The sequence below is a fragment of the Corynebacterium sp. KPL1814 genome, assembly GCF_000478175.1.
Taxonomy (GTDB): domain Bacteria; phylum Actinomycetota; class Actinomycetes; order Mycobacteriales; family Mycobacteriaceae; genus Corynebacterium.
On sequence record NZ_KI515775.1, the window covers coordinates 9,172 to 65,453 of the forward strand.

The following is a 56,282-nucleotide window of genomic DNA, read 5'->3' on the forward strand; positions in this document are numbered from 1 at the left end:
ATTCAAACCCCGGGTAATTGAGGCTTGTAACATGCCCCGAACTAGGTCGTTGGCATCCGTGGTGGACGTGCCTAGCTCATCAATCAGTTTCGCGATTTCTGGGTTAGCAAGCAGCTTCTTTTCAATCGCATCAATCTTGGCCTTATCAGCCGGATCTCGTCTCGCCATAGTAGTCATTCTGGTTCATCTCCTTATGCGGGTTAGGTTCCCACACACAAACCATTAGACACTCTCTTATGGCTGTCTTGGCTTCTAACTCAGCATGTGAAGGGGAAACCTCGATAGGGGAGCTCTTACATCTAATTTTCGTATCATGGAAAATACGATAACTAAATCCAACCGTAACCGTCCCACCATCCCTCACTAACGCTTTGTCTCTTCCCCAGTGACAATTGCTTAAGATCTCATCGCACTCAACGCGCGGGAACGTAAAAATCTTGTGGAACCACCAGCTCACCCAAGTTGGTTTGAAAACCGTGCGGATTTCACGGCAGTCCACAAAGTTCTCTACGTTTTTATCGTCTTCCAATTCTAGGTACCCTTTCTCAACAGGAATGGTCGAAGCAGGGGCCTGACCCCCGGACAGTGGACACGTCGGGGGTCAGGTCCGTCAGAGTAAGCTCTTCTACCGCAATACCGCTCTATATAGGAGCGGCTTGAGGTAACTCTGCTACTTGCCCGCGTGATTGCTACGGTGGCTGAAAGGTCATCATTACAACAGGATGCCCCATAAGAGTTAGAGCATTTCATGGATTAGTAATCCAGTGAATTTTTACCAACACCACCACAACATCAAAACCGACCGACGCGTCAACTACAACATGGACCTAGGCACCGGCACCGTACCTACCAAGTAGACCACCCGAAAGGACCACTGGCCACCCACAACACACACTGGCACTACACCTGGAAGCAATTCTTAGACCACAAAAAGAAAAAGCACCAGAAACTATTTGGTGCTTGAGAGTCCTGACTAGAGGACGAGCAGGTCATAGCGGGTGGATTTGACATCGGAAAGCCGCTTTCGGGCGCGCTCTAGGCGCTGCCATTGTTCCTGGGGGATGGATTTGCGGGCGATGGTGACGGTTTCAGCATCGGGGGTTCCCCAAGCAATGGGCATGGGGGAGATTTGCTGCCAATGCTCCTTATCGGAAGTAGAACGCTGGCCGGACACGGCGGCGACTGGAACCTTGGTGCCCACGGTGCGTTGGACGCCGGGAATGGAGGTCACCGTGCGCAGGCACGCGCCCCAACGCGGGGGCAGGGAAGGATCCACGTTGGTATTGACCAAAGCCATGAGGACCATGTCACGCTCGTTGACCTCCGCGATGACGGCGGGAGCCAGCGGATAGGAGTCATAGAGAGATTGCGCCGTTCCCACCTTGCTGGCGGCGGCAACGCCGACAATCGCCACGACAATGCCGAACAGGATAAGCCCTAATCCCAAGGTAATACCCCAAGAAAACCTCCACCACACGGCGGCACCGGCGATTACGAGAATCAGCCCGAAGATAAGCCCGGACACGCGCAGGCGGTTGGAATCACGAAGTAGCTCATTATTGGACTTAGCAAAGGACTCGTCAACGTCGAACTTAAAGATCTTCATTGTCCTAAGTCTACTGCGTCCATGAGCCGGTAGGCATATCCTTGCTCGGCGAGGAAGCGTTGGCGGTGCATAGCGTAGTCCGCATCTAGGCTGTCGCGGGTGACCAGGGTATAAAAGAGCGCCTCGGTTTCCTTCGGTCGCAGCAGGCGGCCAAGGCGTTGGGCCTCTTCTTGCCGGGAGCCAAAGGTGCCGGAGACCTGGATGGCTAGTGCAGCTTCGGGCAGGTCAATGGAGAAGTTGGCCACCTTGGAAACGACGAGGATGGCCAGCTCGCCCTCGCGGAATTGCTGGAAGAGCTTTTCGCGCTTGGCGGTAGAGGTGGTGCCATCGATGACGGGGGCATCGAGGTGTTCACCTAATTCGCGCAGTTGGTCCACGTATCCGCCGATGATGAGCGCTTGCTGGTCGTGGGAAGCAAGGATCTTATCGACGGCGCGGAGCTTAGCCGAGGCTTGGGCTGCGATGCGGTAGCGGTCGCGCGGCTGCGCGGTGGCATAGAGCATGCGTTCTTCTGGGTCCATATCTACACGGACCTCAATGCATTCCGCGGTGGCGATGTAGCCGGCCATTTCCAGCTCTTTCCACGGCGCATCGTAGCGCTTCGGGCCGATGAGGGAGAACACATCGCCCTCCCTGCCATCCTCGCGCACGAGGGTGGCGGTAAGCCCTAGCCGGCGCCGCGATTGCAGGTCCGAGGTCATGCGGAATACGGGTGCGGGAAGCAGGTGTACTTCGTCGTAGATAATAAGGCCCCAGTCGCGGGAATCGAAGAGCTCGAGGGCGCGGTATTCACCCTTGGTTTTCCGCGTGACCACTTGATAGGTGGCGATGGTAATCGGCTTGATTTCCTTCTTCTCGCCGGAGTATTCGCCGATATCGTTTGGAGAAAGCGTGGTGCGGCGCAGGAGTTCGTCGCGCCACTGGCGGCCGGCGACGGTATTGGTAACCAAGATGAGGGTGGTGGATTGCGCCTTTGCCATGGCGGCGGCACCGACGATGGTTTTGCCGGCACCGCAGGGCAGCACGACGACGCCAGACCCGCCGGACCAGAAGGCGTCGGTGGCGTATTCCTGGTAATCACGCAGGTGCCAGCCGTCCTCGTTGAGCGCGATGGGGTGAGATTCGCCGTCGATATAGCCGGCGAGGTCTTCGGCGGGCCAGCCGGCCTTGAGGAGTTCTTGCTTGAGGCGGCCGCGTTCTGAAGGAGCCACGGCGATGGTGTTGTCATCGATGCGCGAACCCAGCAGTTTTCCTACCTTGCCGCGGGAGAGCTCGGTGAGGATAGCGGGCTCTTCGGATTCGAGGATGAGCCCGTGGGCGGGGTGCGCCTGGAGGCGGACGCGGCCGTAGCGGGACATGGTCTCGGCGACATCGACAAGCAGCGATTGCGGGACCGGGAACCGGGAGTAGGTTTCTAGGACATCGACGACCTGCTCGGCGTCGTGCCCGGCGGCGCGGGCATTCCAGAGTGCCAGGGAAGTAATGCGGTAGGTATGCACGTGCTCTGGGGCGCGCTCCAGCTCCGCGAACGGCGCGAGGGCGGTGCGCGCAGCTGCGGAATCTGGATGATCGACTTCCAGCAAGACGGTCTTGTCCGACTGCACAATCAGTGGTCCGTTCATGCGTCTAGGGTAACGGAGGTGATGCGGTGCAGGGGAAACCGGATGGTGGAGCCATCGGCGGCGCGGGCATCGATTTGGCCACCGGCGACGGTCAGTGGGGTGACGGTGCGGGTCTTGGTATTGCCATTTTTATCGGCGTAGCCAATGGTGATGGGGCGTGCGGTACGTGCGGCGGCGTGAACCAGATCCAGGTTGGGCAGGCTCGGGGCCTCGCCGGTGGTGAGGTTGCGCAGCGCACGCGCGATATCCGGCGGCGCGGCCTGGGCGCGAGGGCTGGGTGTGGGAAGCGTTGCGGGCTCGGGCGCGATGGACAGGCTAGCGCCGTTTTCGTCCTCGGCAGCGGGGGAGAGGCCGTTTTCGCGCAGGCGCTCCAACAGCTCGCTGACGCGCAGCTGGGAAATCGCGACCGTGGGGGCCAGCAGGCGCAGCGGGGCGGCCTTCGCGGCGATCTGCAAGAGGGCTGGGTCCTCGCTGCGTAGGTAGGACAGGGCAGGGCCGGAGCGCAAGGTGCCGTGGCGCTTGGCGATGTCCTCGATGTGGAACGCCAGCGTATGCGGGACATCGCCATGCGCGGCGAAGAAGTCGCGGATTTCTGTGCCCGTCATCCCGCGGTCGAGGCCGCGGCGGAGTGAGGCATCGCTGATGCGGTAGACGCTGGCTAAACCGGGCGATTCTAGGTCCGCGAGGGACTCTAGAGTGTGATGGGCGGCAGGCTCGAGGGGCCCAGGTACGAGCACGGTCATATCCGCTTGAATCAGGAAATAATCGATGGTGTCTGGGGTTAAGGCATCGGCTGCAGCGAAGCCATCGATGAGCACGCTGGTAGCTCGCCCGAGCGCGATGGCACCTATCCATTCCGCCTCGTGGTGCAGCTCATCGATGGTCTCTGGGGAGGTATGCGTGGCAAAAAGTGGAAAGGAAAAATGCAGATCCGCTTGAAATTCAGCTGCGGAAAGCGGCTCTGCGGAGTGGAGGTAAACATCGAGGATATGCCGGCGGAACTTGGGCAGGCGATCGGTGCTGGCAGAGAGCACCCGGCCGGATTCCCACGGGGTCCAAGGGGAATGCTCCCAGGCGGTGAGGAGCACGCGCCACTGGGCGGCTAGTTCTGCATCGAGCCATTCTTGGGCGGAATCGGTGGGCGCGAGGAAATTTCCCTCGTACCCGGACGGTTCGCCGCGGTTGATTAGGCGTGCAGACAGGCCGAGCGTGATGAGGCGGCGCAGTTCTGGTTCCGCAATGTCGAGCTGCTTGCTGAGCTGGGTAAGCGGGCGCACGCCGACGGTTTTATCTTTGAGGAGTTCGATTGGTCGGGCGCCGAGGGCAGAAATGAGTTGTTGCATGCCGCGCACCGCGGACAGACCCGCGGCAGTACCGGCGTCATCGGCCTTGCGGTCTGTGGTGGGCTGGCCGCGACGCGCAGAGGGTTCGGTGGGGATGTGTGGGACGGTATGCCCCTTCATCGCGCGGTGCACCTCGCGCGGCAGGCGAACGGTCTGAGAGTCAACGCGCTGCAGGAGCTGCTTGTCAATCAAGCGCGGTACCGGGTGGGACGGATTGGTCTCTCGCGTGGTACCGATGCCATTGGAGCGCGCCAGGGTGGCAAGGACGTGGCGTTCGTCTTCGGCGAGGGCATCGATTGTCGCGGGTGATACATCGAGTTGATTAAGTAGTGACCAGCCCGTGGGGAGTGCGGGCATGACCTCTGGCGGGATTTGCACCGCGCCAAAGGCGAGGCCGCGTTCCTTGAGCTCGCGGGTGATGGCGGGGTTGCGGTCTTCTACCTCTGCAAGCTCCCCGCCGCGCTTGGCGATGTCCTCCAGCACCGCCAACTGCTGCGCGTTACACTCCGCTAGCGCTCGGGCGATGGAGGTGCGCAAGAGCAATCGCGTGGCCAGCGCCGCGATGGAGGGTGGCAGCGGGGTTAAAACGTCGGGACGGTGGCGAAGGATGGTGGCCAGTTCCTCTTCAGTGAGGGAATTAAGCCAGGTGCGAAAATGTGGTAGGTGGGAGGACTGAGTCATGATAAATCACAATTTTAGCGCTGGATTGAGTTACGTTTTTGCCCGAGGTTTGAAATAATAAGGCTATGTCGAATGAAAAGAATGGCTTTGTTTCCCCGGCGTGGCCGGACAATGAAAACCGCGAGCATGCAATTACGGAAATTTCTGCGCCTTTTGCTGGTGCCTCCAGCCCCTACGGCGATGATTTGGTGCTGCCGATGCCGGCAGAGAAGTTGAACTACGTTCATCCTTATACCCGCATCAACCGCTAAAAAAAATTCCCCTTGCCGCAGAAGGCGAGGGGAATTTTTATGCGCTTATTTAGCGGCTGAAGTTCTCAATTAGCTGTGCAACCGGGTCGATGACATTGCGGTTCGCGGAGTAGAACGCGTTAAAGTCGTGGCGGTTTGCGTGGTAGAAGTCGGTGAACTGTGCCGGCAGCTGCAGGCCGTAAGCGTTAGCGGTGTCCTTGATGAGGTTGTAGACGGCGTCTACAGCGAGCTCATCGGACTTGTTTTCTACTGCCTGCTGTACTGGCTGCGGTGCTGCAGCAGGTGCGGAAGGAGCGGTGCGCTCGGTCGGCGCGGAGTTCAGGCCAAGGGAAGCCGAGCACGCAGGCCATGCGCCCCAGCCCTGGTTAGCCAGGGTGCGCTCAGCGATGACAATCTGCTGCTCGCGGGTTGCCTGGTTAGCGGTAGGGGCAAATTCACCGCCGCCGTATGCCTGCCAGGTCTGCGCGTTGAACTGCAGGCCGCCGTGGTAGCCATTGCCGGTGTTGATGTGCCAGTCGCCGCCGGACTCACACTGTGCGAGGCGGTCCCAGTCGGAGTCAGGGGCAGCGGCGGCGTTCGGTGCCATGATGGCGGCGGCTGCACCCAAGGCAACGGTGCCTGCGGTGAACTTAGCGGCAAAGTGGTTAGTCTTAGCGGAGTGGCGTCCCATAAAAGTAGTCCTTTCCGTGGTGCCCGTTTTCATGGAAATGTTTTGCGCCTAGAAGAAAGGATGGGCGGGGAAACCTTCTTTGCGGCGACACTGGGGGCCAGCGTAGCGGTTTATAACGAAATAGTCACGTTCTGGGCACTAAATGGGAAAGAATTGAGACTATTGTGGTTCTGTCCGCAAAGTTTCCGCAGGTAGGCACATTGATGTGAACTATGTCACATTACATGTGGAACTTCTGTTCTGTATAACTTCCAGCTAAACTTAAGAATTTACCCAAGAGAAGAGGTGGATACCTATGCCCATTGGCAAAGTGAAGTGGTATGACGCCGAGAAAGGTTTCGGTTTCGTTAGCAACCCGGGCGATGAAGACGTCTACGTCGGCCGGAATGTCCTGCCCCAGGGAGTAGAAGAAATCTTTCCGGGCCAGCGCATCGAATTCGATTTCGCGGCGGGGCGCCGCGGACCGCAGGCGCTGCGGGTGCGCGTGCTGGACAAGCCGCGCCGCCGCACGCCGTCGCGTAAGCCGGAAGAGCTCGGCAGCATGGTCTCTGATGTTATGACCCTGCTGGAATCGCAGGTGCAGCCGGTGTTGAACTCGGGGCGCTACCCCGAGCGCAAAACCGGGCGCCAAGTAGCAGAAATCCTGCGCGCGATTGCGAAGGATTTAGATAGTTAATCATCCATGGTGGATAGGGACCACACGGTGGCGAGGGGGGTTTCTTCGCCATCGTCGTCGGTGCCAATCATGAGGGAGGAAACCTCCACCACCATAAGCCGGGGGCGCTCGCCAGTCGATGCCTCGATGGGATCTACCGAACCGGGGATATCCACCTCGGTCGTTTCATTCGCACCGTGAGAGGTTTCGTCATTGGCGGCGGGATCATCATAAATGGAGAGCACCTTCCATTCGTGATTAGAAATCTCCTCGGGGATCTCTAGGTGCAAGGTGTCATCTTTGCCCACCGTTAACTGGGGAACATCGCCTTCGGGGCACTCGGTTCCCGGCTCGCAGACGAGGTAGGGCGTGACCTCCTTGGAGTTATCTCCCACGGAGGCGGTAATCGCAATCTCACTCGGCTCTTTGCCTGGCCGCGAATTATGCCAACTCTGAAAGATCACCACGGAGGCGACGATGAGCGCCACGACTACGATGAGCGCGAGGATCTGCAGCAGCGACTTTTTCCTTGCTTCCTTACGGGTTGCCATGGCCCATTACTTTACTCGAACGCGGTAGAGCTCATCCCACCGCTTGCCGGTAAGCCAGAATTCATCGGTGCCCGCGATATGAGCGATGCCGTTTAAGACATCATCGGGATCGGAATACTTCGATTTATCGATGGCATCGGTAGAAATCACCGCGGTTACCTCGCCGGAGGAAGGATCGATGCGGTAGATATCGTTGGTTTGCCACACGTTGGCATAGACATCACCGTCCACGCATTCCAGCTCGTTGAGATCCTCCACGGGCGAGCCCTCGAGGGTGACCTCGGTGGTGGAGCGCTCCGCAAAGGTTTCCGGATCCATGTGCCGCAGGGTAGAGGTGCCATCGGACATGATGAGCTCGTCCTGGTTGGCGCATAGCCCCCAGCCTTCGCCGGCATAGGTGGCGGTGTCAATGTGCTGGAAGTCGCCGTCATAGCGCAGCGCCTGCCCGCGCTTCCAGGTCAACTGCCAGATGGAGTCGCCATATTGGGTAATGCCTTCCCCAAAAAGCGATTCATCCAGGGCGTGGTCTTGGAGGACCTCGCCGGTCTCAGGGGAGAAGCGGATGAGTTTAGATTCGCCCCATTGCCCAGTGCCGAGCAGGAGGTTGCCCGCGTCGTCTTCTTCTAGGCCTTGCGTGAAGGAGTTCTCCGGTAGTGGAGCGGTATCGAGGACCTCGACTGAAAGGTGCTCGGGAGCGGAAGGGGCCGAAGAATCAGAAGCATCAGAGGAACAGGCGGTCAAGGCGCAGCAGGGCACGGCAATGAGCGCGGCGCGGCGGAGAAACGACATGCACCATATGTACCACTGTTGGCTGGCCATCATGAATAATGAGGGGCGTGAGTAAGCGAAAAGCAAATCCGTTGATCGATTCCCGCGCCGTACGCATTGCGCGTGAGGCATTGGAAGAGGTGGGGGAAGGGGGCATCGGCAAGCATAGGGGCGTAGCCGGAATGGGCCGCAACGTTGTCACCCATCGCTTTGAAGCGGATATGCCAGGATACCCAGGCTGGGAATGGCAGGCCGTGCTCGCGTGCGCGGAAGGCTCGCGCTACGTCACCGTCAATGAGGTGGCGCTGGTACCGGGCGGGGAAGCGCTGCAGGCCCCGGAATGGGTGCCGTATGAGGACCGCGTGCTGCCGGGGGATTTGGGCCCGGGGGATCTTATGCCGCCGGCCGTCGATGATGAGCGCCTAGATGGAAATGAGCTTTCCGCCAAGGGCCTAGCGGATGCCAAGCAGCGCTGGCAAGAAGAATATGGCCCAACCTCGGAGATGGCGGCCAAGGCGCATCTGCAGTGCCGCACGTGCGCGTTTTATATGCAGCTGATGGATAACTTTGGGGTATGCGCCAATGAGTATTCCGCCGATGGCCGCGTGGTGCATGCGCGCTACGGGTGTGGTGCGCATTCGCAGACGCGGGTGAGTGAGGAGAAGGCGCCGGCCGCGGCCTTCGATGACGAAAAGCCCATTTACCAAGATTTTGAATTTGGGGATTAAAGCAGCACACTTAGGGCGTAAAAATACCGCTCTACGTGAAAGGGCACGGCGTGAAAGCCACTCTCGATCGCTATTTCCAGATTTCTGAACGCGGTTCCACCATTGGAACTGAGCTACGCGCGGGAACGGTCTCGTTCTTCGCCATGGCATATATTATTTTGCTCAACCCGCTGATCCTGGGCACGAGCCCGGATGCGGAAGGCTATACCTTGGGCGTGCCGCAGGTTGCGGCCGCCACGGCGTTGGTCGCCGGCGTGATGTCCATTGCCTTCGGTGCGATTGCGAAGTACCCCTTCGCCATGGCCGCGGGCCTGGGCATGAATACCTTCGTTGCCGTCAGCATGGTCGCCACCAGCGGGCTGACCTGGCAAGAAGCAATGGGCCTCGTGGTAATCGAGGGCCTTATCATCGTCCTGCTCGCCGTGTCCGGCTTCCGCACCGCGGTATTTGACGCCATCCCGCAGCCCATGAAGGCCGCGATGGGCGTGGGCATTGGCCTGTTCATCGCCATGATCGGTTTCGTGGATGGCGGGTTCGTTACCCGCGTGCCCGATGCCGCACAGACCACCGTGCCGGTGGGGCTGGGCATTAATGGCTCGATTGCCACCTGGCCGGCGGTGGTCTTTGTCATTGGTCTTATTGTTTGTGCCTTCATGGTCATCCGCAATGTGCCGGGCGGGCTATTTATTGCCATCATCCTCAACACGGTGATTGCTTTTATTGTTCAGGCGCTCACGGACTCCGAGGACTGGGGCATGGCCGCCCCGGAGAGCCCGGAGGCGTTGGGAGGCCTGCCGGATCTTTCCATCGTGGGCGATGTGAACCTGGTGGGCGCCTTTGCCAATATCGGGGTGATTTCCACGGTTCTGCTCATCTTCACCCTACTGCTGACCAATTTCTTCGATGCCATGGGCACCATGACTGGGCTGGGCAAACAGGCCAAGCTCGTGGATGACAACGGTAACCTGCCGGGCATGAAGAAGGCGCTGGTTGTGGAAGGCGCCGGCGCGGTGGCCGGTGGTCTGGGCTCGGCATCCTCGAATACCGTTTTTGCGGATTCCTCTGCCGGCATTGCCGATGGCGCCCGCACCGGCCTGGCCAATATCATGACCGGCCTGCTGTTTATCGCCGCCATGTTTTTCACCCCGCTCTATGAAATCGTGCCCATCGAGGCCGCTGCGCCGGTGCTGGTCATCGTCGGCGTGATGATGGCCGCGCAGCTCACGGATATCCCGTGGACTCGCATGGAAGTGGCCATCCCGGCGTTTTTAACCATCGTGGTCATGCCGTTTACCTATTCGATTGCCAACGGCATCGGCGTGGGCTTTATTACCTTCGCGCTCATGTCCACCTTTGCTGGTAAGGCCAAGCAGGTGCACTGGATCATGTGGCTACTGGCGGGCTTGTTCGTCATTTACTTTGGCATCGATCCGATTTCGGAGGCCATCGGCTAGCCTGGAAGGCATGCATATTTCTGATCCCCGTGACCCTCGCCTGGATGATATTCGGAACCTCAACAAATCCGATAAATCCGGCGAGGGTTTGGTCATTGCAGAAGGCCCCTTGGTGGCAGCCCGCCTGATGGAATCGCGCTTTCCCATGCGCTGCCTGGTGGGCTTTCCCCAGAAGCTGGAGGCCTTCTTTGCAGAGTACGGAGAGCCAGAGTGCCCCGTCTACGAAGTATCGCGTGAGACCCTCGCGGAGGTCGCAGGGTTCGATATGCACCGCGGGTTGGTTGCCGCCGCAAACCGCGCCCCAGAGCCGGAGGTGGGCGAGATTCTGGAGCATTCCCGCACCATCGCCGTGCTGGAGGGCGTGGGGGATCATGAAAATATCGGCGCCATTTTCCGCCACGCGGCCGGCATGAACGTTGATGCGGTATTGCTGGGCTCAGGTGCTGCGGATCCGCTCTATCGACGCTCGGTGCGCGTATCCATGGGCCACGTGCTGCGCGTGCCCTTTGCCCATTTGGAGGGCGGTTTCACCACCTGGCAGCGCTCGCTGCAGGCGCTTGCCGATGCCTCCTTTACCCTCATTTCCTTAACCCCCAACCCCCAGGCGGTGCACCTGGCAGAGGCCATGCACGGGCAGGACAAAGTGGCCATGCTGGTAGGCGCGGAGGGCCCCGGGCTTACCGAGCACGCAATGAAGGCCACCGATATCCGCGCGCGGATACCGATGGCCCCAGGTACCGATTCTCTAAATGTTGCGACCGCGGCCGCCATTTCCTTTTATGAGCGCCAGCGTTCCTTGAGCGACTTGAACGTCTGACGCAGCCAATTGCCAATCAACGAGCCGAGGTGCTTGGCGGTAGAAAGGATCTCATCGCCGGTGGAATCCGGCTCGGCATCGTGGTCCTCGTAGTCGTCATAATCGTTCAGGCCCAGCCTATTCGCTGATTGGGCGGCGAACTCGCTGACCGGTTGCTTTGGCTTGGGCGGATCGATCTTGGGTTCTGGGCGCCCGTCCACGGCATAACCCACGACATCCAGGTCTGGGCCTTCCTGTCCCACGGTGATGCCCAACCAGTGTTCTTGGGCGGCCTCCATGATGCTGTGGGGCCGAAACGGCAGGGAAATACCGCCGAGGGATTCGTCCTTTTCGCCGGCCCAAAACGGTGCCTCGAAGGGCTCGGGCAGGCCGGTGTCCTCGTAGAGACGGTCGCGGGAGGCACACAAGCTGCGCTTGAGCTCGCCGCCTTCCCACAGCGCGAAGCCCGCATAATCCTCGTCGGCATTGCTAACAAGCGCGATAACCCGCTGGGCAGGGATTGCACTTAAGAGGTCATTCGGCAGTTGGGATAATAGGACGGAATCGCCCTCGCAGACCGTTTGCACCACGGCAATCCCTGGGTAGCCGCCGATGTAGTACTCATTCGGATCCGTCTGCGCGGAGCGGTTCAGGGGGAATTGCCCAATCGGGGTGACCGGGAACTTGGGGTTGAGCTGGGCTAGGAACTTGCGGCCGAAACCGCGGTCCGCCTTGGGTTCGGTCTTGAGAACTTCTTCGGCGCCGGGCTTGGAGATGTACCACAGCGTGAGGACGGCATGAGAGATGTCCACTGTTTAGTCCCTCGGGCGCTTGGTATTGGAGCGAACGCCCAAGAGCACGTCCTCCCAGTGTGGGGTGACGGCCTTGCGGCGGCGCTTCGAGGGCTTGGGCTCGGAGGACGGATTCTGCAGGAATTCCTCTTCTTCCGTCTCTTCGCTGGAACCGGAAATATCGGTGACATTGGCGGGCTGATCGCCGTCAATGGCTTCGTCGTAGCGGCCGCTGCCCAAGGAAGTCAGCGATCGCACCGGCTGCACGAAGTCCGGGTCCGTAAGATCTGCCGCGACCGAGTTGCGGGCCTCGACCGTAGCGGGGGAGGACATGGACTGCTTGAAGGTCCATTCCGCCTCGTTTTCAGAAAGGCCAGCCTTCCAGGTCACGCGCACTACCCACGGCTCGCCCTGGTGGCGGTAGGCATCCCACGTGGACTCCGAGAGGGAGTGGCCGCGGGCGGCAAAGGAGCTCGCCAGTACTTCCCACAGGGTGAGCTTGGCCGGGCCGTCTTCGCGCACCGGGTGGGCCTGCTTGGCCACCTCAGAAATGCGGTTGCGCTCCAGCATGACCGGGTAGGCGAAGGGCTCGATGCGCGATTCATCGACATGCATCTCTTCCGCGAGCTCCGCGGTGGAGGCACCGGCACGGATGCGGTTTTGGATCTCTGCCGGCCGGATCTGCTTTTCTTCCTCTTCGTGGGAGGGCTTCGGCATCGGCGCTAGCTTCGGCGGCTCCGGCTTGCTAGCGGCGGGCGTGAGGGCGGAACGCAGCTCATCGGTGATGGGAAGGGAAAACTCTTCGCCTTCTTCGGTGCGTAGCACCAATGAGTCTTCGCTCGATTCGCTGTCAACGAGAAACAGCTCGCGCATAGTGTGGCGCTCCTTTGCCTATCGACGGAAGGACGGATCTGTGATGCAGTCAACTATAACGCGAAAAGGCCCCGCGCCATGCGAGGCGGCGGGGCATGTTGATGACTTAGTTGGCATCCAGCACGTAGTCGATGCACTGCGTGAGCTTGGCGATGTCCCCAGGCTCAATCGCCGGGAACATGCCCACGCGCAGCTGGTTGCGGCCGAGCTTGCGGTACGGCTCGACATCGAGGATGCCGTTGGCGCGCAGGGTCGCGGCAAGGTGGGCAGCATCCACGGAGTCATCGAAATCGATGGTGCCCACGACTAGGGAGCGCGCTGCCGGATCGCTGACGAACGGGGTGGCCTCCGGCCGGGCTTCGGCCCAGTTGTACAGCGTGGAGGAGGACTCGGTGGTGCGCTTGACCATGCCGTCGAGCCCGCCGTTGTCATTCATCCACTGAATCTGGTCATCCAGCATGAGCAGGGTGGCGATCGCCGGGGTGTTATAGGTCTGGTTCTTGCGGGAGTTATTCACCGCGGTCTGCAGGTTCAAAAACTCCGGAATGAAGCGATCGGAGTTATTGATCTTTTCGATGCGCTCCAGCGCGGCCGGGGACATCGCGGCGAGCCAGAGTCCGCCGTCGGAAGCGAAGCACTTCTGCGGCGAGAAGTAGTACACGTCGGTCTCAGCGATATTGACGGGAAGGCCGCCGGCGCCAGAGGTGGCATCGACAAGCACAAGCTGCTGGTCGTTGTGGGGATGTGGGCGAACGACCTCCGTCATCGCGCCGGTCGAGGTTTCATTGTGGGCCCAAGCGGCGACATCGGCATCGGCCGCAAGCTCGCGCGGATCCGGGGCGGTGCCGGCGGGGGATTCGGTAAGAGCCGGGGCATCGAGCCACGGGGCCTTGGAGGCTGCCTTGGCAAACTTGGTGGAGAACTCGCCAAAGGTAAGGTGGGCCGACCGGCGTTCGATGAGGCCAAAGGTAGCCGCGTCCCAAAAGGCGGTGGCGCCGCCCAAAGACAGGACGATCTCGTAGCCTTCAGGAAGCGAGAACAGATCGCTTAAGCCCTCGCGTACGGATCCCACGAGGTTTTTCACCGCCGGCTGGCGGTGCGAGGTGCCCACGATAGCGGGGTCTATGGCCTCGATCTGGGCGGGGCGTACCTTGGAGGGGCCGCAGCCAAAGCGGCCATCGGAAGGCAAGAGATCTGCTGGCAGGGTGATTTCTGGAGTACTCATGCCGCCAGTGTAGAACAGTTCCGGTTGTACGGCAGGTATTTTGATGCCCGTAAACTTGTTGGCAGAATCACAAAGTTTGCTAGAGTGTGAATAGGTATAAGGCTGACTTGTCTAAGTTAGTGCCTTAAAGAACTCTTTAACAGGGAAAGGAAATTCCGTGTCTACTGAAGAAAACAAGGTAGTACTCAAGCACGCTGGCAACGAGTACGAGATGGATATCAAGCAGTCCACTGAGGGCGATTCCGGCTTCGATATCTCCAAGCTCCGCAAGGAAACCGGGCTTGTTACCTTCGACCCCGGCTACACCTCCACCGGCTCCACCGAGTCCAAGATTACCTTTATTAACGGTGAGGAGGGCATCCTTCGCTACCGTGGCTACGATATTGCTGAATTGGCAAATAACGCCACCTTCAATGAGGTTTCCTACCTGCTGATCAAGGGCCACCTGCCGGATGAGCAGGAACTCTCGCAGTTCAATAGCGCCATCCGCCACCACACCCTCTTGGATGAGGACTTTAAGGCGCAGTTCAACATCTTCCCGCGCGATGCCCACCCGATGGCCGTGCTTGCTTCCTCCGTGAACATTCTCTCCAGCTACTACCAGGATCAGCTGGACCCACTGGATGAGGAGCAGCTGGACAAGGCCACCGTTCGCCTGCTGGCTAAGGTGCCGATGCTGGCCGCTTACGCTTACCGCGCTTCCCAGGGCAAGCCATATATGTACCCGGATAACAACCTGAACGCGCGCGAGAACTTCCTGCGCATGATGTTCGGTTACCCAACCGAGGAGTACGAGGTTGACCCGGTTGTCTCCAAGGCACTGGACAAGCTGCTCATCCTGCACGCTGACCACGAGCAGAACTGCTCCACCTCCACCGTCCGCATGATTGGTTCCGCACAGGCGAACATGTTCGTCTCCATCGCCGGCGGCATCAACGCCCTGTCCGGCCCGCTGCACGGCGGCGCTAACCAGGCCGTGCTGGAGATGCTCGAGGACATCGAGAAAAACAACGGCGGCGACGCTACCGACTTCATGAACCGCGTGAAGAACAAGGAAAAGGGCGTTCGCCTGATGGGCTTCGGCCACCGCGTGTACAAGAACTACGACCCACGCGCGGCCATCGTCAAGGAAACCGCACACGAGATCATCGATCACCTGGGCGGCGACCCGATGCTGGATCTGGCCATGAAGCTGGAAGAGATTGCGTTGAACGACGATTACTTCGTCTCCCGCAAGCTCTACCCGAACGTGGACTTCTACACCGGCCTCATCTACCGCGCCATGGGCTTCCCGACGGACTTCTTCACCGTCCTCTTCGCCATCGGCCGCCTGCCGGGCTGGATTGCTCAGTACCGCGAGCAGCTGGAGATGAACACCAAGATTAACCGTCCTCGCCAGATTTACACCGGTGAAACCCTGCGCAAGGTTACCCCTCGCAGCGAGCGCTAATTAGCGCTTTTGGTCGCCCCAATTCAGCCGAATCGGGCTTGAGCACTATAATTGGTGCAGCTCGGTTCGGTTTCATTGCGACCGCACGAACAAACTAGATTTCCCAAGGAGAATAATCCCCATGGATAAACCTGTTATTGAAGCCCAGTCTGGCCCGGCGCCGACCGACCTCGTCATCGAGGACATCGTCGTAGGCGATGGTGCTGAAGCTAAGCCTGGCGGCGTAGTGGAGGTCCACTACGTTGGCGCCGAATATGAGACCAACCAAGAATTCGATTCCTCGTGGGACCGTGGCCAGTCCATCGAGTTCCCACTGACCGGTCTCATTGCCGGCTGGCAAGAGGGCATCCCGGGAATGAAGGTAGGCGGTCGCCGTCAACTCATCATCCCGCCGGAAAAGGCCTACGGCCCCGCCGGCGGTGCGCACCCGCTGTCCGGCCGCACCTTGGTCTTTATCATTGACCTCATCCGCGCCGACTAAGCTGCGCTAAAAATCGTTGAACCGGCTCCCTTAAGGGGGAGCCGGTTTTTCGTTGTGTAGGGGCAGTCAGTTCCCGCAAGGGGCCGCATAAGACGAGAAACTGGGGCACAATGGGAACTATGACTGTGCCAACTATTTCATTCAATGATGACCGCGAGATGCCCCAGCTTGGACTGGGCACCTACAAACTCAATGACGATGAGTGCATTCGCGTAGTCCGCGAAGCCATTGACTTGGGCTACCGCCACTTTGATACGGCGACGTTGTACAAGAACGAAGAGGCATTGGGTACTGCGCTCAAACAAGCCATTGACGCGGGCGACGTCACCCGCGAGGACCTGTTTATTACCTCCAAGGTCTGGCACTCCCACCACGGCGCGCAGAAGGCGGAACAGGCCTTCCAGGAATCCATGGAGAAGTTGAAGCTGGATTACTTGGACCTGTACCTCATCCACTGGCCATGGCCACAGGGTGGGCTGTACGTGGAGACCTTTGAATCCATTGCCCGCCTGCAGGGGATGGGCCAAATCGCTTCCATCGGTGTCGCTAACTTCTACGAGGAGGTCCTCGAGGACCTCATTGACAAGACCGGCATCACCCCGGTGCTCAACCAGGTGGAGCTGCACCCTGGGTTTACCCAGCCTGAGCTGCGCGAATTCCACCACAAGCACGGCATCGTGACCGAGGCGTGGTCTCCGCTGGCGCGCGGCGTGGTGCTCAATAACCCAGAGATTGAAAAGATCGCCGCCGCGCGCGAGGCTACCGAGGGCCAGGTGGTACTGGCTTACCTGATGGCCAAGGGCATTTCCGTTATCCCGAAGTCCGCCCGCAGCGAGCGGCTTCAGGAGAACCTGGCCGCCGCAGAGCTGGAGCTGGGCAAGGATGAAATCGCGGCTGTTGACTCCTTGGAAGGCCAAGAAGGTTTTGGCCGTATGTTTAATGATCCCCGCGAATTCCCGGGCGCGGAGGGCTAAGAAAGAACTCTCGGGCGAAGGAGCCACCGGCGACGGCGTCGTCGGTGGCTTTTGCTGTGCAGGATGGCTGAGTGGGGGAGTACGTGCTGGTTAAGGCGCCAACCGCGTTGATAAGTGGTTCCTTTTGTGTCGCCTTTACTGATTAGTTAACCTCTGGTTAACAAAATTCGCTAACCGGTTGAATCTAGGGTGAAGGGGGGTGATGTGCAAAGAATATTAGCCCAGTTGACCGGAACCTATCGGGTTGAAAGGGGGGAGTTTTTGTGGGGTGCATTGGCAATATTTACTGCTTTGCAAAAAATGTTCTGTATCTTACATAGCAACGCGGGTAGTGATGAACAACACATTGCGCCTCGTTTGTACAGAACCTCTCTCACCCAAGGAGACAACCCTTCTATGAGTGATACAACTGCTCCCGTCGAGCGCCGTGAGCTTACGGCAGCCGACTACATAGAAATGCGCGATAGCGAAGAGTTTGGCGAGCTGCGCAGCGCTTATCGTAGTTTCACTTTTCCCATGACCGTCGCGTTTTTCGTGTGGTACATCGTCTACGTGCTCACCGCCGTGTTTGCGCCTGATTTTATGGCCATTGAGCTTGGCGATGGCGGCTGGAATATCGGCCTCGTCTTCGGCCTGGCCCAGTTCCTCACCACGTTCATCATTACCTGGATTTACGTGAAGTACGCCAATAAGAATATTCAGCCTAAATCGGTTGCTATTCGCGAGAAGTTGGAGGCCAAGTAAATGACTACCACTTACCTTGCACAAGAAACTTCCGCCGGTAACCCGATTCTGAATATCTCCATCTTCGGCATCTTCCTCGTGGTTACCATGGCCGTCGTGTTGCGCGCCGGCAAGACCACGAAGAAGGCGTCTGACTTCTATACCGGTGGTGGCTCGTTCTCTGGCCGCCAGAATGGCTTGGCCATTTCCGGTGACTACCTTTCGGCTGCGTCCTTCCTCGGCATCGTTGGTGCGGTGGCGCTCAACGGCTACGACGGATTCCTGTACTCCGTTGGCTTCTTCGTCGCCTGGCTCGTGGCCCTGATGCTCGTGGCTGAGCCGATGCGTAACGTGGGCCGCTTTACCATGGCGGACGTGTTGTCCTTCCGCCTGAAGCAAAAGCCGGTGCGCGTGGCCGCGTCCATCGCCACGCTCTTCGTGACGCTGTTCTACCTCATTGCACAGATGGCCGGCGCCGGTTCGCTGGTGGCCGTGCTGTTGAACATCCATGACTTCAAGTGGCAGGCAGTCGTCGTCGGTATCGTCGGCGTGCTCATGATCCTCTACGTCTTGGTCGGCGGCATGAAGGGCACCACCTACGTGCAGATGATTAAGGCCGTCCTGTTGGTGACCGGTGTGGTCGTCATGTGCATCATGGTGTTTGTCTCCCTGCGCGGTGGCTTTAGCAACATGTTCAGCACCGCGATTGATATGCACGCATCGTCCGATTACCTCCATGAAAAGGGCTATGAGGCCAAGGAAATCATGGAGCCGGGCCTAAAGTACGGTGGCTCCACCGCCGCTAAGCTGGACTTCATCTCCTTGGGTATGTCCCTCGTGCTGGGTGTGGGTGGCTTGCCACACGTTCTGATGCGCTTCTACACCGTGCCGACCGCCGTTGAGGCGCGCCGCTCCGTGACGTGGGCCATCGTTATCATCGGTGCCTTCTACCTGATGACCCTGATTCTGGGCTACGGTGCAGCCGCACTGGTTGGCCCGGACCGCATCCTGAACGCACCGGGTGGCGCGAACGCCGCGGCACCGCTGCTGGCACTGGAAATCGGTGGCTCCATCTTCATGGCCATTATTTCCGCCGTGGCCTTTGCTACCGTGCTCGCCGTGGTGGCGGGCCTGGCGATTACCGCCTCCGCCTCCATCGCGCACGATATTTACCACGCGGTTATCCGCAACGGTGAGTCCACCGAGGCAGAGCAGGTGCGCGTCTCGCAGGCCACCGTGGTAATCCTGGGTATCGTCTCCATCATCTTGGGTATCTTGGCGATGACCCAGAACGTGGCCTTCCTGGTCTCCCTGGCCTTCGCAGTGGCGGCATCGGCTAACCTGCCGACCATCCTGTACTCGCTGTACTGGCGCCGCTTCAACACCGCGGGTGCCGTGGCCTCCATGTACACCGGTGTTGTCTCCTGCTTGGTCCTCATCTTCTTCTCCCCAGCGGTATCCGGCACCGAAAGCGCCATGTTCCCGAACGCGGACTGGGCTATCTTCCCGCTGACCTCGCCGGGTCTGGTCAGCATCCCGCTGTCCTTCTTCGTTGGTTGGTTCGTCTCCATCGTGACCAAGCCAGATAACTTGGACGAGCTGGCGGCAGAAATGGAAGTTCGTTCCCTGACTGGTGTGGGCGTCGAGGCCCCAGTCCAGCACTAATTGCCCGAAAAGGAGCAATTACCGGTAATATGGTTCGACGTGTTTAAACCGTCCTCTCTCAACGCGGCGGCATCAGTAAAGGCTGGTGCCGCCCTTGCCGTGTGCATGCTTGCCTGCTCTACGGTTGCTGGGTGCAGCAATAGCGAGCGAGACAGCACCGCCAAAGCCGAAGACACCACGATTACTGCGCATAGGGCAGCAAAGGTGCCCCCGCGGATCAATGAGTTCCTCAAGGGGGATGAGGACCATTCCATTAGCTATATTCGCCTGCACGATGGCATGTATATGGGCTCTGCGGCAGAACACGATCCCCGCCCGGCGCTCAGCCTTATCAAGCTCTATATCGCTACCTACGTCATTGAGCAGGGCGAGTACGAGGACAAATACGAGGCGCTCGGTATGATCGCCAGCTCTTCTGATAAGAGCGCCGAGGAGCTGTTTAAGAAGTACCCGGATTCCATCGATAAGATTGCCAAGGAATACGATCTGGAATCCACCAAGGCGGGCGAGACTTGGGGCTATTCGGAAACCTCCACCTATGACGTGGCCAGCTTCATCTCCCAGCTCATCAAGCGCGATGAAACCCACCCCGTGCTCGTGGCGATGTCGCACGCGGATCCCGTCTCAGAAGATGGCTATGACCAGGATTATGGCACCGCGAAGCTCTCAAATGTGGTGGGCAGCAAGTGGGGCTGGTCCAATGATAAGTCGATTAATTCCTCGGTGTCCTTTGGCAAGAACTTCGTCGCCGCGGCCTCCATTAATGGCTCCGCCGATGACCTCACGGACTACGTGAAGAGCGAAATCAACGGCGAGAACCTGGGCAAGGCCACCGAGCGGTTCTTGAAGTACAAGGACGGCGAGGACGTTCCGCCCATCGAGACGACCTCCGAAAAGCCGACTTCTAGCGAGAAGAAGGACAAGGGCAAGAAGGAGGAAAAGAAGTCCTCCGAGCCCAAGGGGAAATAGGCCTACTTAAAGGCCTTGGCGATATCCTGGGCGGCATCGGCAAGGCCGCGAATTTGCTCGTTGCTTAGCGATGACCCCTTAAAGCTCACCCCATCCGCGGTAACCTGCGGCAAATCCGGCATATTCGGGATGGCCTTGTCCAGGGTGGAGCTGAGATCCTGGATGCCTGGCTGCTTGGAATCGGGCGTCCATTGGCCCCAGTCGCTGGCATAGACCTCGTTGACATCAACGATGACGTTCTCGATGGTCTGCTGGCGCGACTGCGGTAGCTGGTGAATGGTGGTCTTGGGGTGGATTTTCCCGTTAGAACCCCAATCGTGCATCCAGTAGAACGTGCCAATCCTATCCTGGCTGGCCCACTCGATGGTGTTGTAGTTGCCGTAAACGCCGGTCTGGTAACCGGCCACGGACAGCGCCTTGGAGAATGCCTGCAGGTATGGCCGGATGAACTGGGTGTAGTGCTCGCGGGTGGGGTTATCGTCGATGGCGATGTAGATGGGCCGGTTCGTGGGGCCACCGGCGTCCTTATGTAGCGAAATGGCCTGCGGGGCGTGGATGGCGGCGCCCGCCGCGCCCTGCTTCCAATCGGCGGTGTCGGCGCGGCCGAATTGATATACCGAGGCCGTGGGCAGGCCGGCGGCGGCATTGGCGGCAGTCTCTTGGAGAGTGACCGGCTTGCCGGTCATCCAGGCCGCGCCGGGGCGCTTTTTGGAGACGTAGCGAATGGCACCGATGTGGCCCGCGCGCTTGATGGCGTCGGGGGAAGGGGGCCCTGAGGAAAAGTCAATGATGGTCCCGCGCACCGGGCCGAGGGCTGCGGCAGAGGGTGCGGCCGTGCCAATGGCGCCAGCGGTAAGGGCAAGGGCGCTTGCCTTCAAAAGGCCGCGACGAGACAGAGACGGTGACATGAAAAGCTCCTGCAGTGATCGCATTAGTCACAATAGTTAACAAATGCACCATAGCAGGAGGCGGTGGGTGAGTCGTGTTTATTTTGACACGTTGCTAAATTCCACGTTCGTGGCATGTTCCACGGTGCGCGATACCGTGCAGTCCTTCTCGTGGGAAATGCGAATCAGGTTATCTACCAGTGCGCGGGCCTTTTCGCCGTCCGGGGTGGAAGGGAATGCGAGGTCGAAGGCGACGCGGACATCGGAAAGCCGCGAGGCGCCATCCTCATCCACGCGGTCGCCCTCGGCGCGCACATGGAAAGACTCCGGCTCGGTGCGCCGAGAGGTCACGACATCCACGTCCACCGCGGTGCACCCGGCGACGGCGGCCAGCAGGAGCTCTACCGGCGATAACAGGCCCTCCCCGCGGCCGAACTCGATGCTGGCGCCTTCCGCATTGGTGGCCCGGTACACCGAATTTTCTACGCGGTTAAGGTCAACGGAATACTGCTTCGTGAGTTCACTCATGGCCTAAAGCTTAAGCCAGGCTCGGGATATAGGCCACGCTGCCGCCTAAGGACATCGTGATAAAGATGGGCGCGATAACCAGGGGCCCGAGCCAGACGCGGCCGGTATTGGCATAAAACATCTTGTTCAAGATGGGCAGCAGGATCATCATGGGCAAGATGGACTGCAGCATATTGACATACAGCCAGTCATCGGTCCAGTGCACCGTGCCGGTGGCGGCGAAGACGGAATATTGGATAACGAAGATCATCGCCAAGCCGACGGAGTTGGCCAGCGCCGCAATGAGGTAGGTCTGCCACTTGGGCGTATCGCTATAGCGCGTGCCCACACCGGCGCGAATGGAGTTGGCCAGGTAGAAGATGAACATCGCCGGCACGTACATGAGAGCCACAAGGAACCAGCGCAGTGTTAGCGGGCGGGAGGCTACGACCAAGAAGCGGTAATCATTGTGGAAAGCGAGATACACAATGGATAGCACGGAGAAATACACGAAGAGCAAGATGAAGGCCAGCAGTAGCGTGCGCCCAAAGGTGCGCCAGCTCATCGTGATGCCCCAGGAACGGGCGCGCTCGCCACGGGCGTAGGTGGACTTATCCCGGGTGATATAGAACAAGATAAGCCCGACTATGCCGTTGACGATGGCCCACAAGACCACCGAGTTGACCATGCGCGCCGGGAAGAACCAGGTACTGACCTTATTCGCGGCATCGTAAAAGACATCTTGCGATAGGTTTGCCAGCGGCATGAACGTGAAGAACGCGATGGCCGCCGTAAGCACGAAGAACGCCCAGAACTTCGCGGCCTCTTTACCCCGCGGGCGCTTCGGCACCGTTGGCAGGGCCTGCGCCACTGGTGCGAAGTAGCGGGTGCGCAATAGCATGCGGGTTAGAGGGAAGAGCATGGCAATGCCGCCAATGAGGGACAGGAGGTTAAAGACCTCCTTGAGCCACCACGTCTGATTGCCGGAATCCATCTTCACCGGCGCATCCAGGGTGTCATCGAAAAACTCGAGGATACTGCCGATGGCACTGGGTGTAAGCGGCTGCAGCGGGTGCAGCGTTTCATCGTTATAGGCAATGCGGTAGGTGCCCTTGTCGATGTCCCCGTACCCATGGCCAATTTCAATGCGGTCCACCTGGTCTTGTTTCTTGAGCCCAGAGTTGACCATGGACAGGGCCTCCGGCGCATCGCGCAGATCACCATCTCCATTGATATTGCGGTAACCGCCCTCATCGTAGCGGGCATAGCCCAGCGCCATATTGGAGTGCACGTGGGCGAACTTTTTATCGTTTAAGTTCTTGAGCCAGCCGGAGATAAAGACTGCGGAGATCTTATCCAGATCCTCGGCGCGCTTGCGCTCGCCATCCGTGATGGTGGTGCCGCCTTCGCTATCCGGATCCTTGGCGGCTTTGAGCGCATCATCGACCTTCTTGCCGTATTTATTGGCCGCGGTGCGCACTGCGGTACCACCGGCGGAGTGGCCGGTAATGCCGATTCGATCCTCATCGACGTAATTGAACGTATCCAGGTGGTCTGTGACGTAATCAATGGCGGTCACGATGGCGGAATCACTATCATCCGGGTGCTGCGAGCTCGATTCGCCCTGGTTATATGGGTCAACTACCAGGGTGACAAAGCCGCGCCGGGCCAATTCCAGCGAGTTGGAGACCTGGGTTTCCTTGGTGCGCTGGAAACCGGGTGAGACGATGACCATGGGCGCTTTATTCTCCGGCGTCGCGTCCTTCGGGCGGAAGAGATCTGCGGTGACCGTAGCGCCGTGCTTGCCGGCGATCTTTAGATCGGTGACCTGAACATTGCCGCCATCGGTTTGCACCAGCGATGAGCCCAACCCGCCGATGAGCACGATGGCAATGCATACAAAGAGCTTCCAGCCATCGCTAAAGCGGCGCTTTTTGGATACCTCAGCAGGCATCTGCTCTGCCTGGTGTTCCAGCGAAAGGGACGACTGTTCTTCCACGGGAGTGGAGGACGGGGATGCGGAGTCGGACATATACGCGTTCCTTGCAGGTGGTACTTAATTGAAATGAGTGGGCTGAAAGTCCGATAGTGGAAAACTTAAAGTCCAGCGTGGAAGCATATTAGGCCCGCCCGAAAGCGGGTGCAACCGTTGCGGTAAATGGTGGTGCAGTGCAAGCGCTGAACTGGCCAAAGTTTGCGCGATGCGGTGAATTAATAAATCAGGGGCGGCGAGAAGCGAATACGCACCGATTGTCCAAGCTCTGGTTTATTAACTGCAGTAGTGCGGAACGTGACCCCAGATTCGTGGGAGGCGGTAACGGAGTAGTGCCCGGCTTCGAAAATGGCGGAGTCAACTACCGCCGCAACCGTGGCGCCTGGATGGTTTTCCTCCACGATTGTTGCGTGGTGTGGCAAGATGGCGGCCTTAGTGCCTTCGTCCCGCACGGTTACTTCACTCAATGGCCAAGAGATCCCAAGGGCGGGGCACTCGACGCGGCCTCCTGAAATAGTGGTCTGGACAATCGTGGCATCCGCAATAAATCCCGCGACCACCGGGCTAGCGGGATCTTCCAGTAGCTGTTGCGGGGTAGCAATCTGCTGGATTTCGCCGCCGTCTAGAACCACGACTCTATCTGCTATTGCCAGCGCCTCGGCGCGATCGTGGGTGACGTGCATCGTGGTTAGGCGTTGCTTTTGCGTCAGGGCTACCAGCTCGCGGCGCAAATTATCGCGCAATGGTTCATCGAGGGCTGAAAGCGCCTCATCCAGCAATAAAACCTTGGGGTTAGCGACGATCGCCCGGGCCAGGGCAACGCGCTGGCGCTGCCCACCAGAAAGGCTATCCGGAGTACGGTCCTCGAATCCTGGCAGGCCCACGAGAGCTAAAGTCTCAGAAATGCGCTCTTCGCGCTCGGCCTTTGCTACTTTCGCCTGGCGCAACGGGTAGCCAACATTGTCTCTAACGGACATGTGCGGCCAGATTGCGTGCTGTTGGAAGACCATGCCAATGCCGCGTTTCTCGGGAGGAATAGCAGTCATCTGCCGGCCGTCTATGTAAAGCTCACCCGACGATGGAGAAATAAAACCAGCGATGGTGCGCAGGAGCGTGGTTTTACCGGAGCCTGACGGGCCAACGAGTGCAATGAGTTCCCCAGGCTCGATGGAGAGGTTGATATCGCGCAGGCCGGTGGTTCCATCCGGAAAAGTGACCGTGAGGTGGGAAGCTGCAATTTTCGCCATTATTAAGTCCTTACCTTAGGAGCACGAATAGTCAGTGCGAGGGCAATGATGCCAAGCAGCGCAAAGAGCAAAGCGAGTGCTGATGCTTGGTTATAATTTCCTGCCTGCTGCAGGTTGAAGACTTGGACACCCAGTGTTGTGGTTCCGGGTGCGACGAGGAGTACGGAAATAGTAAGTTCTCGAATCGCGGTCACCGCGACGAGCACCGCACCGGAGATCGCCGCCGGAATGGTCATCGCGCCGGTGGTAGTAAATAGCGCCTTAAGCGGCGTGGCACCAGAAATGCGCGCTGCTTCTTCCACGGTGACTGGGGTGCTTATTAACGGGGCACGCACGGACTGGACAACGAGTGCGGTAAAAGCGCAGACGTAGGCGATAAGGATTATCCAAATGGTGTTATATAACCCGGTATAGCGCCCGGCGATCAGCCAGGCGACGCCGATAATGAGCCCAGGCAGCGCGCTCGGTAGTAGCGCAGAAAGAGTTAAAAGCGTATTTCCCCGCGCCTGGGTACGGGTCACTAGAATTCCGATGACCCAGCCAAGAATCCCGCAGATTATCGCGGCGGTTATTGACAGAAATGCGGAATTGGTGAGGCCGTCGATAACGCGCGGGTTGGATAAAGCACTGCTAAAGTTCGCCAACGAGATGGTTTCTAAGGTAAACGGAATCCCAGGAGCTGGCAGCAATGCGCGGTAGGCCAAACCAAGGATTGGGCCAATGGAAATGGCGAGTCCGCACACCCACATGATGATCGTGACCGGCCAACGCGCTGAATGCAGTGCAAAGCGGGCCGGGCTTCCGGACTCATGGGTAGAAGACGAGTTTTTCAGGGAGGTGAGATAGTCCATGATGACTGCGCCGATTCCCAAAAATAAGAGGACGACACCGATGGTCGAGACCACCTGTAATGGGTTGGATACGGTGCCGGAATCAATGAACCGGTAAATCATCGTCGCGAGCGTTTCGAATCGAGCCGGCGAGCCGATGATGGCGGGAATCCCGAAATCCGCCAGATTAGCAATTGCCGTGAGGGTAAACGCGGATAACAGGGCGGGTCGCAGGAGCGGAAGGGTGACCGTGCGCAGAACTGTCATCACGGAAGCGCCAGATACTCGGGCGGCTAGCTCAAAATCCGGGGAGATGGAGCGCAGGCTCGAAGAAATGATGACGTATGCCGTGGGAAAAGAGTGGATGGTCATCAGCGCAATGACCCCGTCGGCGCCGTAGATATTCCATATCTCGAACCCAAAGAGCTTATTCAAACCCTGATTCGGGCCGAAGAGTTGAATCCAGGCGATCGCTCCGATAAATGGCGGAACTAAGAGTGGCGAGAGCAGGAATAGGCGCAGAACCGATGAGCCGTAGATATCCGTGCGGTCTAACGCGATGGCAATAACGGTGCCGATAATAACGGCGGCGAGCGCCGAAAGCGCCGTGGTGAAAAGCGAATTCCATGTAGCAATACCGAGCCCTTGCTCTAGCAAGACGGGGATTTGGTTCCCGCCCAGTGCAAGGGAGACAACAAGGGATAAAGGTGCGATGAACAGGCCAATGGCAATGAGCCACACGCCAACGCGCAGCGCGGATACGGAGGGATTTTTCAACAAACGAGCCATCTAGAACTAGGAAGACACTGCCTTTTGGAATACCTCGACGGCGGCGTCTTTATCCTTGGTGATTTTCTCCAGGTCCTGGTCCATGAGCTCAATGTCTGCGAGTTCAGGGGTGTCCGCTGGAGTTCCCACGTCCTCACGTACTGGGAGGTACGACTGCTCGACGGCGATTTCTTGAGCCTTCTTCGAAAGCAGGAAGTTGATGTACTTCTGTGCTGCTTCTTGTTCCTTGGAGTCTTTGAATACGCCCGCGGGCTCAGAAATATACGGTGATCCCTCGCTAGGGTAGGCGAGGGCAACTGGGGATCCCTTATCCGCTAGGTCGCGGACTAAGTAATCGACGACCACGCCCACGGGCCTGGAGCCGGAGGCGATTTCTTGGGAAGTAGGACCATTGGACTCTGCGATCATCGGGGAATTCTTGCCCAAGTCTTCGATCCATGCTTCACCGAGGTCTGGATTGTTCTTCCATGCTGAGGCATTAAATGCTGCCGCACCAGAGACCGCCGGGTTAGGCATGACGAGTTTGTCCTTGTACTTCGGATCGGTGAGATCCGCCCACGAGGTCGGGGCATCGCCTTCTGCGATTTCGTCGGTGTTATAAGCAATGACCGTAGGGATAATGCGCGTGCCGACATAAAAACTCTCGTCGTCTTTGGCCTCATCGATGATGTCGTCGGAATCGACATCGGCAAGCTCGATGAGATCGCCATCCTCGGCGTAATTTTCAAAGGTAGGTGCATCGGCCGCCCAGAAAACGTCTGCCTCGATATCGTCAGATTGCTTCTCCGAAGAAATGCGCGCGTTCAAATCGCCGGTACCGGCGCGGTACACCTTGACCTCGATATCGGGGTTTTCTTCATTGAAGGCCGCATTGATTTCATCGACCTTTTCTTCCGGCTCAGACGTATAGACGGTAATAGAGGTTGAATCGCTTGCGGCCTTCGTATCTTCATCGTCGGTCGCAGGCTCACCGCACGAACTAAGAAGAACGGTTGAAGCAAGGGCTAGGGCAGCGAGAGAAGAGTGCTTTGGCTTCATTGGGGAAGTTCCTCCAGAGAGAGTAGTGATCAGGAACGTCAATCTAACTGCACCGAAGTTAAGGCAACTTGGGATCGATATGAACGCACAGTAAATTCTTTGAGCTTCTGGGCAGGTGTTTCGGTGGGCCGGACCGCCTTGCGCGAGGGGACGGCTTTTAACGCTGTAAAGCGGGAAACCAGGAGGTGACAAGCTTAAGGTAGCCCCACATGGGGGATTAATCTATAGAGCAATAGATATTTATATACCTGTAGTACTACCGTTATGAAAAGCAATGAAGGAACCCTACAAGGAGAAATAATGGATTCGGTGATTGCAGGCAATGCGAGCTGGATGCTCATGAGCGCGGCTCTCGTGTTGCTCATGACCCCAGCCCTCGCACTTTTTTACGGAGGCATGACAGAGCGCCGCGGTGTGCTCAACATGATGTTGATGTCCTTCGGCTCACTAGCGGTAGTCAGCATCATTTACATCCTCTGGGGCTGGTCAATGAGCTACGGCACGGAGTCCTGGGGCGGCATCGTTGCCAACCCCTTCGAGTTCTTCGGACTCAAGGATTCCATCTTTGATGCCAATGGTGAATACCTCGAAGGTGCGGAAGGCTACGCCAATATCATCGATATCGGCTTCCAGCTCACCTTCGCCGTTATTTCCACCGCGATTATCTCCGGTGCACTCGCCGGCCGTGTGAAGTTCGGGACCTGGATGCTTTTCAGCGGCCTGTGGGCAACCTTTGTCTACTTCCCGCTGGCCCACATGGTCTGGGGCGGCGGCATCCTCGGTGAGGGCGAAAGCAGCGTCACCAGCTGGATCTTCGGCAGCGAAGGTGGGGAAGCGCTTGTGGCCCCCATCGACTTTGCCGGTGGTACCGTCGTCCACATTTCCGCCGGTACGGCCGCACTGGTTCTGGCGATTGTCGTGGGCAAGCGCCAAGGCTTCCCGAAGAGCGTGCAGCGCCCCCACAACCTGCCCATGGTCATGCTCGGTGCCGGCCTGCTGTGGTTCGGTTGGTTCGGCTTCAACGGCGGTTCCGCCTTCGCAGCCGATGGCCTCGCCGGCCTGGCCTGGGTCAACACCACCGCCGCAACGGCTGCCGCAATCCTGGGCTGGTTGCTCGTGGAAAAGGTGCGCGATAACTACTGCACCTCCCTGGGCGCTGCCTCCGGTGTGGTCGCAGGACTGGTCACCATTACCCCGGCCGCCGGCGACCTGAACCCGGTCACCTCGCTCATCATGGGTGCCCTCGGCGGCATGCTGGGCTGCTTGGGCGTGGGCCTGAAGTTCCGCTTCGGCTTCGATGACTCCCTCGACGTCGTGGGCGTCCACCTGGTCGCCGGCCTGTGGGGCACCGTGGCAGTTGCCTTCTTTGCCAATGACCGGGGCATCTTCACCGGCGGCGGCGTAGAAGGCTGGAAGCTGCTCATCGTACAGATCCTCATCGCCGCTATCGCCGTGGCCTTTGCTGCAGTCATTACCGCCATCATCGCGGTGATTTTGAAGGCGACCATCGGCTGGCGCGTGACCGACCAGATCGAAACCGACGGCATTGACTTTGGCGGTCACCGTGAGACCGGCTACGACATTGGCGGCCGTGCAATGCGCGGTACCACCAGCCGCAACTAAAACGCCCAGCGATACCTAGGAGCAACAATGAAACTCGTAACAGCCGTGGTCAAGCCCTTTACGCTTGATGATATCCAGCAAGCACTACAAAAGCTCGGTTCACCGGGCATGACGGTGACCGAAATCGAAGGCTTTGGCCAGCAACGCGGCAACAAGGAAATCTACCGCGGCGCCCAATTCGCCACCTCCTTTGTGCCTAAGGCCAAAATCGAGCTCATCGTGGCAGACGATGACGCCGAAGCGATTGTCGATGCCATCGTGGACGCCGCCTGCACCGGCGAAATCGGCGACGGCAAGATTTGGATTGCACCCGTTGAAGACGTGATCCGCGTTCGCACCGGCGAGCGCGGGGAGAAGGCTATTTAAGCCTCCAAGACACCGGCGCCCCAGGCCTCCTCATAAGGGTGGAGGGCTGGGGCGCTAATCTGTCGTTAAATCTTGCGGGGAAGAAACAATGAGGCCATCGAACCGGTTTCTGCCAAGTGGCACTATCTACTTAGGCGGAAAACTAAAGCTAAAGATTGGAGCAATTCTTGGATTTGCTCTGCCTGGCCGCTGCCTTCGGCCTCCTTTCGTAAAACCTGAATGATTCGGGACGTGCTCAAGGGCTGGGGACATTTGGGCCGCACATCAAGTCAATACAGCCGTTAATGCGCGAACCTGGCTCAAGAGCCACTGAATGAACGACCTGTCTATTGTCTTCGTATTCTGAAATTTGCCTATTTTGTAAGACCCCGTGGCGGATATCCCCCTGCCGATCGCAAAACCATGCAATCCGTAATTCTTGTCTATCTAGACTACCGTTCGCCTGAGATGCCAAGGACGGTATTGCTGAGAGAGTGTGTCAAGTTGTTTGTATGTGCGTCAGGCATGAGGACCACGCGTATCGATGAGGGGGTGGAATTCACCGACGTTGACCTGTTTGGCGTCAATGAAGATCAACTAGCGCTGCAGCTCCTGCTCCGAGGTCACGCTCGAGCGGAAGCCGATGACGTACTACTGCGAGAGCGTGCACTCTTGTACGCCGCCACACTCCGTGTGCGCGACGCCTTAATGGTTAGCGTTGTGGGTGAAGCCTCGTAGTTTTCTTCCTTCCGCAGATCCCCGATTTCTCCGAGATGGAAGTTTGACCACACGAATAAAGCCCAAGGCACTTCAGCTATGTCTCACCTTGCCCAGCGGCGTTGTCAACGACGGGAGGCCTTAAGCGCGGCCCTTGCGGTATGACAATGCCAGCTCGGAGACGGCGAGTGCTGTGGGTACAACTAGGAGCCAATTGGGTACCACAGCGGATACCGCAATGAACGCGGCAAAAGCGGCTGCGAACGCGTACGTCATGGTCTTTTCCACGAAAAGTCCTTTCAAACGGGGCACGGTGTTAAGGAAAGTTCTTGGGACTGGGTAGCTTATGTCTTCAGTCTTTAGAGGTTATCTTCGGCTGTCTTCCTTATTGAAGAGCCATCTAAATTCGGGTTTATACTCTGCGATGAGTATAAGATTGCGGCTCATTCCTCAAAGCAGAGCATCTGATTGTTCTGGGGTTGCCCGCAAATCGTGGACACGTAGTTAAGCTGCTTAGGGGTTAAGCAGCGGCCTTCTTATTACCATTTTGATCAGCGAGCTGGGCTTCGAAATCGACGGGGCTTACCATCCCGATGGACGAGTGGCGACGGCGCCGGTTGTAGACAATCTCAATCCAGCGAGCCACCGCCTTCCGGGCTTCGTTGCGGGTTCGCCATTCCTTCCGATCGTAAAATTCGGTCTTCAATGTCGACCAGAACGACTCGGCCATCGCATTGTCAAAGCAGACACCAGTACGGCCGACCGATTGTGCAATCCCTAGTTCTTGACAGACCTGCCACAGCTGTTCGCTGGTGAACTGGGTACCACGATCGGCGTGGAAGACCACGCCGTCGGGTACTTCACCACGCAGGGTGTAAGCCATGCGCAGTGCACGTTCAACTAGGTAAGAATCCTGCACACTATCCATGGACCAGCCTAGGACTCGGCGGGAGTGTCCATCGCGGATAACGCATAGGTACAGCCAGCCCTCATTCGTGCGTAGATAGGTAATATCCGACATCCACACTCGATTAAGCTGCCCTTGATCAAATAGGCGTTTCACCAGGTCTGGAAGCGTTGACTTCCGCTTGGATTGAATCGTCGTTACGGGAACAAACGCCCTGGGTGAGATGCCTTCAATACCCATCATCCGCATGCGTTTGGCCACGGTTTTGCGATTCACATAGACCCCACCCTCGGCGAGTTCTGCAGTAATCCGTGGGGCACCGTAGACTTCGTCAGAATCTTCCCAGATGTCATGAATTTTCCTGTCTAACTGGTCGAGGAATCTCTGACGCTGATTTTCACCACGAAGCCGTACTGCTTGAGCCTTTTGCCATTTATAGTAGCCAGAACGAGAAACCTCTAATAACCTGCTCATTCGTTTGATGCTGTAGTTCGCCTTCTCCTGCTGCATTAGCTCAAATTTTTCCGATCGCGTTGCTTCGCAGCGAAGAAGGCGGTGGCTTTTGACAAGAACTCATTATCCATCTTGGCCTCAGCTAACTCACGACGCAGGCGAGCGTTTTCGGCTCGTATATCGGCATCACTGCGGCCATCTACCGAGCCTTGGCGTTCCCGCTCAAGTTTGACCCACCTGCCTAAAATTGTGGCTGATACGCTAATTTCCTTAGCCACATGAGCGATTGGGCGCCCAGACTCAATGACCAGTCTGGCGGCCTCCTGCCGGTACTCCGGGGTGTACTTCTTCCTTGACGAACTCACAATGAACATCCTCTCTTACGGACACAAAATCCGCACAAATAGGGTGTCCACTAAACGAGGGTAACCTCAGTTCATAAAAGACGGTTCTTGTTTCTTGCGAAGAAGTGTACCTCAGCAATCGGTGAAAATACTGATCATTCTGCTTAAGGAACAAATAAAATTCCGTAAGAGAAACAGCATCTACAAGTCATCTGCGGTTGATGGAATTTTAACAATAGCCGAGGAACATGCGGGACAAAATGGGGTCGCGCCCATGACGAAGAAACTGATCTCTAGGGCTCAGTATCTCCAAACTAAACCACACTGGAAATCCGTAATCACTGCAGTCGCGTGAAGAAATAGACTAGGCTATTGCGGTTTCGGATTGCACATGTATTTTAAATGTTGATTAGGTAGCCTGAAAACCATGAGAAGCTTGTGGAAGCATTTGCGGCCATTCTGTGTCTCCGCCTTGATAGCCATTGTGCTCGGGGTTCTGTTTAATGACTATCACTGGACACTTGCTTTAGTGGTCACAATTTTGCTCATAGGTGTCGTTCTATCGATGGCGGATTATGTTTCCGAACGGCGTCGAAAGAATGAGGATAAGTGATGAATCGGAAAATGCAGTTGTCGTTGGCTACCGGATTCGTCGGCGTGGTTTTGCTCATCGCAGCGCCGATTTTAATGAACGTGGGAATTGATACTGCCGATGCTGGGCAGCAATCAGGTAATGCTGTAGCTCCATTGCTTTCAGCGACTATCGGAACCGTGCTAGTGTTCCTCGCGCTGGCCCGTTCCGGTCCTGTATTTGAAAAGAAAAATGTAAAAGCCGAGCGCTAGAAGCGCTAGTTTTCTGGGGCGCACTCCTTGCAGGAATGAAGAGGACATGAGGATACGCGTGTCCAATCAACCTACTGGTTGATTCAAGGTTCAACTGCCTCTGCGATTCAAAGCCAGAGAAGTTGGGGCAAGATATGTATTTAGAGTAATTGATCCCCTCGTATCCAGTCACGGTGATGACTGGGAAGGAGTAATGACATGAAGGCTTTGTATAGGGCAGCGATTTTCTACCTCGTCTTGGGCTTGGTTGCTGGTTTGTTTTATCGGGAGTTTACGAAGCTACAAGATTTCCCGGAAGGCGAATATACGCAGCTAAGCGTGGCTCACACCCACTTGCTGGCGCTGGGCTTCATGCTATTCCTCATCTTCTTGGCGCTGGAAAAAGTCTTCGCACTGTCGCGGCACCGCCAGCTGTTCAACTCGTTCTTCTGGCTGTACAACGTGGGCGTTGTGCTCACCGTTGGAATGCAAATTTCACACGGCATTTTGACGGTGCTGGGCAAGGAATCCAATGAGATGATTTCTGGCATCGCTGGGCTGGGCCACATCTTTATCACGGTGGGTCTGACGGTCTTCCTCGTGAATTTGGGGCGGGCCATCAAGGAACCAGATGAAGGCAGCCCCAATGCTTCGGTGAACGCCTAACTATGTGCGAGCACAGCGCACAAAAACGTCACGGCGCCTACTCGCCGCGATTGGATAAGCCTGGCAGTCCTTTCCGTCGGGCTGGGAGTCATCGTTTTAGATGGCACTATCGTCGGCGTGGCATTGCCGTCGATCATCACTGACCTGCAGCTCAACCTGACGCAGGCGCAGTGGGTCAACAGCCTCTATGCGGTGCTACTGGCGGCGCTGCTGTGACGGGCAAGATTGCGGATGCCTGGGGACGCAAGCGCGCCTTCCTCACCGGCCTGACAATATTTGTGGCAGGCAGCGTATTGGCGGGATTTTCTACCACTGCCGCCACGTTGATCTCCGCGCGCTGTGCAGGCTATCGGCGCCGCGTTCATCATGCCGTCCACGCTTTCCACGGTTAATGCCGTATTCCGCGGCAAGTACCGCGCCGCAGCCTTTAGTGTGTGGGGTGCGGTTATTTCCGGGGCGGCGGCGGTCGGACCGCTCGCCGGTCGTGCACTGACGGAATGGGTGTCCTGGTATTCGCGATTATTGAGGGCCCCGATCTAGGCTGGTGGAAGCCCCAATCCTCGTTCAGTTTCTTTGGCTGGACTTGGTCAGAAAACGCGCCCATCTCACCGGTTCCGGTGGCTCTCGCGATTTCGGCTGTAGGCTTCGCGCTATTTATTCGGTGGGAAAAGCACCGCGAGCGGGGTCACCGCTCAGCGCTGCTGGACCTTGAATTATTTTCTTATTCCACGTTTTCGTGGGGAAATATCACCGCTGGTGCGGTAGCACTCGGCGAGTTTGCCATCATCTTCGTGCTGCCGCTGTACCTGATTAATGCATCGGATCTCAGCACGATGTCAGCGGGCCTGGTGCTGGCAGCCATGGCAATCGGAGCATTGTTTTCCGGTGCGCCAGCCCGCCATGTTGCGGCACGGTACGGGGGCACCTGGCACCGTGCTCATCGGGTTCGGCTTGGAAGCCGTCGGCGTCCTTATCCTCGTCCTGCTTATGGGGCCGGATACGAATGGTTGGATCATCGCCACGCCGCTGACCCTGTATGGCTTGGGGCTTGGATTCGCCTCTGCACATCTGACCGGCACGGTGCTGCGGGATATTCCCGTCGATGACTCCGGGCAAGCCTCCGCAACGCAGAGCACCGTGCGCCTGGGGCAGTGGTGCAGGCCTTAAGCCAAGGCATGACCAACGCCGCGCAGTGGTCGCTCGTTGCTGCTGCCGCATTCCTTGCGCTGGGATTCGTCGGTGCACTTCGGGTGCGCAGGGCTGCTGCGCAGAACGGCAACGAAACAGAGGATAAAGCCTTTGCGGGGGAGTAGAGGCAAAAGGTTTAGAGGACTGCAGTGACCTCATAGCCCTTCTCGGTGAGCAACTTGGACACGGCTTCAAATGTCGCCCTATCGCTATCCGGGTTGTAGGTTTCGGGATCCAAAGCGATATGCGCGAATTCTCCGTCGTAACGCACGGTAATGAACTCGTAGCCAGCCTGGTCTTGGGCATCATCGATAAGCGCCTGCACGTCAGAAGTATCGCTGTCAGGAGTAGCCGTGGACGCATGTTCTTGGTGCTGGGCTGCGGGGGAAGCTTCTGCGGTTGGAGTGCTGGGGCCGGTTAAACCAGTGCCTGCAGCCAATAGCCCAGCAAGAATAGTGGTAATCATCTGTGAGTACCTTTCTGTACGGCGGATGGTGTGAGTGAGCGTGGTGCAAAACGTTCCGTCACCTGCAAAATTAACGGTGGTAACTTTAGCTTAATTTTGGATCAGCTCAAAAATATGCAGCCTTGGTTCACGCTCAATAGTTTAAGGACTGAGGGGCTTGACCCCCGATGTCTCTCTTTTCCGGGGTTCAGGCGCTATTGAGTTCGTTTTCTGTTAAAAACTTAGACTGAAAACGGATCATTATTGGGATTGTTGTTGACGATAAGCTCAATATGATTGGTGACCGAGGATGCTGTTTCTTCACCGAAGAAGTGAGTAATGAAGGCCACCGCCATATCAATTCCTGCCGCCACACCGGATGATGTCCAGAGATTGCCGTCGTGGACCCATCGAGCTTGCTTTTTCCATTCAATTTTCTGGCCGTGCGTTCTAACCCAGTCAAACGCGTTTTTATTGGTGGTAGCGGTGTGGTTTTCTAATAAGCCTGCGGCGGCGAGTAGCGCCGACCCAGTACAAACTGAGGCGATGATGTCCGCCGAGCTTGCAAGGGCGGTTAGCTGGCGGAGGAATTCTGGATCTTGAACAAGTGAGCGTGTACCGCGTCCTCCTGGTACAAGCAGAGTATCTCCAGAGAAAGATTCAAAACGCATTGTCGGAACTATGCGTACGCCTTGAGCGCTGCTTACCGGGCTGTCATGTTTTGACAGATAGTTCACTTCAAGGCCTGGTGTATTTGCGAGTACTTCTGCGGGGCCAAAAACATCGAGTAACTCGAACCCGTCAAAAAGTACGATGCCAATGTTTTGCGGACGCGTCTGGCTCATGACTAAACCGTATCAAAACCAAATTCGACGCCTTAGAGTTTTGGTGCTCGGGGTCAATAAGCAGAAGCGTGGAAAAATTTACCCCTCTGATGCAGGTCAGAGGGGTACAAATTGGTGCCCCAGAGAAGATTCGAACTTCCGACACCGGCTTTAGGAGAGCCGTGCTCTATCCCCTGAGCTACTGGGGCGGGGATGTTGCTCATGCAACTCGGATCATAATAGCAGTGGGGCGCGAGTGCGCCCCAAAAGGCTGCGTGCGCGGCCATTTGTATAGGTCCGGCCAGCAGCCTTAGCTATGAGGTTTAGGCTTGTGCCAGCTCTTCCTGCTTGTTGCGCACGGAGGATGCAGGCGGGTTGGTCTCGTGAGTGCCGTCGGAGTACAAGACGGTGGGGATGATGCGGTTACCGTCGTTGACGGACTTAATCCACTCGTTGATGTCGTCGGCGTTATCGCCTTCTACGTCCACGAGCTCGTATGGGGTTTCGGTGCGGTCCAAGTTCTTAATGAGCTTGGCGCAAAATGGGCACCAGTCGGCGTAGAAGATGGTGACATCGGCATTGGTTTCGGGTGCTTGTACAGTCATTATGCTGCGTCCTTTCTATCGTAAGTTAAAAAGCGGTACTTCATGGGAAGCTCGCTGGCCGGCTGCTCGGGAAGCTCTAAATGCCCTTTGTCTGAGGTGAGCCAGTCCGTGCTGTAGGCCAAGCCAAACGTATCGGGGATATCCGGGGCAAAGACGGCGTCATCGCCATAGATATCGCCGATGTTTACGCCCATGAGAGTGACCTCGATGCGGTCCACCTGGTCCAAGGCGGCGGTGTAGATTTGGCCGCCGCCGATGACCCAGGCATCGGCAAGCGCGGGCATCGTCTTGCCCACCGTAGCACCAGTTGACCACGTGCCAGGCGCGCGCGAGGAGAGCACGTAATTGTCCCGGCCGGGTAGGGGGCGGAACTTGGGGTTGAGGGACTCCCAGGTCTTGCGGCCCATGATGACAGGCGCGCCCATGGTGACGTCCTTGAAGTGCTTGAGGTCCTCCGGCACGTGCCAGGGCATCTGTGCGCCATCGCCGATGATGCCGTCCAGGGACTGCGCCCAGATCGCGCCGAGCATTAGACCGACACCTGCGCCTTGATGGCCGGGTGTGGGTCGTAGCCCTGCACCTCAAAATCGGCGAAGTCATAGGAGAAGAGGTCCTTCGCCCTGTTGAGCTTGAGCTGCGGGTACTCACGCGGCTCGCGGGAAAGCTGCTCTTGGACTTGCTCCACGTGGTTGTTGTAGATGTGGCAATCGCCTCCGGTCCAGATGAGATCGCCCACCTTGAGGTCGGCTTGCTGGGCAAACATGTGGGTCAGCGCCGCATAGGAGGCGATATTGAAGGGCACGCCCAGGAACATATCCGCCGAGCGCTGGTAGACCTGCAGCGACAGCGTGTCATTGGCCACGTAGAGCTGGAAGAGCAGGTGGCAGGGCATAAGTGCCATCTGGTCGAGCTCAGATACATTCCACGCGGAGACCAGGTTGCGGCGCGAGTCCGGGTTATTCTTCAGGGTGTCGAGCGCCTGCTGGATTTGGTCGATGTGCTTCCCGTCCGGGGTGGGCCAAGAGCGCCACTGCACGCCGTAGACCGGGCCCAAATCGCCGTTTTCATCGGCCCACTCGTTCCAAATGCGCACGTTATTATCCTGCAGGAATTTCACATTGGAATCACCGCGCAGGAACCACAGCAGCTCGCCGATGACCCCGCGGAAGTAGACCTTCTTCGTGGTGAGCAGTGGGAAGGATTCCGCCAGGTTATAGCGCAGCTGCGCGCCGAAAATGGAGCGCGTGCCGGTGCCGGTGCGATCGCCTTTGGCCGTGCCTTCTTCGAGGACGCGGCGGAGGAGATCCTCATAAGGAGTCTCAATCATAGGCACCAGTTTAGAAGCCGCCATTCTCCTCGGCAAAGGCCGCGGCGTGCTCTAGAATCTCGTCTTTGAGCTCGGGGCGGCAGATGAGCAGATCGGGGATGAAGGTGTCCTCGTTATTGAAGGTGATGGGGCTGCCATCGAGGCGGGAGCAGTGCAGACCGGCTGCCAGGGCAACGCCTACTGGGGCGGCTTGATCCCATTCGTATTGGCCGCCGGCGTGAATATAACCGTCATAGTCGCCCAGCAGCACGTGCATGGCCTTCGCGCCGGCGGAACCTATGCCCTCGGTTTCATAGCCCATCTGTTCTGCGATATAGCCGGCCACCTTGGGTGGGCGATTGCGGGAGATGACGAATTTCTTAGACAGAGGGCCGTCGACGGCGCGCACATCGGAAGACTTGAAGGTCACGCCGTAATCCGGCAGGCCCACCGCAGCGTGGACCGGGGTGCCATCCTCAATGAGCGCGATGTGTACCGCCCAGTCCTGGCGGCCGGTGGCAAATTCCTTGGTGCCGTCAAGCGGGTCCACGATCCAAACGCGCTTCTTTTTTAGCCGGGCGAGATCATCGGAGGCCTCTTCAGAGAGCACGCCATCGCCGGGCCGGTGCTGTTCTAATACACGGGCGATCCATTCTTGGGCGGCGTCATCGCCGGCATCGCCAAGCGAAAGGCCCCGCAGCAGGCCACCATTGCGCACACCCTTTAAAATCTCGCCGCAGCCTTGGGCGAGCGAATTGGTCAGGCGGGAATCAGAAATCTCGACGGTCATGGTGCCCACATTACAACGGGGACTAGAGTGTGGTCATGCCAGAAAACATCCTCGAACGCTTTCGCCCCCAAGTGGCGCAGTGGTTCCAGGATGTTTTTGCCGCTCCCACCGCGGTACAAGCCCAGGCATGGGACAAGATTTCCCGCGGGGATCACGCTCTGATGGTTGCCCCCACCGGTTCTGGTAAGACGCTCGCGGCGTTTTTATGGGCGCTGAATAACCTGGTGGAGCGCGAAGGACAATTGACCCTGCCGGTAGGCAATGCTTCCGGCTCCGCGACGGGCGTGCGGGTGCTGTATATCTCGCCGCTCAAAGCGCTGGGCGTGGACGTGGAAAATAACCTGCGGGCGCCGCTAACCGGCATTGCGCGCACCGCGGAAAAGCTGGGGTTGGAGGTGCCGAATATTTCCGTGGGCGTGCGCTCGGGCGATACGCCCTCGGCAGAGCGCTCCCGGCAGGTGCGCAAGCCGCCGGATATCCTCATTACCACCCCGGAATCGGCGTATTTGATGCTGACCTCGAAGGCGGCGGGGATTTTGAAAACCGTCGATACCGTTATTATCGATGAAATCCATGCGCTGGCCGGCACCAAGCGTGGCGCGCACCTCGCCCTGACGCTGGAGCGACTGCAAGAGATTGCGGGCGATGTTCAGCGCATTGGGCTTTCTGCCACGGTGCGCCCGCTTTCGGCCGTCTCGGATTTCTTGGGAGGCAACCGTCCGGTGGAAATCGTGGCGCCGGAAGCCCACAAGAAGTGGGATCTGGATGTGCGCGTGCCGGTCGAGGATATGTCGGATCTTCCCACGCCGGAGGCGGGCTCGACCATCGGAGAGCTCACCGTCGATGATGCCATCGGCATTACCGGCGGGCCGGAAGGCAGCGGCGACGGCGGGGAAGAATTCGGCGTGGAGGACTTCGGCGGGGAAGAAGACACCGCGCTGCCCACCGCGAACTCCATCTGGCCGTTTATTACCCAGGATCTCTACGCGGACATCATGGCGCATCGCTCCACGCTGGTCTTTGTAAATTCGCGGCGCAGCGCCGAGCGCCTGACCAGCCGGCTTAATGAGCAATACGCGCAGGAATATGACCCGGATTCGCTCTCGCCGGAAACTCGGCGCGATCCTGCCCAGCTGATGGCGCATTCGCACGTTGCGGGCAAGGCGCCGGCGGTCATCGCGCGGGCCCACCACGGTTCGGTGTCCAAGGACGAGCGCGCCATGACGGAAACGATGCTAAAGGAAGGCACGCTGAAAGCCGTGGTGGCCACGAGCTCGCTGGAGCTGGGCATCGACATGGGCGCGGTGGATTTGGTGGTGCAGGTGGAATCGCCGCCCTCAGTGGCCTCGGGCCTGCAGCGGGTGGGCCGCGCCGGGCACCATGTGGGCGCGGTATCGCACGGCGCGTTTTATCCCAAGCACCGCGCGGACCTGGTGCAGGCCACGCTGACGGTGTCGCGCATGCGTGGCGGGATGATCGAGAAGATGCATACCCCGCGCAACCCGCTGGATGTGCTCGCGCAGCAGACCGTGGCGGCGGTGGCTGCCGCGGGCGAGGAAGGCTTAAGCGCGGATGACTGGTATGACATCGTCAAGCGCAGCCATCCCTACCGCGAGCTGGCCCGCGAGGTTTATGACTCCGTGGTCGACCTGGTCAGCGGCGTCTATCCGTCCACGGATTTTGCGGAGCTGAAACCTCGCGTGGTTTATGACCGCGTCTCCGGCGTGATGACCCCGCGGCCGGGGGCGCAGCGCGTGGCCGTGACCAGCGGCGGCACCATCCCGGATAGGGGTATGTTCGGCGTCTTCCTCTATAGCGGTGGCGAATCGGGCAAGGCCCCGCGCCGTGTGGGCGAGCTCGATGAGGAGATGGTTTATGAATCCCGCGTGGGCGATGTCTTTACCCTGGGCGCGACCAGCTGGCGCATCGAGGAGATCACCCGCGATCAAGTTTTGGTCACGCCCGCGCCGGGGCATACGGGCCGGCTGCCGTTTTGGAATGGCGATGGTGCCGGGCGCCCCTATGAGCTGGGCCAGGCCTTGGGCGAGTACCGCCGCGAGGTAAATACGGACCCGGGCATAATCGCGGATGCTGATGACAATGCCCGCAGCAATATCTTGTCCTACCTGCGCGAGCAGCAGGCGGCCACCGGCATTATTCCGGATGAAAAGACGCTCGTGCTCGAGCGCTTCAAGGATGAGCTGGGGGATTGGCGCGTGGTGCTGCACACCCCCTTTGGCCGGCCGGTCAACTCCGCCTGGGCCCTGGCGGTGGGCGCGCGGGTGGGCGAGCGCACCGGCATGGACCCGCAGGCGGTGGCCGGCGATGATGGCATCGTGTTGCGCCTGCCCGAGGGCGAGGCCGATCCCGATGGCACGATTTTTGCCTTCGACGCCGACGATATTGCCGATGTCGTAGCCGAGCAGGTGGGCAATTCCGCCCTTTTTGCCTCCCGCTTCCGCGAATGCGCGGCCCGCGCGCTGCTTTTACCCCGCCGCAATCCCGGCAAGCGCGCCCCGCTGTGGCAACAGCGCCAGCGCGCCGAGCAGCTTTTGGACGTCGCCCGCAAGTATCCGTCCTTTCCCATCATTTTGGAAACGGTGCGCGAATGCGTCCAGGACGTCTACGATGTGCCAGCGTTGCAGGAGGTCATGCGCGATCTGGGGCACCGCCGCGTGCGCATCGCGGAGGTCACCACGGATCAGCCCTCGCCCTTTGCCTCCTCGCTGCTGTTTAATTACACCGGCGCCTTCATGTACGAGGGCGATTCCCCGCTGGCGGAAAAGCGGGCGGCGGCCCTTGCCCTTGACCCAGCGCTCTTGGCCAAGCTGCTGGGCACGGTGGAGCTGCGCGAGCTCTTGGATCCCGCGATCATCGACGAGGTCCATACCCAGCTGCAGCGCACCGCACCCTCGCGCCGGGCGCGCACCACCGAAGAGGTCGCGGATCTCCTGCGCGTGCTCGGCCCCATCCCGGTTGAGGAGCTGGGCGAGCATACGGACGTTCCCCTAGCCGCCCTGGATAGCCTGGGCACGCGGATAATGCGGGTGCGCATCGGCGGGCGCGAGCACCTTGCCCAGTCCCAGGACGCGGCGCTGCTTCGCGATGCCCTCGGGGTCCCCATTCCTCCCGGCATCCCCGCCCAGGTAGCCACGCTTGCCGATGCCCTCCCACAGCTCATCAACCGCTGGGCGCGCACCCGCGGCCCGTTCGTGCTCGCGGACCTAACCGCTGCCTTCGGCATTTCCGTCTCCGCAGCACACACCACCCTGGCCGGCCTGGATTCGATTGTGGAGGGCCACTACCGGCAGGGAATAGAGGAGCAAGAGTACTGCGCCGCCGAGGTGCTAAAGACCATCCGCTCGCGCTCGCTTGCAGCCGCGCGCGCGGATAGCGAGCCGGTCTCTGGCGCCGCCTTCGGTCGCTTCCTTCCGGAATGGCACGGCATTGCGCCCGCAGGGAAGCGGCCCGCGCTGCGCGGTGCCGATGGCGTTTTCTCTGCTATCGAACAGCTCGCTGGGGTACGCCTGCCGGCCTCTGCCTGGGAATCCATCATTCTGCCCGCCCGCGTGGGGGATTATTCGCCCCGCATGCTAGATGAGCTGACCGCCAATGGTGAAGTGATGATCCTCGGCGCCGGAAAGGCCGGGGCCGCCGACCCGTGGGTGATGCTGCTGCCTGCCGATTACGCCGCCCAGCTCGCCCCCGAAACCGATCCGGAGGGCGTGAGCATCTTGCAGCGGGCCATTATAAGCGTGCTGGAACGCGGCGGCGGCTTCCTCTTTTCCGATATCGCCGCCGAGGTCCCCGGTACCGCCGAAGAAACCCGCGAGGCCCTTTGGGGGCTGGTGGAAATAGGCCTGGCCAGCCCGGATTCCTTCGCCCCCATCCGCACGCGCTTATCGGCAGGCGGGCGCGGCGCTTCCCGCGCCGGCCGCGGCTCTACCGCCCACCGCTCCAAGCGGCGCCCCACGCGCTCGCGACTGCGCATGGGCCGCACCTCGTTCGCCCAGACCCAGAACGCCACTGGCGGCGCCGGCCAGACCCCACCCGATATGCTCGGCCGCTGGTCGTTGGCGGTGCCCGCCGCCCAGGACGCCACCTCGCGCTCTGTGGCGCACGGCGAGGCCTGGCTGGATCGCTACGGCGTGGTCACCCGCGGCTCCGTGGTGGCAGAAGACGTCCTCGGCGGCTTCGCGCTGGCCTATAAGGTCCTGTCCGGCTTTGAGGAATCCGGCAAGGCCATGCGCGGCTATGTCATCGAGGATCTCGGCGCCGCGCAGTTTTCCACCCCGGCCATTATCGATCGCCTCCGCGGCCTAGCGGATTCCCCCGATGTCACCGGTTGGCCGTCCGGCACCACCGATCCAGAGACCTTCGTGCTCGCCGCCGTGGATCCCGCCAACCCCTACGGTGCGGCGCTGCCTTGGCCGCAGCGCGATGATCCGGGTGGCAAAGCCACCGGCGGGCCGGCCCGTTCCGCCGGGGCACTGGTCGTGTTGTGTGATGGCCTCCCCATTGCCCACCTCACCCGCGGTGGCAAGACCTTGACCACGTTTATCGATGCGCTGCCCGATGGAATCGAGACCACCGACGTCTACGCCCGCCTCCTGTCCGCGCTCACAGAACTCATCGCCGCCGGGCACATGTCGCCGCTGGTGATTGAAAAGTGCAATGGCAACCCCATCCACCACACCCCGGCCGCTAGCATCCTGCGCTCGCTGGGGGCCGGAATCACGCCGAAGGGCGTGCGCATTGCCAGGCGGGCCGCGCCGCCGCGGGTCCCGCGCCACGGGGCGAAGGACGGCTCGCCGGAGGATTTTCGCGGTGATTCGCGTGGCGGCCTGCGCGGCGGCAGGCGTGCCTCCGAGGCCATCGAGGAGCTCAGCTTCGACGAGCCGCCCCCGCCTCCGCCACCCCGCAATTCCGGTGGCTTCCGCCCGCGCGGTGGATACCGTCGCTAGCGCTACACGCCCGCAGGTGTATTTTGGTGGAGCCACTGTGTCTGAGGCCCACGGAAGGAGGCCATCCCCCATGCCCGAAGGCGATTCCGTCCTACAACTTTCGCGCCGCCTGCAGTTTATGACCGGGCGCGAGGTCACCGGCTGTTCCGTCCGCGTGCCGCAGCACGCTACCGTAAACCTCACCGGCACCATCTGTGAGCGCGTGTGGCCCTATGGCAAGCACCTCTTCGTGCAATTCGACCAGACCATCGTGCATACCCACCTAAAGATGGAGGGCACCTGGGCCATCCACTACGCCGGCGACCGCTGGCGCAAGCCCGGCCATAGCGCGCGCATCGTGCTGCAACTGGCTCATTCCCCGCGCGATATTGAACTCGTAGGCCACTGGTTGGGCTTTGTCGATATCTTCGACGCGGATCAATACTTTAGCCGCATCGCGCACCTTGGGCCGGATATCTTGGATCCCGACTGGGACCGCGAGGAGGCGCTGCGCCGTTTACGCGCGCGACCCGATCGGAGCATCGGCACGGCGCTTTTGGACCAGAAGGTCGTTGCGGGCATTGGCAATGAATACCGCGCCGAAATCTGCTTCCTCGCCGGCGTTCACCCGGCCACCCCGGTGGCAGAGGTGGATGTGGAACAGGTAGTGGACATCGGCAAGCGCATCATGTGGGCCAACCGCAACTCGCCCATCCGCGTGACCACCGGCGTGCGCCGCGCCGGGGAGACTACCTATGTTTTTGGGCGCAATCGCAAGCGCTGTCTGCGTTGCGGCACCATCATCCAGAAGGATTCCCTGGGCGGCGTTGATCGCGGTGGGGACGAGGGCGAATTAGAGCGCATCATCTGGTTCTGCCCGCACTGCCAGCCGCTCTAAGGTTTCTTTACGCTTTTCGCGCTAAGCTGGCGGGCATGCGATCACTACTAAATCTTGTATTCAATATCATCTGGCTACTCTCCGGCGGCATCGTTCTTGCGCTGGGCTACTTCCTCTTTGGCATCATCGCCTGCATCTTCATCGTGACGATTCCTGCGGGCGTTGCCTCGTTCCGCATGGGCCAGTTCGCCCTGTGGCCGTTCGGTCGCTCCGTGGTTGAACCACGCAAGGGTACCGGCGGAATGTCTGCCATCTCCAATGTCATCTGGTTCGTCATCGCTGGCCTGTGGCTGTCCATTGGCCACGTCGTTACCGCCGTTATCCAGGCGATTACCATCATCGGTATCCCCGTTGCCTGGGCCAACCTCAAGATGATTCCAGTGACCTGCTTCCCGTTCGGCCGCAAGGTTGTTAGCTCGAAGAACATCCCAGCCGGTTGGCAGCCGATGGTGAAGCTGTAAATTCACCTTGCCTGAAAGCGCCTGGCCCGAAGCGAAACGTCACTTCAGGGCGGGCGCTTTAGTGATCTGTGGTGCTTAGGCACGAAGATGTCCAAAACAACCGCGTTTGTCTCTTTTTGAGGGCGAAATTTTTAAGAACGCGGTTGTTTTGGACATTTTTGGTGCCCGAGCACGCGGCGCATGACCCAGGCACGGCTGGGGCCGGAACTAACGGTTGGCGCGGTACCAGCCGATGAGCTTATCGGTGGACTGGTCGCCGGAATCTACCTCTTGGCTGCCGGAGACGGCAGGGGCCAAGTCATTGGCCTGCTGCTTGCCCAGCTCCACGCCCCATTGGTCGAAGGAGTTGATATCCCAGATGATGCCCTGGGTAAAGACGATGTGCTCGTAGAGCGCGATGAGCGCGCCCAGGGTGGAGGGGGTAAGCTCCTCGGCCATAATCGTGGTGGTGGGGCGGTTGCCCGGCATGACTTTGTGCGGCACGAGGTCTTTCTCAACGCCCTCGGCGGCGATTTCTTCGGCCGTCTTGCCAAAGGCCAACACCTTGGTTTGGGCGAAGAAATTGCCCATGAGCAGGTCATGCATCGAGCCGGTGCCGTCCGCGGTGGGGAAGTCTTCCTTGGGGCGGGCAAAGCCGATGAAGTCCGCTGGGATGAGGCGGGTGCCCTGGTGCATGAGCTGGTAGAAGGCGTGCTGACCGTTGGTGCCCGGCTCGCCCCAATAGATTTCGCCGGTATTTCCAGTGGTCACTGCGGTGCCATCGCGGCGCACGGATTTGCCGTTGGATTCCATGGTCAGCTGTTGCAGGTAGGCCGGGAAGCGGCCGAGATCCTGTGAGTAAGGCAGGACGGCGTGGGTTTGGGCGCCGAAGAAATTGGTGTACCAGATGCCCAGCGAGCCCATGAGTACGGGCACATTGCGCTCTAGCGGGGTGGTGCGGAAGTGCTCATCCATGGCGCGGAAGCCTTCCAAAAAGCGCATGAAGTCCATCGGGCCAATGGTGCACATCAAGGACAGGCCAATGGCGGAATCGAGGGAATAGCGCCCGCCCACCCAATTCCAGAACGGAAACATGTTCTCCGTATCGATGCCGAATTTCTCCACCTGCTCCGCATTGGTAGATACGGCCACGAAATGCTTGGCTACGGCGGATTCATCGCCATCGAATTGATCGATGAGCCAGCGGCGTGCCGCGTGGGCATTGGTCAGGGTTTCCTGGGTGGTAAAGGTCTTAGAGGAGACGATAAAGAGGGTGGAGCCGGCATCGAGCCCGTCCAAGGTGGCGGCCATATCGGCAGGATCCACGTTGGAGACGAACTCCGCGGAAATGCCGGCCACCTCATAAGAGCGCAGGGCTTGTGCGGCCATGGCGGGGCCGAGATCGGAACCGCCAATGCCGATATTGACCACCTTTTTGATGGTGTGGCCGGTGTGCCCCAACCAGGATCCAGAGCGCAGGGCGGTGGCGAAATCGCGCATGCGGCCCAAGACCTCGTGGACATCGGCGGCGACATCTTGGCCATCGACGTGCAGGTCATCTTCTACCGGCAGGCGCAAGGCGGTGTGCAGCACGGCGCGATCCTCGGTGTTATTGAGATGCTCGCCTGCAAACATGGCATCGCGGCGGCCTTCCACATCGGCGGCGCGGGCTACCTCGACTAGGTGCTGGAGGACGTCATCATCGATGAGGTTTTTGGATAAATCCACGTGCAGGCCGGCGGCGTCGAAGGTGTAGTTCTCGGCGCGGTTTGCGTCTGCGGCGAAGAGTTCGCGCAGGCGCAGGTCCTGCTTTTCTTCATAAACCTTGACCAGGTCTTTCCACTGGGACGATGCGGTGATATCCATGGCAATTGGCCTTTCTGGCGACGAGCGCATTGGCAATGTGTACCCCTCCCACCGTAGTCGAGAATGAGTGCCAACGGGACCGCGAAAAGTGTGGCGTTTAGAGGATGAGGGCGCCCGCCCAGCCGGCGATAAGTAGTGGGATATTGAAGTGAATAAAGGTAGGGATGACGGAGTCACGGATGTGATCGTGTTGGCCATCGGCGCCGAGGCCGGCGGTGGGGCCGAGGGTGGAATCGGAGGCGGGAGAGCCGGCATCGCCAAGCGCGCCCGCCGTACCAATGAGCGCCACCGTGGCCGCGGGGCTAAAGCCGAGCGAGGCGCACAGGGGAACGTAGATAACGGAGATGATGGGCAGGGTGGAAAAGGACGAGCCGATGCCCATGGTGACCACCAGGCCGACTAAGAGCATGGCGCCTGCGGAGAGGAACTTATGGGTACCAAAGAGGTTGGCGGTGGCATCGACAAGCGGGCCGACTTCCTCCGTCGCCGTCATGACGGAGGCAAAGCCCTGCGCGGTGATCATGATAAAGCCGATAAGAGCCATCATTTTCATGCCGTTGGTAAATACGTCATCGGCGTGCTTCCAATCCACCGCGCCGGAAATGAGCAAGATGCCCAGGCCGGTCAAAGCACCGACGAGCAGGCCATCGGATTCGAAATCGAGCGCCTGCATGATGATTTGCACGGCGAAGGTGGCAATAATCGCCAGGATGGAGACCCAGATTTTATACCGCGAGGGCGTTTCCTGGTGCTCTTCGGCGGCAATGGGACGATCCTCGTACTCGCGCGGTGCGCGGTAACTGATAAAGATGGCGATGAGTAGGCCGGCGAGCATGCCCAGGGCGGGGATGGCCATGACCTGCATAATATTGATATTGGAGGTATCCAGGCCGGCCTCTTCGATATTAAAGAGCAAAATATCGTTCAAATAGATGGACCCGAACCCCACCGGGATGAACATGTAGGTGGTGATAAGGCCGAAGGTCAGGCACGTGGTGATAAGGCGTCGATCCAGCTTGAGCTTATTCATCACCGCCAAAAGCGGCGGGACGAGCAGCGGGATGAAGGCAATGTGGACGGGGATGAGGTTCTGGCTCATCACGGCCATGGCGATAAGGCCAATAACGAGCATCCACTTGGTGGTGGCGGCGGCCTTGGGATCTAATTCGCCGGTGCCGCCGAGCTTGGCGATGAGAAAGTTGGCCAGGATCTGCGGCAGCCCGGCGGAGGCAACACCCATCGCGAAGGCGCCCAAGAGGGCATAGCTCAGGGCAATCTTGGCGCCGCCGCCAAGACCGTCTTGGAAGGCGAGCATGGTGGCATCGAGGCCCATGCCGGATAGCAGGCCGCCGACGATTGCGCCGATGAAAAGCGCCACCACCACGTGCACGCGCAGGAGGGTGAGCGCGAGCATGACGATGACGGCGATGAGTACTGCGTTCATGCCCCGAAAGCGTACTGCATAGTATGGGTTAGCCCGTAATTAATCCGAGTGGTTGAGTGGTGGCTTTACCCCAGGCGGCCGCGCCCCATGCGCAGTAAGGCAGAGGCGATGGTGGGGCCTTCCTCACCAAGCTCGGCGCGGAACTCGTTGAGGATGGCGATCTCGCGGGTGTGTACCAGGCGCGTTCCGCCGGAGCTCATGCGGGTGCGGCCCACCGCGCGGGAGACCTCGGTGCGGCGCTTGACGGCATCCAAGATGATCTGGTCCAGGCGGTTGATTTCCTCGCGATACTGCTGGATTTCCGCATCAGATAGGGGATCATCCGTGCCGGTGGGCGTGCGGATATCCAAGCCATTGTCAACGATGGATTCATTATCTTCAGCGGTCATGGTCCCTTATTGTGCCACTTGGTCAGGTATTTAGAAAGCGCAGTGTATGCCGCAAATACCGGCCATGTCCGGTGGGACTAGTAGGTTGGTAGGCATTATGACGAATAACTCTCCATTTAGCCCTTCTTCCACCCCGCGCGAACCCGCATCCGGCACTACCTCCCGCGGCGGCTTTGCCCCTAGCCAGCCCGAACAGCAGAACCCTTTTGGTAGCACGCCCAGGCCCGCGGAGTCCGATCCTTTAACCCAAGGTTTGAACCCGCAGCAATTAGAGGCGGTCACCCATACCGGCAGGCCCCTGCTTATCGTCGCCGGTGCGGGTTCCGGTAAGACGGCGGTGCTTACCCGCCGCATCGCGTACCTCATGCGTCACCGCGGGGTTAACCCGTGGGAAATCCTCGCCATTACCTTTACCAATAAGGCCGCCGCAGAGATGAAAGAACGCGTGGGCTCTTTGGTAGGACCGGTGGCTGAGCGCATGTGGGTATCTACCTTCCACTCCATCTGCGTGCGTATTTTGCGCCAGAACGCGCAGCTCGTACCGGGGCTTAATACCAACTTCACCATTTATGATGGCGATGATGCCCGCCGGCTTCTATCCATGATTGCCAAGGACATGCAGCTGGATTTGAAGAAGTACACCCCGCGAGTGCTGGCGAACCAAATCTCCAACCACAAAAATGAGCTCGTGGGCCCGGATGAAGCGGCCGAAAAAGCGCAGCAGACCAAGAATCCGTTTGAGACAACCGTGGCGGATGTCTACGCCGAGTACCAGCGCCGCCTGCGGGCAGCCAATGCGGTGGACTTCGACGATCTCATCGGGGAAGTAGTACGCATTTTCACCGAGCACCGCCAGGTGGTGGAGTTTTACCGCCGCCGGTTTAAGCACGTGCTAATTGATGAGTACCAGGACACCAACCACGCCCAATATGCGCTGGTAGCAGCGTTGGTGGGCAAGGGTGAGCTGGGCCCCGATGCCCCAGAGCTGTGCGTGGTGGGTGATTCCGATCAGTCCATTTATGCCTTCCGCGGCGCCACCATCCGCAATATCGAGGAATTCGAGCGCGATTACCCGCAAGCACACACCATCTTATTGGAGCAGAACTACCGCTCCACGCAGACCATTTTGAACGCGGCCAATGCCGTGATTGCGAAAAATGAGAACCGTCGGGAGAAAAACCTGTGGACCGCGCATGGCGATGGCGATTCCATCGTGGGGTATGTGGCGGATAATGAGCACGATGAAGCCCGCTTTATCGCCGCGGAGATTGATGCGCTGGCGGATAAGGGCCATAGTTACTCCGATATCGCCGTGATGTACCGGACGAATAATGCCTCCCGCGCGCTGGAGGATATCTTCATTCGATCCGGCATCCCCTATAAGGTCGTTGGCGGAACCCGCTTTTATGAGCGCCGCGAAATCCGCGATATGGTGGCCTACCTGCGCATTATGGATAACCCGGACGATACGGTGAGCCTGCGCCGCATCATCAACGTTCCCAAACGCGCCATTGGTGATAAAGCCCAGGGCCAGATTGCCCTGCACGCGGAGAACCAGGGGATAAGTTTTGGCAAGGCGCTTGCCGATGTCCCTCGGGGCGACGTCCCCGGCCTTGGCACCCGCGCCGTTAATGCCGTTACCAAGTTCAACGACATGATGGATGGCATCCGCTCACAAATCCCAGGCATGCGCGATGAGGTAACCGGCCAGCCCGATTTGGGCGAATTGCTCACCGCCATCCTGGATGCCACCGGCTACAAGGCGGAGTTAGAAAATTCCAACGATCCGCAGGACGGCGCGCGTCTTGATAACCTCAATGAGCTGGTCTCCGTGGCCCGCGAATTTACCTCGGAGGCCGCCAACCAGATGGCCGCCGCTGGTGCGGATGCCGTCGATCCCAATGAGCTATTAGAAGAAGGCGAAGCCGCGCCGGGCTCGTTGCAAGCCTTTTTGGAGAAGGTCTCCCTAGTTGCGGATGCGGATCAGATTCCGGATTCTGAGACCGGGGTAGTAACCATGATGACCCTGCATACGGCGAAGGGCTTGGAGTTTCCCGTCGTCTTTGTCGCCGGTTGGGAGGACGGCCAATTCCCGCACATGCGCTCGCTGGGTAACCCGAAGGAATTGAGCGAAGAGCGCCGCCTGGCGTATGTGGGTATCACTCGCGCCCGCGAAAAGTTGTACCTCACGCGCGCCATCTTGCGCTCTGCGTGGGGCAATCCGGTAACCAATCCCGCCAGTCGCTTCCTCGCCGAGATCCCAGAGGATCTCATCGACTGGCGGCGAGAGGATTCCGATAGTGACCTCACCGGTTCCTGGGGAGCCGATGACTATCAGTATGGCCGGAGCTATCGCCGCGGTTCTAGCGGCGGCTATTCCGGTGGTGGGGGTGCTGGGTTTGGCCAGCGCGCTACGTCTTCCCCTTCGCAACGCACTCGCCAGCCTGCAGCTAATTCCATGCCGAAGAATAAGAACCTCAACCTTGCGGTAGGAGACCGTGTCAACCACGCGAAGTACGGGCTCGGAACCGTGATTGAAACGGCCGGTTCCGGTGCCCGCGCCACGGTGACCGTGGACTTTGGTTCCTCCGGCAAGGTGCGGCTCATGCTCATCGGCGGCGTGCCGATGGAAAAGCTCTAGACCGAAATCCCGCGTTCGTCGAACCAGCCCACTGGGTCAACGGCTGCGCCGCCGCCTGGGTGAATTTCGAAGTGCAGGTGCGGGCCGGTGGAGTGGCCCTCACTGCCGATATCCGCAATGTGGTCGCCGGCCGAAACGTGGTCGCCCACGTTGACGCGCAGCGAGTTGGCGGGCATGTGGCCGTAGACAGAGATGCTGCCATCGACGTGCTGGATGCGAATCCAGTTGCCAAAGCCTTGTGCCGGGCCGGAGTTAATGACTGTGCCGTCCATGACGGAGTGGATCGGTGTGCCGACTGGGTTAGCTACGTCGATGCCGTTGTGCATCGCGCCCCAGCGCATGCCGAAGCCTGAAGTCAACGTGCCGGAGGTGGGGAAGACCACCGTATTACCAGATGCGTCCTTGCCACGCTCAGGGGTGAGGCCGGAGCGGTCTCCCTCGGGAGCGAAGGCCTCTCCCAGGCCAGGAACGGAGGAAGGGTCTAAGACGATGTTGACCCCGCCGGAGTCATTCTGGCTAAGTTTCGGGGTGGCATCGCCGTTGAGCACACCAACGGCGGTATTTGCGAGGCCGACGGCGGCGTCGATAACGCCCGCGTTATCGACGTTGGTGGCTTGGGGCTCAGAGGAGCCATTGGAAACGTCCACGCTGGCCACTGGATCAGCAGCAAAAGCGGAGGTGCCGGTAGCAAAAACGGTGCCAAGCGTGATGATGCTTAGCGCTACATTCCTGCGTGCACGGTTCATGCGCTTCATAAGTTTAAGTCCTTTTCATGGCTGTGCATGGTCTCGAGGCGTGCAAACCTTAAAGGTTTGGCGTCTTTCAACTGCCCCCTGCGACACGCCGGGGAATGGAAATACCCCATTTGGCGTTCGCTTGTGGCAACGAGTTAAAAGTTAGCCTGCCCATGGGTGCCGCGCAATCTGGAAAAATGCTGGTAGAAACCACGATCATTCGAAAAGTTTCGAACATGCCAGCTTGTTGCGCGTGTTACGAAAGTGGCTAAAGTTGCAGGTTTGAAGTACTGGTTTAAGCTCTGGGGGTAGCTATCGGGGGGTAGGGTGGTTTGAGCGCTGGGGAAGGACCGTAAAAAGCCGTCTACCTGCGACAAGGCCCTGTACTGGACTCGGCTGAAAGCGTCTTGTGGCCCCGTCGGGCGGGGCCATCCCTAAGGGCGCTAGAAAGGGAGCTGACTGCTAAAATTCTGCAGTTGCTGTTGAATTTGTGGGCCGAAAGCGTTGACCGCACCGATTCCTATACCGATGGCCAGTGCGCCCGCAAGGGCACCGATGATCCCCCAGAACTGCGGCTTGGAAGAGAGGGAATCAGCAACCGGTGGCTGGTGATCTGTCGCGTCTTCAGCGTCTATGAGGTGGGCTTGAGAGTGATCTGAGGTGGAGCCTAAGGGCAAGCAATCTGCCAGCTCTTCGATAGTATAAAAAGTTGAGTCGGCGGTAATGGGCTCACAGCCATCGTGGAATGGGATTTCCTTTTCGTTGTAGAGCATCCGCACGAGGGTCTCTCCGCGATCATTTTGGAATGCATCCCATTGAATATTCGCTCCCATCGGCGAGACGGCATCACCGCGCCAAGCGGAGTTATCCCAGCTGTATAAATCATCTTCTGGGACACCCTGCTCGGAACCGGGCAGCTTCAGTAACGCGGCAAGCGGCATGATTGTCTCAGCGTGGCCGAAGCGATAATTGGCGGCTACCTCGCCGCCAGCAGCGCGGTCCTCAACGTTTCTAATCATCTCTTCGAGCAGTGGTTCATAGTTGTCGTAGGCAACTGTCTGGCCCTGGATAGCTGGGCCTTTCTCGTAGAAGTCTTCTACGTCAAGCAGGTACGCGAAGGTCGGTCCGTTAGTATCGTCCATGTACTCATCAAAGATCCACCCCTCCGCCGGGGCCTTTTCCTCGTGCTCCAAAGCTGGAGCGATGATGTATAGGTTGTAAAACTGCAAGGCCGCATCGACGATGCCTTCAACGGATTTATCTTCCTTTTCTCGGGCGGAAAAGTGAATGGAACCATCTGCTAAAGCATTGATAAATTCCGGCGCAAAAATCTTAGCCAGTAAGCTGCGTGCAGCCTGTTGTGACTCTGGCTTGGCGTAGGCCTGTTGTACCTTTTCCTGTAAAACCTGAGAGTCCTTCCACTCCGTATAGCGCTGATAGGATGCAGCGTTTTTATCCTTGTGTGCGTACATCAGGTCAGGGCGTGCGGCGATGTTGACGTGGCCGTCTGTCATTTCATCATCCAAGTGCTCAGCCAGTGCGGGAGACTGTTCCAGTAGACCTTCCCCGAAGTTCCACCCAGAGTCATTGGCGCGGTCCTCTCCTGAGGAAGTAAAGCTCACCTTGAGGTCTTCGGCAGCAATCGATCCCAGTAGCTCCGCATTGCGTTGTGCATTGCGCTTGCCGATGCCCCCGAGCTCTTCTCGTCCCACTTCCGTCAGGTTTCCATAACCGGCTTCTTGGCCAGGGCCACCGGATAGCTCTTGGTTTACCGTTATCATGGCCTCCACTTGCGGGATGAGCTTTGTGCCGAGCTCGGTGAGCTGACCGCGTTGTTGGGCATACTCCAGCATCTGCTGTGCGAGGTCGTCGTATTTAAAGCTTGATAGCCCGCGGGATCCGTGGCGATCTACCGTTGAGGTGTAAATCTGGCGAAACCCACTGGGGGCTTCGGCGTAGCTTGATCCCTGTGGCTGGTAATGCTGCTTGGTGGAGTAGTAGGTGGTGCCTTCGGAAGCTAGAGCTGGTGCGGGCGCGAGGGCACAGCTAAGGGCAGTGATGAGGGAGAGAGTGCGTGTCCGCATATGAGTATTCCTTGTGGAGGGCTGGATAAAAAGACAGCTGACAGCTTAAGGGCCGCATCTTGCAAACACATGGCATGTAGGTAAATTGCGGGAATACTTTTCGGCCCTAGGCGGTGTGTACGACGCGTTGGCGAACGGGGATTGATTTTTGCGGTTGCGAGCGAGCGGAGGTGGAAGGGTGCCGCTAGGTATAGCAAAAGCGCCGCAGGGGATATCTGCGGCGCTTGAACAAGAAGGAAAGAAGGCTCTTAGAGCTGGATGCCTCGCTCGGCCAGCCATGCCTGTGGGTCAACGGCGTCACCGGAGTTCGGGTGAACCTCGAAGTGGAGGTGGGAACCGGTGGAGAAGCCCATGGAACCCATGCCAGCGATCTTCTGGCCTGCGTGCACGTGTTCGCCCACGGCAACGTCGAGGGTCTGCATGTGGCCGTATACGGTCATGGTGCCGTCATCGTGGAGGATGCGGATCCACTGGCCGTAGCCGGAGGCTGGGCCGGAATCGATAACGGTGCCGTCCATGATGGAAAGGATGGGGGTTCCGATGGCGTTGGCGATGTCAACGCCGGAGTGGAACGAACCCCAGCGCGGGCCGAAGCCAGAGGTGAAGGCGCCTTCAGCGGGGCGGGCAATGGAAGGGGCGCGAGCTGCAAGGTCCTCGGCGGCGCGGTCAGCGGAAGCCTGGATGGACTTGCTCAGCTGGTCAACCAGGTTGGTGACCGGCTTTGCCTCAGCCACGTTGAGGATCTGCGGCGCAGCATCGGAGGAACCGGCTGGGGCGTCATTAACCTCGGAAGTATCAGCGGCAAGCTTGTAGTCGACAGACTGCGTCGTGGTGGTGGTAGATGCAGTGTTGTCGGACTCAACGTTTGCGGCAGCTGCGCCGCCTACGCCGGCGGTGGACACGGCACCGGCTGCAACGGTCATGACAGCGATACGACCCTTTGTGGTCTGCGAGGTGACAATCTTGCGATGGCGGCCGGCGCCACGCTGAACTTTGCTTCGCATTAAATCTTCTTTCGTGTCTTTCACAATCTTCAAAAAGAGCGTTACATCGTCTCTGGGTTAGTTACGAGATTGTGACCTTCTTGTTACCAACGAGATGTAACAGTAGCGTCTCAAAAAGATAACAGCAAGCCAAAAGTGAATATTTTCTCGCGCTGGTCTGGAATAAGCCTACATGCAGGCAACTTCTGGAGAATTTTACGCATAGTGCGATATAAATCTCTTAAAACCAAGCCCCCGTGGTAGCCCCGAAGCTGTAACAGTGCGCCTTCGGAGCCGGTTGCGGAGGCGCCGTGGCGTGAAATTACTGTGGCCAGTGGGGGATAAGGGGGAAAACTTCATTCCTTATATATATGTCTACAGTAGTTACTGAAGAACTCCACGGTGATTTTGGAAGTGCCTCGTCGCGCCACCCCGCTACCGCGCGCAAAAGGTGGCAAAGTGGACGCCGATGAACAAAAACACCAGCCCCCAATCTCGGTCAACGCCCCGCCCGCGTAGCCAGGCGCGGGGCCGGACAGTGCAGACAGAGCGCGCCCCTCGTGCGCCCCACGCCACAGCGACGCAAAAGCCGCACAATTCCGCAGAACGCGTCGCGCGCAAAGCTGGGTCGAAGGCGAAGGCCCGTCGCACTCCGGCCCCGCTGACGAAAGCGGGGCGCATCCGCCAATTATTCATGTCGGCGGCCCTGCCGAATATTATTGTTGTCCTTATTATTGTGGCGCTCGCTTTTGGCGCGCTCTTGCTCTTTGGATCGCCCCTCGCATGGTTGCCCACCATCGTGGCGGAAGCGTGGATGGTCTTTAACCTCGCGCCGGTATCGGCGGCCGGGGTGGACCTGTCGTTCTTGCCTGCCTTGCCCGCCCTCATCCTCGCCACGGTGGTGGCGGTGCGCGTGCGCGCCGCGGTAAAACACAAAGTCAGCGTGAAGGACCTAGCCATACTCGTCGCCTGCGTGGTTGGCGTCCCCGTGGTGTTGACCTGCATTGCCTGGGTGATGCTGTGGGATGCCGGCAAGGTCTTTGACGTTTCCCCGCCCAACCTTGCTGCCGCGCTGGCCCGGGTTATCGTGGTGCACTTGACCGCGATGGCAGCGGGCATGGGTACCCGCTTGTGGCGCGCATTGGCTAAGCGCTATGGCGCCCCGCCGCTGCTTGTCGATGCCGCCCTTATTGCCCTGCGCTACCTCGCCTACCTCGCCATTGGCGCGGCAGTAGTCTTCGTGCTGGTCTTCATCGTC

Annotated in this window: 54 protein-coding genes, 1 tRNA gene and 1 pseudogene (1 of these 56 running past the window's edge); 25 read left to right on the forward strand and 31 right to left on the reverse strand. The window is 59.0% G+C overall.

Annotation, left to right across the window (positions count from 1 at the left end; genetic code table 11):
- From HMPREF1257_RS11795 to HMPREF1257_RS03955, 4 genes and pseudogenes are all read right to left on the reverse strand, one after another.
- Nucleotides 1-168, reverse strand: a pseudogene (locus HMPREF1257_RS11795) (IS256 family transposase); the annotation flags it as partial.
- Nucleotides 169-973: 805 nt separating this feature from the next.
- Nucleotides 974-1,606, reverse strand: a complete 633-nt coding sequence (locus HMPREF1257_RS03945; protein WP_023025839.1) for a DUF3239 domain-containing protein — start codon at nt 1,604-1,606, stop codon at nt 974-976.
- Nucleotides 1,603-3,228, reverse strand: coding sequence for a DNA repair helicase XPB (locus HMPREF1257_RS03950; protein WP_023025841.1), 1,626 nt, complete (start codon nt 3,226-3,228; stop codon nt 1,603-1,605). The genes HMPREF1257_RS03945 and HMPREF1257_RS03950 overlap by 4 nt, the downstream gene beginning before the upstream one ends.
- Nucleotides 3,225-5,252 (reverse strand): helicase-associated domain-containing protein, encoded by a 2,028-nt coding sequence (locus HMPREF1257_RS03955; protein ID WP_023025843.1) that lies wholly within the window; start codon nt 5,250-5,252, stop codon nt 3,225-3,227. Before HMPREF1257_RS03955 ends, HMPREF1257_RS03950 begins: the two co-directional genes overlap by 4 nt.
- 65 nt (nt 5,253-5,317) lie before the next feature.
- Between HMPREF1257_RS03955 and HMPREF1257_RS03960 the strand changes: the two genes are divergently transcribed.
- Nucleotides 5,318-5,503, forward strand: coding sequence for a hypothetical protein (locus HMPREF1257_RS03960; protein WP_023017568.1), 186 nt, complete (start codon nt 5,318-5,320; stop codon nt 5,501-5,503).
- A gap of 49 nt (nt 5,504-5,552) precedes the next feature.
- On the opposite strand, the gene HMPREF1257_RS03965 is transcribed toward HMPREF1257_RS03960, so the two are convergent.
- Nucleotides 5,553-6,173 carry a resuscitation-promoting factor Rpf1 domain-containing protein gene (locus tag HMPREF1257_RS03965; RefSeq protein WP_023025846.1) on the reverse strand — a complete coding sequence of 207 codons (621 nt, stop codon included), beginning with the start codon at nt 6,171-6,173 and terminating at the stop codon, nt 5,553-5,555.
- 295 nt (nt 6,174-6,468) lie between these two features.
- On the opposite strand from HMPREF1257_RS03965, the gene HMPREF1257_RS03970 reads away from it, so the two are divergent.
- On the forward strand, nt 6,469-6,849 hold the full coding sequence (locus tag HMPREF1257_RS03970; protein ID WP_005281859.1) for a cold-shock protein: 381 nt from the start codon (nt 6,469-6,471) through the stop codon (nt 6,847-6,849).
- Here the strand turns inward: HMPREF1257_RS03970 and HMPREF1257_RS03975 are convergent.
- Together HMPREF1257_RS03975 and HMPREF1257_RS03980 are read right to left on the reverse strand one after the other, a co-directional pair.
- On the reverse strand, nt 6,846-7,379 hold the full coding sequence (locus HMPREF1257_RS03975; RefSeq protein ID WP_023025848.1) for a DUF2771 domain-containing protein: 534 nt from the start codon (nt 7,377-7,379) through the stop codon (nt 6,846-6,848). The two genes, HMPREF1257_RS03970 and HMPREF1257_RS03975, sit on opposite strands and share 4 nt — an antisense overlap.
- A gap of 6 nt (nt 7,380-7,385) precedes the next feature.
- Nucleotides 7,386-8,201, reverse strand: a complete 816-nt coding sequence (locus HMPREF1257_RS03980; RefSeq protein WP_023025850.1) for a glutaminyl-peptide cyclotransferase — start codon at nt 8,199-8,201, stop codon at nt 7,386-7,388.
- 5 nt (nt 8,202-8,206) lie between these two features.
- On the opposite strand from HMPREF1257_RS03980, the gene HMPREF1257_RS03985 reads away from it, so the two are divergent.
- The 3 genes from HMPREF1257_RS03985 to HMPREF1257_RS03995 are packed head-to-tail and all read left to right on the forward strand — an operon-like array spanning nt 8,207 to nt 11,146.
- Nucleotides 8,207-8,875: a DUF3027 domain-containing protein gene (locus HMPREF1257_RS03985; protein ID WP_023025852.1), complete on the forward strand. Its 669-nt coding sequence runs from the start codon at nt 8,207-8,209 to the stop codon at nt 8,873-8,875.
- Between the two features lie 50 nt (nt 8,876-8,925).
- Nucleotides 8,926-10,329: an NCS2 family permease gene (locus HMPREF1257_RS03990; protein WP_023025854.1), complete on the forward strand. Its 1,404-nt coding sequence runs from the start codon at nt 8,926-8,928 to the stop codon at nt 10,327-10,329.
- A 10-nt stretch (nt 10,330-10,339) separates the two neighbouring features.
- Nucleotides 10,340-11,146, forward strand: coding sequence for an RNA methyltransferase (locus HMPREF1257_RS03995; protein WP_023025856.1), 807 nt, complete (start codon nt 10,340-10,342; stop codon nt 11,144-11,146).
- Here the strand turns inward: HMPREF1257_RS03995 and HMPREF1257_RS04000 are convergent.
- The 3 genes from HMPREF1257_RS04000 to serC form a co-directional block, all read right to left on the reverse strand.
- Nucleotides 11,107-11,937: a hypothetical protein gene (locus tag HMPREF1257_RS04000; protein WP_023025858.1), complete on the reverse strand. Its 831-nt coding sequence runs from the start codon at nt 11,935-11,937 to the stop codon at nt 11,107-11,109. The two genes, HMPREF1257_RS03995 and HMPREF1257_RS04000, sit on opposite strands and share 40 nt — an antisense overlap.
- A 3-nt stretch (nt 11,938-11,940) precedes the next feature.
- Nucleotides 11,941-12,789: a septation protein SepH gene (gene sepH / locus HMPREF1257_RS04005; protein ID WP_023017574.1), complete on the reverse strand. Its 849-nt coding sequence runs from the start codon at nt 12,787-12,789 to the stop codon at nt 11,941-11,943.
- 106 nt (nt 12,790-12,895) lie between these two features.
- Nucleotides 12,896-14,014, reverse strand: coding sequence for a phosphoserine transaminase (serC, locus tag HMPREF1257_RS04010; RefSeq protein ID WP_023025861.1), 1,119 nt, complete (start codon nt 14,012-14,014; stop codon nt 12,896-12,898).
- A gap of 157 nt (nt 14,015-14,171) precedes the next feature.
- On the opposite strand from serC, the gene HMPREF1257_RS04015 reads away from it, so the two are divergent.
- The 6 genes from HMPREF1257_RS04015 (at nt 14,172) to HMPREF1257_RS04040 (ending at nt 20,276) form a co-directional block, all read left to right on the forward strand.
- Nucleotides 14,172-15,464, forward strand: coding sequence for a citrate synthase (locus tag HMPREF1257_RS04015; RefSeq protein WP_005279842.1), 1,293 nt, complete (start codon nt 14,172-14,174; stop codon nt 15,462-15,464).
- A gap of 121 nt (nt 15,465-15,585) precedes the next feature.
- The gene (locus tag HMPREF1257_RS04020) at nt 15,586-15,945 is read left to right on the forward strand and encodes an FKBP-type peptidyl-prolyl cis-trans isomerase (protein WP_023025863.1); all 360 of its coding nucleotides are present in this window, start codon (nt 15,586-15,588) and stop codon (nt 15,943-15,945) included.
- Nucleotides 15,946-16,055: 110 nt separating this feature from the next.
- The gene (locus HMPREF1257_RS04025) at nt 16,056-16,919 is read left to right on the forward strand and encodes an aldo/keto reductase (RefSeq protein ID WP_023025865.1); all 864 of its coding nucleotides are present in this window, start codon (nt 16,056-16,058) and stop codon (nt 16,917-16,919) included.
- 396 nt (nt 16,920-17,315) lie between these two features.
- Nucleotides 17,316-17,663 carry a DUF485 domain-containing protein gene (locus HMPREF1257_RS04030; protein WP_023025867.1) on the forward strand — a complete coding sequence of 116 codons (348 nt, stop codon included), beginning with the start codon at nt 17,316-17,318 and terminating at the stop codon, nt 17,661-17,663.
- Complete coding sequence (locus HMPREF1257_RS04035) at nt 17,664-19,307, forward strand: cation acetate symporter (RefSeq protein WP_023017578.1); 1,644 nt, start codon at nt 17,664-17,666, stop codon at nt 19,305-19,307.
- Between the two features lie 39 nt (nt 19,308-19,346).
- Nucleotides 19,347-20,276: a hypothetical protein gene (locus HMPREF1257_RS04040; protein WP_023025870.1), complete on the forward strand. Its 930-nt coding sequence runs from the start codon at nt 19,347-19,349 to the stop codon at nt 20,274-20,276.
- Between the two features lie 2 nt (nt 20,277-20,278).
- Here HMPREF1257_RS04040 and HMPREF1257_RS04045 read toward each other — a convergent pair whose 3' ends face one another.
- From HMPREF1257_RS04045 to HMPREF1257_RS12195, 6 genes are all read right to left on the reverse strand, one after another.
- Nucleotides 20,279-21,184: a DUF1906 domain-containing protein gene (locus HMPREF1257_RS04045; RefSeq protein WP_023025872.1), complete on the reverse strand. Its 906-nt coding sequence runs from the start codon at nt 21,182-21,184 to the stop codon at nt 20,279-20,281.
- Nucleotides 21,185-21,262: 78 nt separating this feature from the next.
- Nucleotides 21,263-21,691, reverse strand: a complete 429-nt coding sequence (locus tag HMPREF1257_RS04050; protein WP_023025874.1) for an OsmC family protein — start codon at nt 21,689-21,691, stop codon at nt 21,263-21,265.
- 10 nt (nt 21,692-21,701) lie between these two features.
- A complete protein-coding gene (locus tag HMPREF1257_RS04055) occupies nt 21,702-23,702 on the reverse strand; it encodes a prolyl oligopeptidase family serine peptidase (protein WP_023025876.1) in 2,001 nt (666 codons plus the stop codon).
- 179 nt (nt 23,703-23,881) lie between these two features.
- A complete protein-coding gene (locus HMPREF1257_RS04060; RefSeq protein ID WP_023025878.1) occupies nt 23,882-24,910 on the reverse strand; it encodes an ABC transporter ATP-binding protein in 1,029 nt (342 codons plus the stop codon).
- Between the two features lie 2 nt (nt 24,911-24,912).
- Nucleotides 24,913-26,517 carry an ABC transporter permease gene (locus HMPREF1257_RS12190; RefSeq protein WP_369707793.1) on the reverse strand — a complete coding sequence of 535 codons (1,605 nt, stop codon included), beginning with the start codon at nt 26,515-26,517 and terminating at the stop codon, nt 24,913-24,915.
- A gap of 18 nt (nt 26,518-26,535) precedes the next feature.
- Nucleotides 26,536-27,567: an ABC transporter substrate-binding protein gene (locus tag HMPREF1257_RS12195; protein ID WP_023025882.1), complete on the reverse strand. Its 1,032-nt coding sequence runs from the start codon at nt 27,565-27,567 to the stop codon at nt 26,536-26,538.
- A 300-nt stretch (nt 27,568-27,867) separates the two neighbouring features.
- On the opposite strand from HMPREF1257_RS12195, the gene HMPREF1257_RS04075 reads away from it, so the two are divergent.
- The 3 genes from HMPREF1257_RS04075 (at nt 27,868) to HMPREF1257_RS04085 (ending at nt 30,273) form a co-directional block, all read left to right on the forward strand.
- On the forward strand, nt 27,868-29,190 hold the full coding sequence (locus tag HMPREF1257_RS04075; protein ID WP_023025884.1) for an ammonium transporter: 1,323 nt from the start codon (nt 27,868-27,870) through the stop codon (nt 29,188-29,190).
- Nucleotides 29,191-29,217: 27 nt separating this feature from the next.
- Entirely contained in the window at nt 29,218-29,556 is a 339-nt protein-coding gene (locus tag HMPREF1257_RS04080; protein WP_023025886.1) for a P-II family nitrogen regulator, read from the forward strand.
- Nucleotides 29,557-30,060: 504 nt separating this feature from the next.
- Nucleotides 30,061-30,273, forward strand: coding sequence for a hypothetical protein (locus HMPREF1257_RS04085; protein ID WP_034661227.1), 213 nt, complete (start codon nt 30,061-30,063; stop codon nt 30,271-30,273).
- A gap of 120 nt (nt 30,274-30,393) precedes the next feature.
- Here the strand turns inward: HMPREF1257_RS04085 and HMPREF1257_RS12600 are convergent, their stop codons facing one another.
- Nucleotides 30,394-30,528 carry a hypothetical protein gene (locus tag HMPREF1257_RS12600; RefSeq protein WP_023025892.1) on the reverse strand — a complete coding sequence of 45 codons (135 nt, stop codon included), beginning with the start codon at nt 30,526-30,528 and terminating at the stop codon, nt 30,394-30,396.
- Between the two features lie 244 nt (nt 30,529-30,772).
- Nucleotides 30,773-31,986, reverse strand: a protein-coding gene (locus tag HMPREF1257_RS04090; RefSeq protein ID WP_232208497.1) for an IS3 family transposase whose coding sequence is annotated in 2 segments (ribosomal slippage) — nt 30,773-31,713 and nt 31,713-31,986 — 1,215 coding nt in all. Because the reading frame shifts where the segments join, the coding sequence is not laid out codon by codon here.
- Nucleotides 31,987-32,565: 579 nt separating this feature from the next.
- Here HMPREF1257_RS04090 and HMPREF1257_RS04110 point away from each other — a divergent pair.
- From HMPREF1257_RS04110 to HMPREF1257_RS12205, 6 genes are all read left to right on the forward strand, one after another.
- Nucleotides 32,566-32,799: a hypothetical protein gene (locus tag HMPREF1257_RS04110; RefSeq protein ID WP_156904666.1), complete on the forward strand. Its 234-nt coding sequence runs from the start codon at nt 32,566-32,568 to the stop codon at nt 32,797-32,799.
- Between the two features lie 198 nt (nt 32,800-32,997).
- On the forward strand, nt 32,998-33,444 hold the full coding sequence (locus HMPREF1257_RS04115) for a DUF2871 domain-containing protein (protein WP_023025898.1): 447 nt from the start codon (nt 32,998-33,000) through the stop codon (nt 33,442-33,444).
- 212 nt (nt 33,445-33,656) lie between these two features.
- Complete coding sequence (locus HMPREF1257_RS12200) at nt 33,657-33,836, forward strand: MFS transporter (protein WP_051138383.1); 180 nt, start codon at nt 33,657-33,659, stop codon at nt 33,834-33,836.
- Nucleotides 33,784-33,984 carry an MFS transporter gene (locus HMPREF1257_RS11805; protein ID WP_023025900.1) on the forward strand — a complete coding sequence of 67 codons (201 nt, stop codon included), beginning with the start codon at nt 33,784-33,786 and terminating at the stop codon, nt 33,982-33,984. Before HMPREF1257_RS12200 ends, HMPREF1257_RS11805 begins: the two co-directional genes overlap by 53 nt.
- Before the next feature lie 345 nt (nt 33,985-34,329).
- A complete protein-coding gene (locus tag HMPREF1257_RS04130) occupies nt 34,330-34,611 on the forward strand; it encodes a hypothetical protein (RefSeq protein WP_023025902.1) in 282 nt (93 codons plus the stop codon).
- The gene (locus HMPREF1257_RS12205; RefSeq protein WP_156904667.1) at nt 34,599-34,757 is read left to right on the forward strand and encodes a hypothetical protein; all 159 of its coding nucleotides are present in this window, start codon (nt 34,599-34,601) and stop codon (nt 34,755-34,757) included. The genes HMPREF1257_RS04130 and HMPREF1257_RS12205 overlap by 13 nt, the downstream gene beginning before the upstream one ends.
- Before the next feature lie 11 nt (nt 34,758-34,768).
- On the opposite strand, the gene HMPREF1257_RS04135 is transcribed toward HMPREF1257_RS12205, so the two are convergent.
- From HMPREF1257_RS04135 to HMPREF1257_RS04165, 7 genes are all read right to left on the reverse strand, one after another.
- Nucleotides 34,769-35,098: a hypothetical protein gene (locus HMPREF1257_RS04135; RefSeq protein ID WP_023025904.1), complete on the reverse strand. Its 330-nt coding sequence runs from the start codon at nt 35,096-35,098 to the stop codon at nt 34,769-34,771.
- A 221-nt stretch (nt 35,099-35,319) separates the two neighbouring features.
- A complete protein-coding gene (locus HMPREF1257_RS04140) occupies nt 35,320-35,922 on the reverse strand; it encodes a DJ-1/PfpI family protein (protein WP_023025906.1) in 603 nt (200 codons plus the stop codon).
- Between the two features lie 112 nt (nt 35,923-36,034).
- Nucleotides 36,035-36,110, reverse strand: a tRNA-Arg gene (locus tag HMPREF1257_RS04145).
- Between the two features lie 114 nt (nt 36,111-36,224).
- Nucleotides 36,225-36,506 (reverse strand): glutaredoxin domain-containing protein, encoded by a 282-nt coding sequence (locus HMPREF1257_RS04150; RefSeq protein ID WP_005281926.1) that lies wholly within the window; start codon nt 36,504-36,506, stop codon nt 36,225-36,227.
- A complete protein-coding gene (locus HMPREF1257_RS04155; protein ID WP_005281928.1) occupies nt 36,506-37,036 on the reverse strand; it encodes a dihydrofolate reductase in 531 nt (176 codons plus the stop codon). Before HMPREF1257_RS04155 ends, HMPREF1257_RS04150 begins: the two co-directional genes overlap by 1 nt.
- Complete coding sequence (locus HMPREF1257_RS04160; protein ID WP_198010496.1) at nt 37,036-37,842, reverse strand: thymidylate synthase; 807 nt, start codon at nt 37,840-37,842, stop codon at nt 37,036-37,038. The genes HMPREF1257_RS04155 and HMPREF1257_RS04160 overlap by 1 nt, the downstream gene beginning before the upstream one ends.
- 1 nt (nt 37,843) lies before the next feature.
- Complete coding sequence (locus HMPREF1257_RS04165; RefSeq protein WP_023025910.1) at nt 37,844-38,602, reverse strand: 3'(2'),5'-bisphosphate nucleotidase CysQ; 759 nt, start codon at nt 38,600-38,602, stop codon at nt 37,844-37,846.
- Between the two features lie 35 nt (nt 38,603-38,637).
- Between HMPREF1257_RS04165 and HMPREF1257_RS04170 the strand changes: the two genes are divergently transcribed.
- From HMPREF1257_RS04170 to HMPREF1257_RS04180, 3 genes are all read left to right on the forward strand, one after another.
- Nucleotides 38,638-43,566, forward strand: a complete 4,929-nt coding sequence (locus HMPREF1257_RS04170) for a DEAD/DEAH box helicase (RefSeq protein ID WP_023025912.1) — start codon at nt 38,638-38,640, stop codon at nt 43,564-43,566.
- A 70-nt stretch (nt 43,567-43,636) separates the two neighbouring features.
- Nucleotides 43,637-44,443 carry a DNA-formamidopyrimidine glycosylase family protein gene (locus HMPREF1257_RS04175; RefSeq protein WP_023025914.1) on the forward strand — a complete coding sequence of 269 codons (807 nt, stop codon included), beginning with the start codon at nt 43,637-43,639 and terminating at the stop codon, nt 44,441-44,443.
- A gap of 35 nt (nt 44,444-44,478) precedes the next feature.
- Nucleotides 44,479-44,904, forward strand: coding sequence for a YccF domain-containing protein (locus HMPREF1257_RS04180; RefSeq protein WP_023025916.1), 426 nt, complete (start codon nt 44,479-44,481; stop codon nt 44,902-44,904).
- 207 nt (nt 44,905-45,111) lie between these two features.
- Here HMPREF1257_RS04180 and pgi read toward each other — a convergent pair whose 3' ends face one another.
- From pgi to HMPREF1257_RS04195, 3 genes are all read right to left on the reverse strand, one after another.
- The gene (gene pgi, locus HMPREF1257_RS04185) at nt 45,112-46,749 is read right to left on the reverse strand and encodes a glucose-6-phosphate isomerase (protein ID WP_034659313.1); all 1,638 of its coding nucleotides are present in this window, start codon (nt 46,747-46,749) and stop codon (nt 45,112-45,114) included.
- A gap of 97 nt (nt 46,750-46,846) precedes the next feature.
- Nucleotides 46,847-48,193: a Na+/H+ antiporter family protein gene (locus HMPREF1257_RS04190; RefSeq protein WP_023025920.1), complete on the reverse strand. Its 1,347-nt coding sequence runs from the start codon at nt 48,191-48,193 to the stop codon at nt 46,847-46,849.
- A gap of 65 nt (nt 48,194-48,258) precedes the next feature.
- Nucleotides 48,259-48,582 (reverse strand): chorismate mutase, encoded by a 324-nt coding sequence (locus tag HMPREF1257_RS04195; RefSeq protein ID WP_005279891.1) that lies wholly within the window; start codon nt 48,580-48,582, stop codon nt 48,259-48,261.
- Nucleotides 48,583-48,679: 97 nt separating this feature from the next.
- Here HMPREF1257_RS04195 and pcrA point away from each other — a divergent pair, with 97 nt between their 5' ends.
- On the forward strand, nt 48,680-51,223 hold the full coding sequence (pcrA, locus tag HMPREF1257_RS04200) for a DNA helicase PcrA (RefSeq protein WP_023025922.1): 2,544 nt from the start codon (nt 48,680-48,682) through the stop codon (nt 51,221-51,223).
- Here the strand turns inward: pcrA and HMPREF1257_RS04205 are convergent.
- The 3 genes from HMPREF1257_RS04205 to HMPREF1257_RS04215 form a co-directional block, all read right to left on the reverse strand.
- Nucleotides 51,220-51,978: a M23 family metallopeptidase gene (locus HMPREF1257_RS04205; RefSeq protein ID WP_023025924.1), complete on the reverse strand. Its 759-nt coding sequence runs from the start codon at nt 51,976-51,978 to the stop codon at nt 51,220-51,222. The genes pcrA and HMPREF1257_RS04205 overlap by 4 nt on opposite strands.
- A 422-nt stretch (nt 51,979-52,400) precedes the next feature.
- Nucleotides 52,401-54,041 (reverse strand): histidine-type phosphatase, encoded by a 1,641-nt coding sequence (locus tag HMPREF1257_RS04210; protein WP_023025926.1) that lies wholly within the window; start codon nt 54,039-54,041, stop codon nt 52,401-52,403.
- A 248-nt stretch (nt 54,042-54,289) separates the two neighbouring features.
- Complete coding sequence (locus tag HMPREF1257_RS04215) at nt 54,290-55,045, reverse strand: M23 family metallopeptidase (protein ID WP_023025928.1); 756 nt, start codon at nt 55,043-55,045, stop codon at nt 54,290-54,292.
- Nucleotides 55,046-55,562: 517 nt separating this feature from the next.
- Here HMPREF1257_RS04215 and HMPREF1257_RS04220 point away from each other — a divergent pair.
- On the forward strand, nt 55,563-56,282 hold the 5' portion of the coding sequence (locus HMPREF1257_RS04220; protein ID WP_198010495.1) for a DUF6350 family protein. It continues 1,011 nt past the right edge of the window; only the first 720 of its 1,731 coding nucleotides appear in the window; it begins with the start codon at nt 55,563-55,565; the stop codon falls past the right edge of the window.

Excerpts from the sequence above, each read along its gene's own strand:
- HMPREF1257_RS03945 (WP_023025839.1), bottom strand. The coding sequence starts at position 1,606 with ATGAAGATCTTTAAGTTCGACGTTGACGAGTCCTTTGCTAAGTCCAAT.
- HMPREF1257_RS03950 (WP_023025841.1), bottom strand. The coding sequence starts at position 3,228 with ATGAACGGACCACTGATTGTGCAGTCGGACAAGACCGTCTTGCTGGAA.
- HMPREF1257_RS03955 (WP_023025843.1), bottom strand. The coding sequence starts at position 5,252 with ATGACTCAGTCCTCCCACCTACCACATTTTCGCACCTGGCTTAATTCC.
- HMPREF1257_RS03960 (WP_023017568.1), top strand. The coding sequence starts at position 5,318 with ATGTCGAATGAAAAGAATGGCTTTGTTTCCCCGGCGTGGCCGGACAAT.
- HMPREF1257_RS03965 (WP_023025846.1), bottom strand. The coding sequence starts at position 6,173 with ATGGGACGCCACTCCGCTAAGACTAACCACTTTGCCGCTAAGTTCACC.
- HMPREF1257_RS03970 (WP_005281859.1), top strand. The coding sequence starts at position 6,469 with ATGCCCATTGGCAAAGTGAAGTGGTATGACGCCGAGAAAGGTTTCGGT.
- HMPREF1257_RS03975 (WP_023025848.1), bottom strand. The coding sequence starts at position 7,379 with ATGGCAACCCGTAAGGAAGCAAGGAAAAAGTCGCTGCTGCAGATCCTC.
- HMPREF1257_RS03980 (WP_023025850.1), bottom strand. The coding sequence starts at position 8,201 with ATGATGGCCAGCCAACAGTGGTACATATGGTGCATGTCGTTTCTCCGC.
- HMPREF1257_RS03985 (WP_023025852.1), top strand. The coding sequence starts at position 8,207 with ATGAGGGGCGTGAGTAAGCGAAAAGCAAATCCGTTGATCGATTCCCGC.
- HMPREF1257_RS03995 (WP_023025856.1), top strand. The coding sequence starts at position 10,340 with ATGCATATTTCTGATCCCCGTGACCCTCGCCTGGATGATATTCGGAAC.
- sepH (WP_023017574.1), bottom strand. The coding sequence starts at position 12,789 with ATGCGCGAGCTGTTTCTCGTTGACAGCGAATCGAGCGAAGACTCATTG.
- serC (WP_023025861.1), bottom strand. The coding sequence starts at position 14,014 with ATGAGTACTCCAGAAATCACCCTGCCAGCAGATCTCTTGCCTTCCGAT.
- HMPREF1257_RS04020 (WP_023025863.1), top strand. The coding sequence starts at position 15,586 with ATGGATAAACCTGTTATTGAAGCCCAGTCTGGCCCGGCGCCGACCGAC.
- HMPREF1257_RS04025 (WP_023025865.1), top strand. The coding sequence starts at position 16,056 with ATGGGAACTATGACTGTGCCAACTATTTCATTCAATGATGACCGCGAG.
- HMPREF1257_RS04030 (WP_023025867.1), top strand. The coding sequence starts at position 17,316 with ATGAGTGATACAACTGCTCCCGTCGAGCGCCGTGAGCTTACGGCAGCC.
- HMPREF1257_RS04035 (WP_023017578.1), top strand. The coding sequence starts at position 17,664 with ATGACTACCACTTACCTTGCACAAGAAACTTCCGCCGGTAACCCGATT.
- HMPREF1257_RS04045 (WP_023025872.1), bottom strand. The coding sequence starts at position 21,184 with ATGTCACCGTCTCTGTCTCGTCGCGGCCTTTTGAAGGCAAGCGCCCTT.
- HMPREF1257_RS04050 (WP_023025874.1), bottom strand. The coding sequence starts at position 21,691 with ATGAGTGAACTCACGAAGCAGTATTCCGTTGACCTTAACCGCGTAGAA.
- HMPREF1257_RS04055 (WP_023025876.1), bottom strand. The coding sequence starts at position 23,702 with ATGTCCGACTCCGCATCCCCGTCCTCCACTCCCGTGGAAGAACAGTCG.
- HMPREF1257_RS04060 (WP_023025878.1), bottom strand. The coding sequence starts at position 24,910 with ATGGCGAAAATTGCAGCTTCCCACCTCACGGTCACTTTTCCGGATGGA.
- HMPREF1257_RS12195 (WP_023025882.1), bottom strand. The coding sequence starts at position 27,567 with ATGAAGCCAAAGCACTCTTCTCTCGCTGCCCTAGCCCTTGCTTCAACC.
- HMPREF1257_RS04075 (WP_023025884.1), top strand. The coding sequence starts at position 27,868 with ATGGATTCGGTGATTGCAGGCAATGCGAGCTGGATGCTCATGAGCGCG.
- HMPREF1257_RS04080 (WP_023025886.1), top strand. The coding sequence starts at position 29,218 with ATGAAACTCGTAACAGCCGTGGTCAAGCCCTTTACGCTTGATGATATC.
- HMPREF1257_RS04085 (WP_034661227.1), top strand. The coding sequence starts at position 30,061 with ATGAGGACCACGCGTATCGATGAGGGGGTGGAATTCACCGACGTTGAC.
- HMPREF1257_RS12600 (WP_023025892.1), bottom strand. The coding sequence starts at position 30,528 with ATGACGTACGCGTTCGCAGCCGCTTTTGCCGCGTTCATTGCGGTATCC.
- HMPREF1257_RS04115 (WP_023025898.1), top strand. The coding sequence starts at position 32,998 with ATGAAGGCTTTGTATAGGGCAGCGATTTTCTACCTCGTCTTGGGCTTG.
- HMPREF1257_RS04135 (WP_023025904.1), bottom strand. The coding sequence starts at position 35,098 with ATGATTACCACTATTCTTGCTGGGCTATTGGCTGCAGGCACTGGTTTA.
- HMPREF1257_RS04140 (WP_023025906.1), bottom strand. The coding sequence starts at position 35,922 with ATGAGCCAGACGCGTCCGCAAAACATTGGCATCGTACTTTTTGACGGG.
- HMPREF1257_RS04150 (WP_005281926.1), bottom strand. The coding sequence starts at position 36,506 with ATGACTGTACAAGCACCCGAAACCAATGCCGATGTCACCATCTTCTAC.
- HMPREF1257_RS04155 (WP_005281928.1), bottom strand. The coding sequence starts at position 37,036 with ATGCTCGGCGCGATCTGGGCGCAGTCCCTGGACGGCATCATCGGCGAT.
- HMPREF1257_RS04165 (WP_023025910.1), bottom strand. The coding sequence starts at position 38,602 with ATGACCGTCGAGATTTCTGATTCCCGCCTGACCAATTCGCTCGCCCAA.
- HMPREF1257_RS04170 (WP_023025912.1), top strand. The coding sequence starts at position 38,638 with ATGCCAGAAAACATCCTCGAACGCTTTCGCCCCCAAGTGGCGCAGTGG.
- HMPREF1257_RS04175 (WP_023025914.1), top strand. The coding sequence starts at position 43,637 with ATGCCCGAAGGCGATTCCGTCCTACAACTTTCGCGCCGCCTGCAGTTT.
- HMPREF1257_RS04180 (WP_023025916.1), top strand. The coding sequence starts at position 44,479 with ATGCGATCACTACTAAATCTTGTATTCAATATCATCTGGCTACTCTCC.
- pgi (WP_034659313.1), bottom strand. The coding sequence starts at position 46,749 with ATGGATATCACCGCATCGTCCCAGTGGAAAGACCTGGTCAAGGTTTAT.
- HMPREF1257_RS04190 (WP_023025920.1), bottom strand. The coding sequence starts at position 48,193 with ATGAACGCAGTACTCATCGCCGTCATCGTCATGCTCGCGCTCACCCTC.
- HMPREF1257_RS04195 (WP_005279891.1), bottom strand. The coding sequence starts at position 48,582 with ATGACCGCTGAAGATAATGAATCCATCGTTGACAATGGCTTGGATATC.
- pcrA (WP_023025922.1), top strand. The coding sequence starts at position 48,680 with ATGACGAATAACTCTCCATTTAGCCCTTCTTCCACCCCGCGCGAACCC.
- HMPREF1257_RS04205 (WP_023025924.1), bottom strand. The coding sequence starts at position 51,978 with ATGAAGCGCATGAACCGTGCACGCAGGAATGTAGCGCTAAGCATCATC.
- HMPREF1257_RS04210 (WP_023025926.1), bottom strand. The coding sequence starts at position 54,041 with ATGCGGACACGCACTCTCTCCCTCATCACTGCCCTTAGCTGTGCCCTC.
- HMPREF1257_RS04215 (WP_023025928.1), bottom strand. The coding sequence starts at position 55,045 with ATGCGAAGCAAAGTTCAGCGTGGCGCCGGCCGCCATCGCAAGATTGTC.